Origin of the sequence: Streptomyces sp. NPDC087215 (genome assembly GCF_044744885.1) — a bacterium.
Classification (GTDB): Bacteria; Actinomycetota; Actinomycetes; order Streptomycetales; family Streptomycetaceae; genus Streptomyces.
Genome location: NZ_JBIUZD010000023.1, coordinates 1 through 55,661 on the forward strand (window position 1 = coordinate 1; position 55,661 = coordinate 55,661).

At 73.6% G+C, this 55,661-nt stretch carries 48 protein-coding genes, 4 pseudogenes and 2 riboswitches (1 of these 54 running past the window's edge); of the genes and pseudogenes, 28 read left to right on the plus strand and 24 right to left on the minus strand.

Features of this window, described 5'->3' with window-relative positions:
- Positions 1-224: 224 nt before the first annotated feature.
- Both ACIO92_RS32305 and kdpF read right to left on the minus strand, forming a co-directional pair.
- Positions 225-2,885: pseudogene (locus ACIO92_RS32305) on the minus strand (ATP-binding protein); the annotation flags it as partial.
- A gap of 113 nt (positions 2,886-2,998) precedes the next feature.
- Complete coding sequence (gene kdpF / locus ACIO92_RS32310; RefSeq protein ID WP_351794572.1) at positions 2,999-3,088, minus strand: K(+)-transporting ATPase subunit F; 90 nt, start codon at positions 3,086-3,088, stop codon at positions 2,999-3,001.
- Positions 3,089-4,446: 1,358 nt separating this feature from the next.
- Here kdpF and kdpB point away from each other — a divergent pair.
- The 6 genes from kdpB to metE all read left to right on the plus strand — a co-directional run bounded on the left by kdpB (position 4,447) and on the right by metE (position 13,191).
- Positions 4,447-6,534 (plus strand): potassium-transporting ATPase subunit KdpB, encoded by a 2,088-nt coding sequence (gene kdpB, locus ACIO92_RS32315; RefSeq protein WP_402283987.1) that lies wholly within the window; start codon positions 4,447-4,449, stop codon positions 6,532-6,534.
- Between the two features lie 258 nt (positions 6,535-6,792).
- Entirely contained in the window at positions 6,793-7,611 is an 819-nt protein-coding gene (locus tag ACIO92_RS32320; RefSeq protein ID WP_402283985.1) for an SDR family NAD(P)-dependent oxidoreductase, read from the plus strand.
- A 414-nt stretch (positions 7,612-8,025) separates the two neighbouring features.
- The gene (locus ACIO92_RS32325; protein WP_366446116.1) at positions 8,026-8,820 is read left to right on the plus strand and encodes a GNAT family N-acetyltransferase; all 795 of its coding nucleotides are present in this window, start codon (positions 8,026-8,028) and stop codon (positions 8,818-8,820) included.
- Between the two features lie 54 nt (positions 8,821-8,874).
- A complete protein-coding gene (locus ACIO92_RS32330) occupies positions 8,875-9,432 on the plus strand; it encodes a hypothetical protein (RefSeq protein WP_402283982.1) in 558 nt (185 codons plus the stop codon).
- 231 nt (positions 9,433-9,663) lie between these two features.
- A riboswitch (cobalamin riboswitch) is annotated at positions 9,664-9,816 on the plus strand.
- 72 nt (positions 9,817-9,888) lie between these two features.
- A complete protein-coding gene (locus ACIO92_RS32335) occupies positions 9,889-10,377 on the plus strand; it encodes an acyl-CoA thioesterase (protein ID WP_401241818.1) in 489 nt (162 codons plus the stop codon).
- A 111-nt stretch (positions 10,378-10,488) separates the two neighbouring features.
- A riboswitch (cobalamin riboswitch) is annotated at positions 10,489-10,711 on the plus strand.
- A gap of 161 nt (positions 10,712-10,872) precedes the next feature.
- On the plus strand, positions 10,873-13,191 hold the full coding sequence (gene metE, locus ACIO92_RS32340) for a 5-methyltetrahydropteroyltriglutamate--homocysteine S-methyltransferase (protein ID WP_402283980.1): 2,319 nt from the start codon (positions 10,873-10,875) through the stop codon (positions 13,189-13,191).
- 112 nt (positions 13,192-13,303) lie between these two features.
- On the opposite strand, the gene ACIO92_RS32345 is transcribed toward metE, so the two are convergent.
- Both ACIO92_RS32345 and ACIO92_RS32350 read right to left on the minus strand, forming a co-directional pair.
- Entirely contained in the window at positions 13,304-13,963 is a 660-nt protein-coding gene (locus ACIO92_RS32345; RefSeq protein ID WP_402283978.1) for a response regulator, read from the minus strand.
- On the minus strand, positions 13,960-15,129 hold the full coding sequence (locus ACIO92_RS32350; RefSeq protein ID WP_402060727.1) for a sensor histidine kinase: 1,170 nt from the start codon (positions 15,127-15,129) through the stop codon (positions 13,960-13,962). Before ACIO92_RS32350 ends, ACIO92_RS32345 begins: the two co-directional genes overlap by 4 nt.
- Positions 15,130-15,649: 520 nt before the next feature.
- On the opposite strand from ACIO92_RS32350, the gene ACIO92_RS32355 reads away from it, so the two are divergent.
- Together ACIO92_RS32355 and ACIO92_RS32360 are read left to right on the plus strand one after the other, a co-directional pair.
- Positions 15,650-16,885 carry a hydrolase gene (locus tag ACIO92_RS32355; protein ID WP_366446121.1) on the plus strand — a complete coding sequence of 412 codons (1,236 nt, stop codon included), beginning with the start codon at positions 15,650-15,652 and terminating at the stop codon, positions 16,883-16,885.
- Positions 16,886-16,985: 100 nt separating this feature from the next.
- Positions 16,986-17,168 carry a hypothetical protein gene (locus ACIO92_RS32360; protein ID WP_366446122.1) on the plus strand — a complete coding sequence of 61 codons (183 nt, stop codon included), beginning with the start codon at positions 16,986-16,988 and terminating at the stop codon, positions 17,166-17,168.
- Between the two features lie 123 nt (positions 17,169-17,291).
- Here the strand turns inward: ACIO92_RS32360 and ACIO92_RS32365 are convergent, their stop codons facing one another.
- The gene (locus ACIO92_RS32365; RefSeq protein WP_366446123.1) at positions 17,292-18,038 is read right to left on the minus strand and encodes a DUF4118 domain-containing protein; all 747 of its coding nucleotides are present in this window, start codon (positions 18,036-18,038) and stop codon (positions 17,292-17,294) included.
- A gap of 163 nt (positions 18,039-18,201) precedes the next feature.
- Positions 18,202-20,031 (minus strand): APC family permease, encoded by a 1,830-nt coding sequence (locus ACIO92_RS32370; RefSeq protein WP_366446124.1) that lies wholly within the window; start codon positions 20,029-20,031, stop codon positions 18,202-18,204.
- Positions 20,032-20,744: 713 nt separating this feature from the next.
- Between ACIO92_RS32370 and ACIO92_RS32375 the strand changes: the two genes are divergently transcribed.
- The 5 genes from ACIO92_RS32375 to ACIO92_RS32395 all read left to right on the plus strand — a co-directional run bounded on the left by ACIO92_RS32375 (position 20,745) and on the right by ACIO92_RS32395 (position 26,787).
- Entirely contained in the window at positions 20,745-22,706 is a 1,962-nt protein-coding gene (locus tag ACIO92_RS32375) for an amino acid transporter (protein WP_402283974.1), read from the plus strand.
- 181 nt (positions 22,707-22,887) lie between these two features.
- Positions 22,888-23,406: a hypothetical protein gene (locus tag ACIO92_RS32380; RefSeq protein WP_366446127.1), complete on the plus strand. Its 519-nt coding sequence runs from the start codon at positions 22,888-22,890 to the stop codon at positions 23,404-23,406.
- An 84-nt stretch (positions 23,407-23,490) separates the two neighbouring features.
- A complete protein-coding gene (locus ACIO92_RS32385; protein WP_366446128.1) occupies positions 23,491-24,327 on the plus strand; it encodes a DUF4097 family beta strand repeat-containing protein in 837 nt (278 codons plus the stop codon).
- A gap of 646 nt (positions 24,328-24,973) precedes the next feature.
- Entirely contained in the window at positions 24,974-25,978 is a 1,005-nt protein-coding gene (locus tag ACIO92_RS32390) for an ATP-binding cassette domain-containing protein (RefSeq protein WP_402283972.1), read from the plus strand.
- Positions 25,975-26,787 carry an ABC transporter permease gene (locus ACIO92_RS32395; protein ID WP_366446130.1) on the plus strand — a complete coding sequence of 271 codons (813 nt, stop codon included), beginning with the start codon at positions 25,975-25,977 and terminating at the stop codon, positions 26,785-26,787. The genes ACIO92_RS32390 and ACIO92_RS32395 overlap by 4 nt, the downstream gene beginning before the upstream one ends.
- A gap of 64 nt (positions 26,788-26,851) precedes the next feature.
- Here ACIO92_RS32395 and ACIO92_RS32400 read toward each other — a convergent pair whose 3' ends face one another.
- A complete protein-coding gene (locus tag ACIO92_RS32400; RefSeq protein WP_366446131.1) occupies positions 26,852-27,643 on the minus strand; it encodes a DUF4239 domain-containing protein in 792 nt (263 codons plus the stop codon).
- A gap of 228 nt (positions 27,644-27,871) precedes the next feature.
- Between ACIO92_RS32400 and ACIO92_RS32405 the strand changes: the two are divergent.
- From ACIO92_RS32405 to ACIO92_RS32420, 4 genes and pseudogenes are all read left to right on the plus strand, one after another.
- Positions 27,872-27,955: pseudogene (locus tag ACIO92_RS32405) on the plus strand (PadR family transcriptional regulator); the annotation flags it as partial.
- A gap of 152 nt (positions 27,956-28,107) precedes the next feature.
- Complete coding sequence (locus ACIO92_RS32410; protein WP_402283969.1) at positions 28,108-29,904, plus strand: NlpC/P60 family protein; 1,797 nt, start codon at positions 28,108-28,110, stop codon at positions 29,902-29,904.
- Positions 29,905-29,919: 15 nt separating this feature from the next.
- Positions 29,920-30,117 (plus strand): annotated as a pseudogene (locus ACIO92_RS32415) (ATP-binding domain-containing protein); the annotation flags it as partial.
- A 77-nt stretch (positions 30,118-30,194) separates the two neighbouring features.
- Positions 30,195-30,590: a hypothetical protein gene (locus ACIO92_RS32420; RefSeq protein ID WP_366444972.1), complete on the plus strand. Its 396-nt coding sequence runs from the start codon at positions 30,195-30,197 to the stop codon at positions 30,588-30,590.
- 127 nt (positions 30,591-30,717) lie between these two features.
- Here the strand turns inward: ACIO92_RS32420 and ACIO92_RS32425 are convergent, their stop codons facing one another.
- On the minus strand, positions 30,718-31,185 hold the full coding sequence (locus ACIO92_RS32425; protein WP_366444971.1) for an SRPBCC domain-containing protein: 468 nt from the start codon (positions 31,183-31,185) through the stop codon (positions 30,718-30,720).
- 349 nt (positions 31,186-31,534) lie between these two features.
- On the opposite strand from ACIO92_RS32425, the gene ACIO92_RS32430 reads away from it, so the two are divergent.
- The 3 genes from ACIO92_RS32430 (at position 31,535) to ACIO92_RS32440 (ending at position 35,840) form a co-directional block, all read left to right on the plus strand.
- Positions 31,535-32,368 carry an FAD binding domain-containing protein gene (locus tag ACIO92_RS32430; protein ID WP_366444970.1) on the plus strand — a complete coding sequence of 278 codons (834 nt, stop codon included), beginning with the start codon at positions 31,535-31,537 and terminating at the stop codon, positions 32,366-32,368.
- Positions 32,365-35,199 (plus strand): molybdopterin-dependent oxidoreductase, encoded by a 2,835-nt coding sequence (locus ACIO92_RS32435; RefSeq protein WP_402283966.1) that lies wholly within the window; start codon positions 32,365-32,367, stop codon positions 35,197-35,199. Before ACIO92_RS32430 ends, ACIO92_RS32435 begins: the two co-directional genes overlap by 4 nt.
- 149 nt (positions 35,200-35,348) lie before the next feature.
- Complete coding sequence (locus ACIO92_RS32440) at positions 35,349-35,840, plus strand: molybdopterin-dependent oxidoreductase (protein WP_366444968.1); 492 nt, start codon at positions 35,349-35,351, stop codon at positions 35,838-35,840.
- Positions 35,841-35,852: 12 nt separating this feature from the next.
- Here ACIO92_RS32440 and ACIO92_RS32445 read toward each other — a convergent pair whose 3' ends face one another.
- Positions 35,853-36,245: a VOC family protein gene (locus tag ACIO92_RS32445; RefSeq protein ID WP_402283964.1), complete on the minus strand. Its 393-nt coding sequence runs from the start codon at positions 36,243-36,245 to the stop codon at positions 35,853-35,855.
- A gap of 255 nt (positions 36,246-36,500) precedes the next feature.
- Here ACIO92_RS32445 and ACIO92_RS32450 point away from each other — a divergent pair, with 255 nt between their 5' ends.
- Positions 36,501-37,781, plus strand: coding sequence for a radical SAM protein (locus ACIO92_RS32450; RefSeq protein ID WP_401241964.1), 1,281 nt, complete (start codon positions 36,501-36,503; stop codon positions 37,779-37,781).
- Between the two features lie 59 nt (positions 37,782-37,840).
- Here ACIO92_RS32450 and ACIO92_RS32455 read toward each other — a convergent pair whose 3' ends face one another.
- The 5 genes from ACIO92_RS32455 to ACIO92_RS32475 all read right to left on the minus strand — a co-directional run bounded on the left by ACIO92_RS32455 (position 37,841) and on the right by ACIO92_RS32475 (position 41,342).
- Positions 37,841-38,047, minus strand: coding sequence for a cold-shock protein (locus tag ACIO92_RS32455; RefSeq protein ID WP_401241858.1), 207 nt, complete (start codon positions 38,045-38,047; stop codon positions 37,841-37,843).
- A gap of 179 nt (positions 38,048-38,226) precedes the next feature.
- Entirely contained in the window at positions 38,227-38,976 is a 750-nt protein-coding gene (locus tag ACIO92_RS32460) for a DJ-1/PfpI family protein (protein WP_366444965.1), read from the minus strand.
- Between the two features lie 145 nt (positions 38,977-39,121).
- Positions 39,122-40,387 (minus strand): RNA polymerase sigma factor, encoded by a 1,266-nt coding sequence (locus tag ACIO92_RS32465; RefSeq protein ID WP_401241861.1) that lies wholly within the window; start codon positions 40,385-40,387, stop codon positions 39,122-39,124.
- Positions 40,388-40,391: 4 nt separating this feature from the next.
- Positions 40,392-40,742, minus strand: coding sequence for a YciI family protein (locus ACIO92_RS32470; RefSeq protein WP_366444963.1), 351 nt, complete (start codon positions 40,740-40,742; stop codon positions 40,392-40,394).
- A 153-nt stretch (positions 40,743-40,895) separates the two neighbouring features.
- Positions 40,896-41,342, minus strand: a complete 447-nt coding sequence (locus ACIO92_RS32475; protein WP_366444962.1) for an SRPBCC family protein — start codon at positions 41,340-41,342, stop codon at positions 40,896-40,898.
- Between the two features lie 766 nt (positions 41,343-42,108).
- Between ACIO92_RS32475 and ACIO92_RS32480 the strand changes: the two genes are divergently transcribed.
- Positions 42,109-42,768, plus strand: a complete 660-nt coding sequence (locus tag ACIO92_RS32480; protein WP_366444961.1) for a deoxynucleoside kinase — start codon at positions 42,109-42,111, stop codon at positions 42,766-42,768.
- A gap of 61 nt (positions 42,769-42,829) precedes the next feature.
- Here ACIO92_RS32480 and ACIO92_RS32485 read toward each other — a convergent pair whose 3' ends face one another.
- Together ACIO92_RS32485 and ACIO92_RS32490 are read right to left on the minus strand one after the other, a co-directional pair.
- Positions 42,830-43,786 carry an NAD-dependent epimerase/dehydratase family protein gene (locus tag ACIO92_RS32485; protein WP_402283960.1) on the minus strand — a complete coding sequence of 319 codons (957 nt, stop codon included), beginning with the start codon at positions 43,784-43,786 and terminating at the stop codon, positions 42,830-42,832.
- Positions 43,787-43,800: 14 nt separating this feature from the next.
- Positions 43,801-44,751: a ScbA/BarX family gamma-butyrolactone biosynthesis protein gene (locus tag ACIO92_RS32490; RefSeq protein ID WP_366444959.1), complete on the minus strand. Its 951-nt coding sequence runs from the start codon at positions 44,749-44,751 to the stop codon at positions 43,801-43,803.
- A 129-nt stretch (positions 44,752-44,880) separates the two neighbouring features.
- Between ACIO92_RS32490 and ACIO92_RS32495 the strand changes: the two genes are divergently transcribed.
- The 4 genes from ACIO92_RS32495 to ACIO92_RS32510 all read left to right on the plus strand — a co-directional run bounded on the left by ACIO92_RS32495 (position 44,881) and on the right by ACIO92_RS32510 (position 48,690).
- Entirely contained in the window at positions 44,881-45,558 is a 678-nt protein-coding gene (locus ACIO92_RS32495; RefSeq protein ID WP_366444958.1) for a ScbR family autoregulator-binding transcription factor, read from the plus strand.
- A 146-nt stretch (positions 45,559-45,704) separates the two neighbouring features.
- The gene (locus ACIO92_RS32500) at positions 45,705-46,871 is read left to right on the plus strand and encodes an acyl-CoA dehydrogenase family protein (protein WP_366444957.1); all 1,167 of its coding nucleotides are present in this window, start codon (positions 45,705-45,707) and stop codon (positions 46,869-46,871) included.
- A 38-nt stretch (positions 46,872-46,909) separates the two neighbouring features.
- Positions 46,910-47,695, plus strand: a complete 786-nt coding sequence (locus ACIO92_RS32505) for an electron transfer flavoprotein subunit beta/FixA family protein (RefSeq protein ID WP_401241870.1) — start codon at positions 46,910-46,912, stop codon at positions 47,693-47,695.
- A 38-nt stretch (positions 47,696-47,733) separates the two neighbouring features.
- Positions 47,734-48,690, plus strand: a complete 957-nt coding sequence (locus ACIO92_RS32510) for an electron transfer flavoprotein subunit alpha/FixB family protein (RefSeq protein WP_366444954.1) — start codon at positions 47,734-47,736, stop codon at positions 48,688-48,690.
- Between the two features lie 62 nt (positions 48,691-48,752).
- On the opposite strand, the gene ACIO92_RS32515 is transcribed toward ACIO92_RS32510, so the two are convergent.
- The 5 genes from ACIO92_RS32515 to ACIO92_RS32535 form a co-directional block, all read right to left on the minus strand.
- Positions 48,753-49,142 (minus strand): zinc ribbon domain-containing protein, encoded by a 390-nt coding sequence (locus ACIO92_RS32515; protein ID WP_366444953.1) that lies wholly within the window; start codon positions 49,140-49,142, stop codon positions 48,753-48,755.
- 162 nt (positions 49,143-49,304) lie between these two features.
- Entirely contained in the window at positions 49,305-50,012 is a 708-nt protein-coding gene (locus ACIO92_RS32520) for a TetR family transcriptional regulator (protein ID WP_366444952.1), read from the minus strand.
- An 87-nt stretch (positions 50,013-50,099) separates the two neighbouring features.
- Entirely contained in the window at positions 50,100-50,861 is a 762-nt protein-coding gene (locus tag ACIO92_RS32525; RefSeq protein ID WP_366444951.1) for an SDR family NAD(P)-dependent oxidoreductase, read from the minus strand.
- A gap of 200 nt (positions 50,862-51,061) precedes the next feature.
- A complete protein-coding gene (cynS, locus tag ACIO92_RS32530; protein WP_366444950.1) occupies positions 51,062-51,529 on the minus strand; it encodes a cyanase in 468 nt (155 codons plus the stop codon).
- 66 nt (positions 51,530-51,595) lie between these two features.
- Positions 51,596-52,186: a carbonic anhydrase gene (locus ACIO92_RS32535; protein WP_366444949.1), complete on the minus strand. Its 591-nt coding sequence runs from the start codon at positions 52,184-52,186 to the stop codon at positions 51,596-51,598.
- An 83-nt stretch (positions 52,187-52,269) separates the two neighbouring features.
- Here ACIO92_RS32535 and cynR point away from each other — a divergent pair, with 83 nt between their 5' ends.
- Complete coding sequence (gene cynR, locus ACIO92_RS32540) at positions 52,270-53,220, plus strand: transcriptional regulator CynR (protein WP_366444948.1); 951 nt, start codon at positions 52,270-52,272, stop codon at positions 53,218-53,220.
- On the opposite strand, the gene ACIO92_RS32545 is transcribed toward cynR, so the two are convergent.
- Positions 53,208-53,621, minus strand: a complete 414-nt coding sequence (locus ACIO92_RS32545; RefSeq protein ID WP_366444947.1) for a peptidoglycan-binding protein — start codon at positions 53,619-53,621, stop codon at positions 53,208-53,210. The two genes, cynR and ACIO92_RS32545, sit on opposite strands and share 13 nt — an antisense overlap.
- Positions 53,622-53,710: 89 nt before the next feature.
- Positions 53,711-54,103 carry a peptidoglycan-binding domain-containing protein gene (locus tag ACIO92_RS32550; RefSeq protein WP_366444946.1) on the minus strand — a complete coding sequence of 131 codons (393 nt, stop codon included), beginning with the start codon at positions 54,101-54,103 and terminating at the stop codon, positions 53,711-53,713.
- Positions 54,104-54,533: 430 nt separating this feature from the next.
- On the opposite strand from ACIO92_RS32550, the pseudogene ACIO92_RS32555 reads away from it, so the two are divergent.
- Positions 54,534-54,860, plus strand: a pseudogene (locus tag ACIO92_RS32555) (heme-binding protein); the annotation flags it as partial.
- A gap of 8 nt (positions 54,861-54,868) precedes the next feature.
- Here the strand turns inward: ACIO92_RS32555 and ACIO92_RS32560 are convergent.
- On the minus strand, positions 54,869-55,661 hold the 3' portion of the coding sequence (locus ACIO92_RS32560; RefSeq protein WP_366444945.1) for an acyl-CoA dehydrogenase family protein. It continues 362 nt past the right edge of the window; only the last 793 of its 1,155 coding nucleotides appear in the window; its start codon lies off the right edge, out of view; its stop codon occupies positions 54,869-54,871.

Genomic DNA, 55,661 nt, shown 5'->3' on the forward strand with positions numbered 1-55,661 from the left:
GCTTGGCCACCCCCTTGGCAATGAACGCCACCAGCGCGAAAACCGCGACCACAGTGACGACGAAGGCCAGATCGGCCATCGTGAGCTCCCGGTGAAGAAGGAAGAGCCGGATGTTCGGACGAGTTGAGGAAACAGCCTCCCCGGCCGCCCACGGTCCTCGTTGACGCCGCCCTAACGCCCTTGACCCCGCTCTTGACGCATCCCCTACGCCGAGGGGCCCCGCGTCACGGTTCCGTCGGGACGGGCGCGCCCGGCACCCGGACGGCCGCGCGGGGCAGGGTGACCACCATGGTGAGTCCGCCGCCGGGCGTGTCCTCCGGGGTGAGGGTGCCGCCCATGGCCTCGGTGAGGCCCCGCGCCAGTGCCAGACCGAGGCCGACTCCGGTGGTGTTGTCGGTGTCGCCGAGCCGCTGGAACGGTTCGAAGACGCGGTCGCGGTCGGCCGCCGGGAGACCGGGCCCCCGGTCGACGACACGGAGTTCGACGCGGCAGGACAGCGTGCTGACGCCGAGGAGGACCGGGCGGCCGGGCGGGGAGTGGCGGACGGCGTTGGCGACGAGATTGGCGACGACCCGTTCGAGCAGCGGCGGGTCGGCGAGGACGAGCGGCGCCTCCTCCATGCCCTGGAGGGTCACCCCCCGTCCCGTGTCGGGGAGGCCGTCCAGGGCGGCGGGGAGGACTTCCTCCCAGGCGGTGGGGCGCAGGGCGAGGGTGAGGGCCCCGGCCTGGAGGCGGCTCATGTCGAGCAGGTTCTCCACGAGCCTGCTGAGCCGGGCCATGGACTCGTCGGCGGTGGCCAGCAGCTCGTCGCGTTCCTCGGCGGTGAAGTCCACGTCGGGGCTGCGCAGCGAGGCGACGGCGGCCCAGCCCGCGGCGAGCGGGGTCCGCAGGTCGTGGCTGACGGCGGCGAGGAGCGCCGTGCGCATCCGGTCGGCGGCCCGTACGGGTTCGGCCTCGGCCGCCGCCTCGGCCAGACGGGCCCGTTCGACGGCGGCCGTGACGTGGGCGGCGAACGCGGCCAGGATCCGGCGTTCGGCGGCGGGCAGGGTGCGTCCGCGCAGGACGAGGAAGCCGTCGTCGCCGACGGCGACCTGGCTGGCGTCGGGGTCGTCCACGGGACGGTCGACCAGTTCGGCGGCGACGGCGCCGAAGGTCTCCCGGGTGCGGGCGAGGAGGGCGGGGACGGTGTGCTCGCCGCGTACGACGGAACCGGCGAGCGCGGAGAGGGTCTCCGCCTCGGCGGTGGCGCGGGCGGCGCGCCGAGACAGCCGTAACGACCGGTCGACGACAGCGGCGACGACCGCCGCGACCAGGGCGAACACACCGAGGGCGAGCATACTGTCGGTGTCGTGGAAGGTGAACTCCCCGATGGGTGGCAGGAACCAGTAGTTGAGCAGCAGGGACGCCGTCACGGCGGCGACGAGCGCGGAGCCTATGCCGCCGACGCAGGCCACGCCGACCACCGTCACGAGGAAGAGCAGGACCTCGCTGGTGAGGTTCAGGCTGCCCCTGGCCCGGTCGAGGAACAGCGTCAGGAGGACCGGCAGGACGACACCGGCGAGGGGGCCGACGATCCTGCGGGGCAGGGACAGGGGCAGGCCGCGGTGCCGGGTGGGCAGCAGGCGTCCTCGGCCCGCCCGTTCGTGCGTCACCATGTGCACGTCTATGTCGTCGGAGAGCGCGGTGGCGGTCTCGCCTATGCCACGTCCGGTGAGGAAGCGTTCCAGGCGGCCGCGTCTGCTCGTGCCGAGGATCAGCTGGGTGGCGTTGCCCGCGCGGGCGAAGTCGACCAGGGCCGCCGGGACGTTCTCGCCGACGACCGTGTGATAGCTGCCGCCGAGGCTCTCGACCAGGCGTCGCTGACGGGCGAGCGCGGTGGACGAGGCGCCCGCCGCGAGGCCGTCGCCGCGCACCACGTGCACCGCCGACAGTTCGCAGCGGGCCGACCTGGCGGCGATGCGGCCGGCCCGGCGTATGAGGGTGTCGCCCTCGGGGCCGCCCGTCAGACCGACGACCACCCGTTCCCGGGCCTCCCACACCCCGCCGATGCCGTGGTCGGTGCGGTACGTCCGCAGGGCGTCGTCGACCCGGTCGGCGACCCAGAGCAGGGCCAGCTCGCGCAGGGCGGTGAGGTTGCCGGGGCGGAACCAGCTGGCCAGGGCTGCGTCCACCACCTCGGGCGGGTGGATGTTGCCGTGTGCCATCCTGCGGCGCAGTTCCTCCGGGTCCACGTCGACGAGGACGATCTGGTCGGCGCGGCGGACGAAGTCGTCGGGGACGGTGTCGCCCGGCGGCACTTCGGTGATCTTCTCGACGACGTCGCTGAGGGATTCCAGGTGCTGGACGTCGACCGTGGTGAGGACGTCGACGCCCGCCGCGAGGAGTTCCGCGACGTCCTGCCAGCGGTGGGCGTTGCGGTGTCCTGGCGGGTTCGTCCGGGCGAGGTCGTCGACGAGGAGCAGTTCGGGGCGACGGCGCAGGGCGGCGTCGAGGTCGAAGCCCTCGGGGGCGCGCCGGGGTGTCCCTGCCGGGGTGTCCCCGGGGAACTTCTCGGGGTCGTCCTCCCGGGACCCTTCCGGGGTGCCCCCGAGACGCTTCCAGAACCCTCCGGGGATGTTCCCGACGACCCCCCGGAATCCTTCCGGGGTGTTCCCGAGAACGCTCTCCGGGATGTCCCCGGTCCGGCTCGTGCCTCCGTGTTCCAGGCGTCCCAGGCGTTCCAGACCGGCCAGCAGCGCCTCGGTGTGGGGGCGTCCCCGGCAGTCGGCGGCACCGACGACGACGTCCGTGCCCCGGGCGGCCCTGCGGTGGCCCTCGTCGAGCATCCGGTACGTCTTGCCGACGCCCGCGGCGGCGCCGACGAGGACCTTGAGTCTGCCGGGGCGCGGGGCGGGCGGGGGCTGGGACCCCCGGGCGGGCGGGCGCGTCTCCGTTGTCCGGGCGGGCGGGGCCTCCGGGCCCCGGCCCCGTGGTCCCGTCTCCGGACGCCCGGCGCCGGTCAGAACTTCTCCGGTCGGATCAGTGCGGCCACCAGGTAGCCGACGAGGGCTGCGGCGACGACGAGGCCTACCACGTTCTCGACGCTCATGGACGATCAACTCCCCTTGGGGTACGGGTGGGTTCGGACACGGTGCCGCTCGCGTCGGAGCCGGTGGCGGCGCTGCCTCCCGTCCACTGTGACGCGCTCCCGCCGCGGGGCCGGGGGGCCCTGACGGACCCTTGACGGATCCCGTACGGGAGGGTCACCCGGTCGGGGGTACACGGGCCGGGGACGAGCCCGGAAACAGGGGGCGGGGGCGCCGCAGAAGCAGAAGGGGCGCGGAGCCGGATCCCGGAGCCCGAGGGGGCGCGGATCAGGGGCGCGGGCCGGAACCCAGGGGCGCGGAGCCGCCAGCCGTCCGCGACCGGCACCCGGCACCCAGCACCCGGCACCCAGCACCCAGCACCCAGCACCCAGCACCCAGCACCCAGCACCCAGCACCCAGCACCGAAGGCGTACAGCACCGAAGGCGTACAGCCGGACCGGGCACGTACGACCGGGCACGTACGACCGGACAAGCAGAAGCGGGCCCGTACGAGCAGACCCGTACGACCGGACTCGTCCGGCCCGCGGCCACCCCCCTGGCGGGCCGCGGGCCGGAACGTCCCTCGCGCCGGACTGCCGTGCGCGTATCGAGGTGCCGGTCCGGGCAGTCGGCCGCGGACCGCGCGCGCCGTCGTCCGGGACGGCACGCCCCCACCCGCCTCGTACGGCCGGACGGTCGTCCGGCTCCCCCGTGAGGCGATCATCCTGTGCCGCGCCCTGGGCGGACACGCACTCCGTTGACACCCTTCTGACGTCATGACAGCTGTCTTTGACGGGGTCCTGACGGCTCGGGAAAGACCTCGTCAGAGGCTCGTCAAGGCCCGCGCCCCAGGGCCTCCTCCGGGCTTCCCCACGGCTAGATTCTCCCTCGGTCGCTCACCGGTCCGGGGGCGTCAGTGGCCTGATCGTCCCGGACCGCGGGGGCGCGGACCGCCCCTCCCGTACGGCGTCCGCGCCCCCGCTCCGCGACCGTGCCGTCCGTCCACGGCCGCGCCGGGGCACCGGGGCACCCCGTCCCCGGCGCCCCGGCGTCTCGGCACGAGGATGCCGGGGCTCTCCGTCCCCGCCGCCCGTGTGCCCGAAGGCCCGCCCGCCGTCCCTCCGCCCCCGGTCTCCCGGTCTCCGCCGACCACGGCCGAGCGGACGGCCGGCTTCCCAGAAGGTCCTCCGCGATGCACTCCGCCGCGCCCCGACCCGCCCGTTCCTCCGTCGGCCCAGGCTTTCCTGACGCACAGTCACCATCCTTCGGCGCACCGGCTCCCGCAGGACCGGGCCCCGCTGTCCCCGACGGCCCGCCCTCCCCTCTCGACCCGGGAGCCCCCGGCCGTCCTCCCGCCCCGCCCCGTCATCCCTCGCCCCGGGTGCGTCCCGGTCGGCGGCGGGCCGGGCACGGCGGGCTGCTCGATCCGGTGCAGCTGGTGAAGTCGTTCCCGGACGCCCTGCGCAAGCTCCACCCGCGCACGCTCGTCCGGAAGCCGGTGCTCTTCGTGGTGGCCGTCGGATCGGCCCTGACGACACTGTCCGCGCTCTTCGACCCCTCGGTGTTCACCTGGACCGTGAGCGTCTGGCTCTGGCTGACCGTGGTGTTCGCGAACCTCGCCGAGGCCGTCGCCGAGGGCCGGGGCCGGGCGCAGGCGGAGTCGCTGCGCCGGGCCCGTACGGACACGGTCGCGCTGCGGCTGCGGCACTGGCGGTACGGCACGGACGTCGACCGTGCGGCCACGGAGACGGTGAACGCGGCCGATCTCGCGCAGTTCGACTTCGTACTGGTCGAGGCGGGCGGGCTGGTCCCGGCGGACGGCGACGTCGTCGCCGGGGTCGCCTCGGTCGACGAGTCCGCCGTCACCGGCGAGTCCGCCCCGGTGATCCGCGAGGCGGGCGGCGACCGCTCCGGGGTGACCGGCGGCACGACCGTGCTCTCGGACCGGATCGTCGTACGGGTCACCGCGCGGCCCGGCCACTCCTTCATGGACCAGATGATCTCGCTCATCGAGGGCGCGGAGCGGCAGAAGACCCCGAACGAGATCGCGCTCAACATCCTGCTCGCCGCGCTGACCTTCGTCTTCGTCCTGGTGGTGGTGGCGATCACCCCGATGGCCGGGTACGCGGGCGCCGCCCCGTCCACGCCCGTGCTCGTGGCGCTGCTGGTCACGCTGATCCCCACGACGATCGGGGCGCTGCTGTCCGCGATCGGCATCGCCGGGATGGACCGGCTGGTGCAGCGGAACGTGCTCGCGATGTCCGGCCGGGCCGTCGAGGCGGCCGGGGACGTGGGCACCCTGCTGCTCGACAAGACCGGCACCATCACCCTCGGCAACCGCGAGGCGGTCGCGTTCGTCCCGCTGCCCGGGGTGGACCCGGCCCTGCTCGCCGACGCGGCCCAGCTCGCCTCCCTCGCCGACGAGACCCCCGAGGGGCGGTCCGTCAGCGCCCTCGCCCGGCGTCAGTACGGGCTCCTGCCGCCCGCCGGGGACGAGTGGGCGGACCTCCGGTTCGTCGAGTTCAGCGCGCGGACCCGGATGAGCGGCATCGACCTGCGCGGGGGCGACGGCGTCCGCCACCTCCGCAAAGGGGCCACGGCCCAGGTCGTCGACTGGGTCGAGCGGTACGGGGGGAGGGTGCCGCCCGAGGCCCGTGCCTGGTCCGACGCCATCGCGGACGCGGGCGGCACACCACTGCTCGTCGCCGTCCACGACGCGGCCGGGCCCCGGGCCCTCGGGATCGTCCACCTCAAGGACGTGGTGAAGGACGGCATCCGGGAGCGGTTCGGCGAGCTGCGCCGGATGGGCATCAGGACCGTCATGATCACCGGTGACAACCCTCGTACGGCACGGGCCATCGCCCGGGAGGCGGGGGTGGACGACTTCCTGGCGGAGGCGACGCCGGAGGACAAGATGGCGTTGATCAAGCGGGAGCAGGCGGGCGGGAAGCTGGTCGCGATGACCGGTGACGGCACCAACGACGCTCCCGCGCTGGCGCAGGCCGATGTGGGTGTGGCGATGAACACCGGGACCTCGGCCGCGAAGGAGGCCGGGAACATGGTCGATCTCGACTCCGACCCGACCAAGCTCATCGAGATCGTCGAGATCGGCAAGCAGCTCCTGATCACCCGGGGCGCCCTGACGACGTTCTCGATCACCAACGACGTCGCGAAGTACTTCGCGATCATCCCCGCGATGTTCACGGGCGCCTACCCCTCGCTGGACAAGCTGAACGTCATGGGCCTGCACAGTCCGACCTCGGCCATCACCTCGGCGATCGTCTTCAACGCCCTGATCATCGTGGCCCTGATCCCGCTCGCGCTGCGCGGCGTGCGCTACACCCCGGCGTCCGCGCACGACCTGCTGCGCCGCAATCTGCTCCTGTACGGGCTCGGGGGCCTCGTCCTGCCGTTCGTCGGCATCAAGGCCATCGACCTCCTGGTCTCCACCGTCCCCGGCCTGGGGTGAAAATCCGTCAGGGCGGCATCAGGGAAGCCCGGTCCGCCTTGCCCGGGTGCTCGCGGCGGAGTTCCATGGACGGCATGGACAGTGCGTGGCTCCAGGCCGACCGGCCGCCTCATCAGGCGGTCCGATGTCGTGCGCCCCGCCGCACGGAGCCGCCGTCCGCCTCGCGCTGACGCGTACTCCGCCGTCCCCGGGGCGCCGTGACCGAACCGGTCCGGCGCCCCCCTTCTCATACCCCGACCGAACGACCCTGGACCGACCATGCCTTCTTCCCCGTCCCCGTCCCTCTCCGGCCGCACCGTCCTCGTCACCGGGGCGAGCTCCGGCATCGGCCACCAGACCGCGCGGCTGCTCGCCGAACGCGGCGCCACGGTCCTGCTGCACGGCAGGACCCAGGAGGAGGCGCGCGCCGCCGTCGACCGGCTCGTCACGCTCTCCGGCGTACCCGGCGCCCGACTGCGCGCCCACGGGGCCGACTTCACCCGTCTGGAAGAGGTGGAGCGACTGGCGGTGCGGGTCCTGGCCGAGCACCCGCGACTGGACGTCCTCGTCAACAACGCGGGCATGGCCGCGCCCGAGCAGCACACCGTCACCGCCGACGGCAACGAGATCGCCTTCCAGGTCAACTTCCTCGCCCACTACCTCCTCACCCATCTCCTGGAGCCCGCCCTGACCCGCGGCACCGGCGGCCGGGTCGTCAACGTCTCGTCCGCGCTGCACCGCACGGGCTCGATCCAGTGGAACGACCCGAACCGCACCCGCCGTTACTCCCGGCTCGCCGCCTACGCGCAGTCGCAGCTGGCCCTCACGGTCTTCGCCGCCGACCCGCGCGTCACCGCCGTCTCCGTGCACCCCGGCATCTGCGCCACCAGCCTCCTGCCGCTGTACGCGCACGAGGGCGAGGCCCCGGCCGAGGGAGCGGCGCACGTCGTACGGCTCTGCGACCCGGCGACCGAGATCGTGAACGGCGCCTACTACGACCGTGAGCACCGCGTCGCCCCCGCCCCGGCCGCCACCGAGGAACGCACGGTGAAGCGCCTCAACAAGCTCGCCGGACTCCTCGTCGGTCACACCGCCTGAAGGAGGCACCCGCCATGTCCCAGCGCGCCCGCAAGAAGAAGGCCCGCCGCAAGAAGAAGGCGAACCACGGCCGCAGGGCCGGCGGGGGCTGACCCCGCGCGGGGCGGGGCTCGTGGACCGGGCGGGGCGGACCGGGCGGGGCGGGGCTCGCGGGCCGGGTGGCCGTACGACCCGACCCGAACCGGCCCCGCCGGAGCGAACCACCCGGCCCCGAACCGCCCCACCGAGCGGACCGCCCCACCCGGACCCACCCGGACCGACGCGGACCGCCCCGGCCCGACCGGCCCGCCGGACCGACCGGACCGACCGGACCGACCGGACCGCCGAGGCAGGGCACCTCACCCCGACCGGCGCCACCGGGGCGGCCCCAGCCCTTCGGCGGGCCGCCCCCTCCCCCGTACCCCTGGAGGCATCGTGATCCCGCACCCCGCCCATCAACCCCCCGCCCCCGCGCGGTCGTTCGTCTCCGGCGCACCGGGGACCGGTGCGCTGGCCGAGCACGTCATCGCCACCCGGCAGGGCTCCTGGTGGACCGACCGTCCGGCGCACCCCCGGGTCGTCGCCGTCACCTGCGGCGGCCACGCCCTCCTGGCCGGTGACCCGACCGCGCTCGTCCCGGCGGACCTGGCCCCGCTGGCCGGTCACCACGTGGAGGCGTCGGCACGGTTCCTGCCGGTGCTGGCCGCCGCGTTCGACCGTCTGCACCCCTGGGACCGGATGCTGTACGTGCACCGCGAGCCCGGGATGCCGCCGCGCCTGCCGCGCGGGGTGACGGTCCGTCGGCTGACGGCCGGGGACGCCCGCGCGCTCGCCGCGGTCGCCCCCGACCTCGACCGCGTCCACGCGACCTGGGGCGGCCCGGCAGCGCTCGCCGCCTCGGGGCACGCCTGGGCGGCCTTCCGCAAGGGGCGGGTCCTCGCCGTGGCGTGCGCCCGGTTCACGGGGAGCCGGTACGAGGACGTGGCCTGCGCCACCGCCCCCGGGGAACGGCGGCAGCACCTCGGTCTGGCCTGTGTCGAGGGCCTGACCGCCGATGTCGCCGCGCGCGGGCACACCGCGACCTGGAGCTGTTCGCGGGAGAACCGGGCGAGCCGTCTGCTCGGCTGGTCGGCCGGTTTCCGGCTGGTGCGGGAGTACGTCCACCACTCGACCGGGCCCTTCACCGCCACCACCGTCAGCGGGACGTCAAATCTGCCCGCCGCCGCGTAAACACCGCGTTGTCCGGGGCTGTTGGGGGCGCTCCGGGGTCCTAGCGTCGGCGCCATGCAGCCTCCTGTCCGTACTCCCGCACCCGGCTCCGCCCCCGTGCCCGGTCCCTCCTCCGACGTCCTGCACGACAGCGGATGGCCGGGCGAGGCCCGTGCGGCGGCCGTCTGCGCGGGCCTTCTGCTGGGGACGTCACTGGGCGTCGACGCCGGGGCGTACGGGCTGCCGCTGTCCCACGCCCTCGGCTGGATCGCGCTGTCGGCGCTGCTGTTCGTGGTCCTGCTGCCCGCACGGGTCAGCCTGGCGCCGGGGCTGCTGACGGTCCGGGGGCTGTGGTTCACCAGGACGGTCCGCACCGACCGGATCACGGCGGTCGCGTGGCCGACGGGCACCGCCCGGCGGCTGCGCCTGCGCGACGGGGAGGGCGGGTGGGCCGAGGTGGACCTCCGGGTCCTCCTGGACAATCCGGTCCTGTGGCTGAGGATCGAGTCCGCGGCGCTGTCGGCCCGGCGGCGGGGGACCCTGGCCCACGGCACGGCCGACCTGGCACGGCTCGCGCTCCGCGTCGACACCGAGACGACCCGCTCCGTCCTGAGGGCCTCCGGTCTCGGGTAGCGCCTGTCCGGCGGATCGCCGTGCGAACGATCACACGGCCGCGCGCACGGTACGCGTCGTCGGTGTGACCGAGGAGAGGCCCCGGACCGGTGGGAGGGGCGGCCCGGCGGGGGAGGGGTGCTCCCACGGGTCGGCGGGGGTACGTCCTCGCTCGCCCGGACCGCCGTGCGGTGGACGGCACGTAGGCTGGTGGGGCAGCTGGTTCGCCCCGCCCGCCAGGCGGGAGCGTCGTAAGAGGGAACCCGGTGGGAATCCGGGACTGCCCCGCAGCGGTGAGCGGGAACGACCGCCGTCATACGCACTGGGCCCGGCACACCGGACCCGGGAAGCGACGGCCACTAGGTGAACTCCCCCAGGAGAACGCGCCCGCGAGTCCGAAGACCTGCCCGCTGTCCGCGCGCCGGACACCCCGTGCGCGCGGAACCGCCGAGCCGCGACTCGCGAAGGAGAGTTGACGTGGCAGATCCCACCGTCACCGGCCTTGCCGCAGACCCCACCGACACCCCCAGCCCCGCCCGTAATCCCGTTCCCCGTCCGGGAAAGACCCCGGACGACTCCCGGGTGGTCCTCGCCCACATCATGAGCGACCACGACACCAATCTGTACGGCACCATCCACGGCGGGGTGATGATGAAGCTCATCGACGACGCCGCCGCGGCCGCCGCCGGACGGCACGCCGGCGGGCCCGCCGTGACCGCGTCCGTCGACCGGATGACGTTCCTGGCCCCCGTACGGGCCGGGGACCTGCTGAGCGTGGAGGCCGGGCTCGAACGGGCCGGACGGACCTCCATGACCGTCGGCGTGCGGGTGACCGCCGAACGCTGGAACGACTCCGGTCCCGTCACCGAAGTGGCCACGGCCTTCCTCACCTTCGTGGCGATCGACGCGGACGGCGGTCCGCGTCCCGTGCCCGCCCTCGTCACGGCGCTGCCCGGCCTGTCCTGAGGGGAGCCGGGGCCGCCGCCCCTCCGGGGGCCGCGGCCCCGTGCCGTACGGATCAGGTCAGGGACCGTCCGGGATTCGGACAACATCCGGCGCTCGTCCGGCGCGACCCGTACCCTGGCGCGTGCAGCTGGTTCGCCCCGTCCGCCAGACGGGAGCGTCGCAAGAGGGAACCCGGTGGGAATCCGGGACTGCCCCGCAGCGGTGAGCGGGAACGACCGCCGTCATACGCACTGGGTCCGAGACACCGGACCTGGGAAGCGACGGCCACTAGGTGAACTCCCCCAGGAGAACGCGCCCGCGAGTCCGAAGACCTGCCCGTTGCCCGCACGCGGACGATTCCGCGCGCGGTCATCCGGTGACCTCGAGGGCGGGTCGGCGACCATACGGGCGTACAGCCGTGCCATGCCGCGCACGCGTCCCTCCGTTTCCGGTCACTCCTTCCGCGTCTCGTCAGGTCTCCGGACCTCAGGGATCCATCTCGTGAAGGAGATCTCCGTGACCACGAAGTCCGCAGCCCCGGCGGCACGCGCCACCGTGTACGGCTACCCCCGTCAGGGCCGTGACCGTGAACTCAAGAAGGCGGTCGAGGGCTACTGGAAGGGCCGGGTCACCGCCGACGCCCTCCATGCCGTCGCCGCGGGACTGCGCCGGGCGAACTGGCTCGAACTCTCCGGGGCGGGCATCGCCGAGGTGCCGACCGGCGACTTCTCGTTCTACGACCACGTCCTGGACACCAGCGTGATGGTGGGCGCTGTCCCCGGCCGGCACCGGGACGCCGTGGCCGCCGACGTCACCGACGGCTACTTCGCCATGGCCCGTGGCACCCAGGATGTCGCCCCGCTGGAGATGACCAAGTGGTTCGACACCAACTACCACTATTTGGTACCCGAGTTGGGTCCCGACACCGTCTTCGTCGCGGACTCCACCAAGCAGGTCACGGAGCTGCGGGAGGCCCTCGCCCTCGGTCTGGCCGCCCGTCCCGTCCTGGTCGGACCGATCACCTACCTCCTGCTCGCCAAGCCCGCTCCGGGGGTGGCCGAGGACTTCCAGCCGCTGACCCTCCTGGACCGGCTCCTGCCCGTGTACGCCGAAGTGCTCGCGGACCTGCGCGCGGCGGGCGCGGAATGGGTGCAGCTCGACGAGCCCGCCCTCGTACAGGACCGCACGCCCGCCGACCTGAACACCGCCGCCCGCGCCTACCGTGACCTCGGCGCCGTCGAGGACCGGCCGAAGATCCTCGTGGCCTCCTACTTCGACCGGCTCGGCGACGCCCTCCCGGTCCTCGCCAAGGCGCCCGTGGAGGGGCTCGCCCTGGACTTCACCGGGCCCGCCGCCGCCAACCTGGCCGGGCTCGCCGCCGTCGGCGGACTGCCGGGGAAGCGACTCGTCGCGGGCGTGGTCGACGGCCGCAACATCTGGGCCGACGACCTCCAGAAGTCCCTCACCACCCTCGGCACCCTCCTCGGTCTCGCGGACCGCGTGGACGTCTCCGCCTCCTGCTCGCTGCTCCACGTGCCGCTCGACGCCACGGCCGAGAAGGACATCGACCCGCAGATCCTGCGCTGGCTGGCCTTCGCCCGGCAGAAGACCGCCGAGACCGTCACCCTGGCCGCCGGACTCTCCCGGGGCACCGACGCCATCGCCGGTGAACTGGCCGCCAACCGTGCCGCGCTCTCCTCCCGCGCCGAGTCCCCCCTCACCCGCGACCCGGCCGTACGCGCCCGCGTCGCGGCCGTCACCGACACGGACGGCCGCCGCTCCCGGCCCTATCCGGAGCGGGCCGCCGCCCAGCGGGCGCACCTGGGCCTGCCGCCGCTGCCGACCACCACCATCGGATCCTTCCCGCAGACCACGGAACTGCGCACCGCCCGCGCGGACCTGCGCGCGGGCTCGCTCGACGCGGCGGGTTACGAGGAGCGGATCAGGGCCGAGATCCGGGAGGTGATCGCCTTCCAGGAGAAGACCGGCGTCGACGTCCTCGTCCACGGAGAGCCCGAACGCAACGACATGGTGCAGTACTTCGCCGAGCAGCTCGACGGCTACCTCGCCACCCGGCACGGCTGGGTGCAGTCGTACGGCACCCGGTACGTCAGGCCGCCGATCCTCGCCGGTGACATCTCCCGCCCGAAGCCGATGACGGTGCGCTGGACCGCGTACGCCCAGTCCCTCACCGCCAAGCCGGTCAAGGGGATGCTCACCGGTCCGGTCACCATGCTCGCCTGGTCGTTCGTCCGCGACGACCAGCCGCTCGCCGACACGGCGCGCCAGGTGGCGCTCGCCCTGCGCGACGAGGTGAACGACCTGGAGGCGGCGGGGACTTCCGTCCTCCAGGTGGACGAGCCCGCGCTGCGCGAGACCCTGCCGCTGCGGGCGGCCGACCACCCGGCCTATCTGGCCTGGGCCACCGAGGCGTTCCGGCTCACCACCGCCGGGGTGCGGCCGGACACCCAGATCCACACCCACATGTGCTACGCGGAGTTCGGCGACATCGTCCAGGCCATCGACGACCTCGACGCCGACGTCATCAGTCTGGAGGCGGCCCGCTCCCACATGCAGGTGGCCCGGGAGCTCGCCGCCCACGGCTACCCCCGGGAGGCGGGACCGGGCGTCTGGGACATCCACTCCCCGCGCGTCCCCTCCGCCGAGGAGGCGACGTCCCTGCTCCGCAAGGGACTTGAGGCCATCCCCGCCGACCGGCTCTGGGTCAATCCCGACTGCGGCCTGAAGACCCGCGGCTGGCCCGAGACCCGGACCTCCCTGGAGAACCTCGTCACCGCCGCCCGTACCCTCCGCGGGGAACTGCCCACCACCTGACCCGCCCTCGCGTCGGCCGCCGACGCGGAGGCCGGTCCTTCCGCGCGGTACCGCGACCAGGGCCGTCTCGTCCAGCCACGGCTCGACGACCCGGCCCTGGTCGCGGTCCGGCTCAGGCCCCGCCGACCAGCCCCGTCTCGTACGCGAAGATCACGGCCTGGACGCGGTCGCGCAGGCGGAGTTTGGCGAGGACGTGGCCGATGTGGCGTTTCACGGTGGGTTCCGCCAGGCGGAGGGCCGCGGCGATCTCCCGGTTGGTGAGGCCCCGGGCGAGTGCGGTCAGAACCTCGCGCTCGCGGGCGGTGAGGAGGCGGAGGCGTTCGTCGGCCCCTGAGTACGTGGCGGGGAGCCGGTGGGCGAAGTCCTGGAGCAGGCGGCGGGTGACGCGGGGCGAGAGCGCCGCGTCGCCGCGCGCCACGTCACGGATCGCGGTGAGCAGTTCCTCCGGCCGGGTGTTCTTGAGGAGGAACCCGGACGCCCCGGCGCGGAGCGCTTCGAAGGCGTACGCGTCGAGGTCGAAGGTGGTGAGGACGAGCACCCGCGTCCCCGGTGTCTCCCGGACCGTCCGGCGCGTCGCCTCGATGCCGTCGGTGCCGGGCATCCGGACGTCCATCAGGACGACGTCCGGGCGCAGTTCGCGGGCCAGCCGGACGGCCGTCTCCCCGTCGGCGGCCTCGCCGACCGGTTCCATGCCGGGTTCGGCGCGCAGGATCATGGTGAACGCCACCCGCAGCAGTTCCTCGTCGTCGGCGACGAGCACCCGGACGTTCATCGCTCTCCTTCCGGGTCGAGGCGGGCGGCGACCCGCCAGCCGCCGCCGGGGAGCGGGCCCGCGCTCAGGGTTCCGCCGTGGGCGGTCACGCGCTCCCGCATCCCGGTGGTGCCACGGCCGGGAGCGGTGGCGGCGGCCGTGGGGCCGTCGTCGGTGACCTCGACGGTGACGGCTCCCGGGGAGCAGACGACACGGACCTCGGCGCGGGTGCCCGGCGGGGTGTGCCTGAGGGTGTTCGTCAGCGACTCCTGCACGATCCGGTAGGCGGTGAGCTGGGTCCCGGCGGGGATTCCGGCCGGATCGCCGTCCAGCCGGAGCCGGGTCGGCAGGCCCGCCTCCCGGGTCCGGTCCCGGAGGGTCGCCAACTGCGCGAGTCCGGGCGGCGGATGACGTACGGCGTCGGGGTCGCCGTCCCCGAGGAGTCCGAGGGAGCGCCGCATGTCGGCCAGCGCCTGCCGTCCGGTCTCGGCGATCCGGTCCGTCACCGCGCGGGTGTCCTCGGGCCCCGCATGTCCGACGGCGTCGGCGAGGGCGACGACGACGGACAGACCGTGACTGACGCTGTCGTGCAACTCCCTGGCGATACGGGCCCGTTCTTCGAGCACCGCGAGCCGTTCCCGCCGTTCGCGCTCGCGTTCCAGATGGGCTGAACGGTCCTCCCGGGCCTTGCGTCCGATCCGGGTGTTGACCCCGAGCAGCGCACTGGCGGTGACCGCCGCGGTCAGCGCTGCGGCGGAGGCGAGGAACCGGCCTTCGGGCGCCCAGCGGGCCGCCGACAGCAGGGCCCCGGCCTCAAGGACCAGCGCGGCCCCGAGGGCCCACCGGCCGGGACGGTGGGCACCGACCGTGCCCAGTGCGACCAACAGGGCCACATCGGCGGGCAGTTGGATGTCCAGCAGGAGCTGTACGGAAGCGACGGCGGCGATCGTCCCGAACACGGCCAGGGGTGCCCGGCGCCGCCACACCAGCGGCAGCACGAGCGCCGTCTGCAGGGCCAGTCCGGTGGCGTCCGTCAGCCGCGCGGGTCCGAGGGTCACCGCGAAGACGACCACCGCGAGCAGGGCGTCCCGGGCCGGGGGCGGCACCCGCGCCGCCAGCCGCACCACCGGGAAGGCCGCCTCCCGGACGGGCCCGCGGGAGCGCTCCGGCTCCACGTCTTCGGCCATGGTGTCCGTCCTCCGGCTTCCGTGTTCCGTGCCCCGTCTTGCGTGGCCCGTCTTGCGTGGCCCGTCTTGCGTGGCCCGTCTTGCGTGGCCCGTCTTGCGTGGCCCGTCTTGCGTTGCCCGCGCTCGGGCCCCGAGGCCGGGCGCGGGGCCCGAGGCTCCGCCCGGTCGGCCCGGCCGGTCCGGCCCGCCCGCGCAGTCCGGTCGTCGACCGCCCCACGAGCCTGCCCCACGGTAGGGCTGCCGCCCCGGCCGGTGCCTCCTCCCGTGGGGGGAGACCGGTGTGCGCCCCGGGGATCGGGGCGCGTCCCCGCTCCTCCCGGAGGCGTACGGGCTCCACGGCTCCGCCGGACGGCCCGGTGCGCACCGGTGTCGGCCCGGCTCCTCCCCGGGGAGGAGCGAGGGGCTCCGGTGCTACCGGGGTCCACCCCCGGGATCGCCCTACGGCCCGTCGCCGGGGCCGCCCGGTCGTCGGCAGGCTGGGCACCGTTCCCGTACCCGTCGCTCCGGAAGGTGCCGGCTCATGTCCTCGTCCCCCCGGTCTCCCCGTCGCAGAACGCTCCTGAAGCTGGGGGCCGCCGCCCTCACCACGGCCGCCGCCCCCGTCACCGCCGTGAAGGCACCCGCCCGGCCCCCGGCCCTTCCCGTCGTCCTTCCGGCGCCCACCGGGCACCGGCCGGTCGGTGCCGTCGATCTGCACCTGGTCGACCGGACCCGGCCCGACCCCTTCGTGCCGTCGAAGCCCTTCCGCGAGCTGATGGTCTCGGTCCGCTATCCGGCGGAGCCCGGCCGGGCGGGGGCGTTCCCGGTCGCCCCGTGGCTGGGCCCGGCCGCCGCGGCCGACTGGGACGAGCGCTCCGCCCCGGGGCTCGGCATCCCGGCCGGGGCGGTGGACTGGCGGGGGACGCGGACGCACGCCAGGACCGGCGCCCCGGCCGACCGCTCGGCCGGAAGGCTCCCGGTCGTGCTGTTCTCCCCCGGCGACGGCGGCGTCCGGGCCCTCGGCACCGCCCTGGTCGAGGAACTGGCGAGCCGGGGCTACGTGGTGGTCGCCGTCGACTCCCCGTACGAGGCGGACCAGGTCGAGTTCCCCGGCGGGCGCGTCGAGCGGGCCGTGCCGCTGCCCGACGACCTGACGCCCGAGGTGATCGCCGCCCTCCTGGAGCGGCACGCGCGGGCGCGCCACGCCGACGCCCGGTTCGTCCTCGGCCGGATCGGGGCGCTGGCCCGTGGACGGCGTCCCGACCGCCGGGGCGGCCCCCTCCCCGCCGGGCTCCCGGCGGTCCTCGACCCGTCCCGTACGGGTGTGCTCGGGCAGTCGCTCGGCGGTTCCGTGGCGGCGCGGCTCGCCCACGACGACCACCGGGTCCTGGCGGCGGCGAACCTCGACGGCGAGTTCGTCGGCCCGGTCGCCGTCAGCGGGGTCGCCAAGCCCTTCCTGCTGCTGATGTCCGAGGGCGACTCGGTCGAGGGGAACGCCGGTTGGGCGTCCTTCTGGGCCGCGTCCACCGGCTGGCGGCGGGCGCTGCGGCTCCGGGAGGCCCAGCACGGTTCGTACACCGATCTCCAGGTGTTCCTTCCGCAGCTCGCGGGGCATCTGGAGCTCCCGGCGGCCGACGGGCTGATCGGCACGATCGACCCCCTCCGCTCCCTTGCGGCACAGCGCGCCGCCGTCACCGCCTTCTTCGACCTGACGCTGAAGGGGCGGCCCACGTCCTTCTTCGAGGACCCGGGAGGCCGGTTCCCCGAGTGGTCCTGACGGCCCCGGCGGGCCCCGCGCCCGTACCGCCGTCAGGACCTCGTGAAGACTCCTCCGGTTCCCCGTCCGTCCGGCCCCGACCGGCCCTACAGTCACCCCCATGAGCCGAACCGACGGACGGATGCGTGCCGACCACCGCGTGCGCCGCTTCTCGACCGCGCTCGCCACGGGCGCCGTCGTCGTCAGCGCCTTCGGGGCGACGGCCGGGAGCATGTGGCTGCTCGGCGCCGGGGCCTGGCTGCTCATCTCGGCCGTACTCCTGGAGCTCGTGTACCGCCCCTGACCCCGGCCGCTCCCGGCATCCGCCGGGCCTGAAGTCCGCCGCTCCCGGCATCCGCCGGGCCTGAGGCCCGCCGGTCCCGGCGTCCGCCGGTCCCGGCGTCCTTCGTCCCGCGCGTCCGCGGCCTCAGGCCCGTACCGGCCGGTCGTCGTCGAGCGCCGCCGCCGCCTGGGCCGCCAGGTCCACGGCGACCAGGCGGGCCTCCAGGGAGGGCGGTACGGCTCCGGGGGCCGGGGTCAGCAGGAAGCGGCCCTGGTAGCGGCCGTGGGCGACGGCGCGGAGTTCCGTCGCCCCGTCCGGCCAGCCCTGGAGCTCCAGGTCCCGGACCCAGCCGTCCACCCTGACGCTCCCGTCGGGTTCGAGCCGGGGCGGGCGGCCGGTGAGCGTGCCGTACTCGAAGCGGCAGTCACGGAGTTCGAGGATCTCGGCCAGTTCCGCGCGGACCCGCCGTACGACGTCGTCGGAGGACGTGCTGAGGCTGGCCAGACGGGCCGTGCCGTGCAGCCGTTCCAGATGGGAGGCGTCCGTGGCGGCGACCCGGCCCAGGGTCCGGCCGCGCGCGGCCAGCCGGGACACGATCAGCCCCACGGCGAGCAGCAGCACGGCGGTGACGAGGTCGGCCCGGTCCTGGATGTGGAAGCTCTCGTACGGCCGGGTGTGGAAGAAGTCGAACCAGGCGGCGGCCGAGAGCGCGGCGAGGGCCCCGGCGGGCCGGTTGCCGAGCGCCGACACCGCGACGACCACGACGACGAGCACGAGGGCGGTGTTCGTGGGGGTGACGCTCCCGCGCAGCGGCAGCAGCAGGAGCGCCGCCACGAGCGGGGCGACGGCTCCGGCGACGACCGCGAGCACGTCTCGGACGGTGAACCTCATGACCCACCTCGCAGGACCGGACGACCGCCCCCTGTGTCCAGCCTCCGCCCGGCGCGGTTCGGGGGCACCGGGCGGAGGGGTCCTTGACGCGTTCCTGATGTGCGACGCGTTCCGATGTGCGACGGCACATCCCGATGTGCGCGGGCGGCGGGGTGCCCCGGCGTCAGCAGCGGAAGCGGAGCCTGCACACGGCGGCGTCGGTGTCGCGTCGCACGGCGTGGGCGACGACCGCCCCGCGCCGGTTCTGCAGGATGCGCTGCCACCGCCGCTCCGGTTCGGCCTCCGGTACGAGGACGGTGACGCGCAGGTCGGGCCGGGCGGCGCTCAGCTCCCGTACGTACGCGGTGATCGGCCGGCCGAGCGTGCGGCGTTCCGAGGTGAGCCGGACCAGGGCGACGCCCGGGTTCCACAGCTCCCAGTCGCGTTCCAGGGCCTCGGTCCTGGCCAGGTCCTCGGGGTCGGCGTGGCAGACGGTGACCGCGCGGACCTCGTCGCCGAGGGAGACGGCTGCGGTCAGGGCCTCGCTGGTGAGCCGGTTCAGGTCGGAGACCGGGACGACGACGAAGGAACGGGCGCGGTGCGGCGGCTCCGGTGTCCGGCCGACGCCGAGACGCTCGTCGATCTTCCCGTAGGCCCGGTGCACGGCCTCGAAGGCCAGGACGAGGGCGGGCAGGGCGATCACGATCAGCCAGGCGCCGTCGTGGAACTTGGTGACGGTGACGACGATCGCCGAAACGCCGGTGAGCAGCGCGCCGAGGCCGTTGAGCAGGGCCTTGCCCCACTGTCCGGCGGCCCGCCAGTGGAGCACCATGCCGGTCTGGGCGATCGTGAAGCCGACGAACACGCCGATCGCGAACAGGGGCACGAGGGTGTTGGTGTCGCCGCCGGAGAAGACGAGCAGGGCGGCCGAGACGAGCGCGAGCCAGACGACGCCGTGCCGGTGCACCTGCCGGTCGGCCTTGAGGCCGAAGACGTGCGGGACGTGGTCGTCGCGGGCGAGGAGCTTGAGGAGGACGGGCAGTCCGCCGAAGGAGGTGTTGGCGGAGAGGGCGAGCAGCACCATGGTGGCGAACTGGACGACGTAGAAGGCCGCGTTGTGTCCGAAGGAGGCGTCGGCGAGCTGGGCGAGGACGGTGACGCCCTCGACGGGCTGGAGGCCGAAGCGGGAGATCAGGACGGACAGGCCGATCAGCATCACGCCGAGGAGCCCGCCGAGCGCGACCTCGGCGCGGCGGGCGCGGCGGGCGGCCGGGGCGCGGAAGGACGGCACGGCGTTGGCGATGGCCTCGACCCCGGTGAGGGCCGAGCAGCCGGACGCGAAGGCCTTGAGCAGGAGCAGCGCGCCGACGGTGGTGGCGTTGTCGGCGAGTACGGAGGGGTGGCCCGTGGACGCCTCGGTGGAGAGCGGGCCGTCCCGGAAGAGGCCCACGGCCACCATGGTGAGGATCGCGCCGATGAACACGGCCGTCGGGACGATGAACGCGCGGGCCGAGTCGACGATGCCGCGCAGGTTCACCCCCGTGACCAGGACGAGGACGCCGAGGCAGATCCACAGGCGGTCGCCGTACAGCCCGGGGAAGGCGGAGGTCAGGGCGGCGACCCCGGCGGTGACGGCGACGGCGACGTTGAGGACGTAGTCGAGGACCAGGGAACCCGCGGCGACCAGACCGGTGCGGCGGCCCAGGTGCGCCTTGGCGACGGCGTAGGAGCCGCCGCCGTCGGGGAAGGCGGCGATGACCTGCCGGTACGAGGCGACGAGCACGGCGAGCAGGGCGGCGATGGCGAGGGTGACGGGCAGGGTGAAGCCGAGCCCGTGGGCTCCGGCGGCGGCGAGGACCAGGACGATGGCCTCGGGGCCGTACGCCACCGAGGCCATCGCGTCGAGCGAGAGCGCGGCGAGTCCGGTGACGGCCGTCAGTTTGTGGCGCGCGCCGGGATCGGGAGGTTCGTCCGGGGCGGCGGAAACACCGTTCTCGGTGGTCAGGGCGGTCATGCCGACGTGCTCCATTCATGTGCGGGTCCGCTCAGAGTGGGGGGCGCCGGAACCGCCGCCGCTCGGCGCTGGCGCGTTCTTGGCGCGGGACGGGGTTCTTTTCACGGGTTCTTGACGGGGGCGCCTCGTCCTGGGGCGGGACGGGGCGGGGGCGCGTACGGGTGGCGGGCGCGTACGAGTGGCGGGCGCGTACGAGTGGCGGGCGCGTACGGCCCGGACGGGGACGGGCCGGACGGGGACGCGAGCCAAGGAGGGGCGATATCAAGCCAGCGCGGACGTTGTCCGGGCACGCCACGGACAGGCGCCGGAGGCTGTCACGCGGACCGCCGCGGACAGTCGTGGAAGCCCGCACGAGGGCCCCGGTACAGGCCGCGGTGCCGCCGCAGGGATGTCGGCGGACGCCGTACGCGCCACCCGCACACCCGGCGCCGTGCGCCCCGCCCCCTACGTCCGACACCCGCCCCACGCGTCCGGCGACCCGGGCGCGCGTCCGGATCTCGCGGGCGGCCGGGCTCCGGCCGGGAGAGCTCGGCGCCGGGGCGGTGTGAGGCATCCAACCCTCCACCAGGGGATCTTGACGCATCCCTGACGCCGACGGCCGGGCCGGTGCCTCCGGGGCTGCTTACGCTGACTCGGCCGTCCGTGCGATGGCCCGAGCCGTCCCCTGGATGGCCGGAAACCTCCCCTCTTCGCGCACCATCCAGGAGCACCCCATGGCCGCCACGAACGACACGCGCACGCGCTCCGGGCGATTGCGCGCGTGGATGCTGGAGGGGCTCTCCGACATGGGCCGGGGCAAGCCCTCCAAACCCGCCGCGCCCGCCCCGCACGCCGGGCACCGGGGGCAGCGCTGGTGGCGGGTGATGTGTCTGACGGGCGTCGACTACTTCTCGACCCTCGGCTACCAGCCGGGCATCGCCGCCCTGGCCGCCGGGCTGCTCTCCCCCGTCGCCACGGTCGTCCTCGTCCTGGTGACGCTCGCGGGCGCGCTGCCGGTCTACCGGCGGGTGGCCGAGGAGAGCCCGCACGGCGAGGGGTCGATCGCGATGCTGTCGCGGCTGCTGTCGTTCTGGAAGGGCAAGCTGTTCGTCCTGACCCTGCTGGGCTTCGCGGCGACCGACTTCCTGATCACGATCACCCTGTCCGCCGCGGACGCCTCCACCCATCTGGTGGAGAACCCGCATCTGGCGGAGTCGCTGCACGACAAGCAGCTGATCATCACCATGGTCCTGATCGCGCTGCTCGGCGCGGTCTTCCTCAAGGGCTTCCTGGAGGCCATCGGGGTGGCCGTCGTCCTGGTCGGGGCCTATCTCGCCCTGAACGCCGTCGTCGTGGTGACCGGTCTGTGGCGCGTCCTCACCGAGGGCCATGTCGTCACCGACTGGTCGGCGGCGCTGACCCAGGAGCACGGCAATGTGTTCGCCATGATCGGCGTGGCCCTGCTCGTCTTCCCCAAGCTGGCGCTCGGCCTGTCCGGCTTCGAGACCGGCGTCGCCGTGATGCCGCACGTCAAGGGCGACCCGGAGGACACCGAGGCGCGGCCCGCCGGGCGGATCCGGGACACCAAGAAGCTGCTGACGACGGCCGCGCTGATCATGAGCGTCTTCCTGATCTGCACGAGTTTCATCACCACGGTCCTCATTCCGCACGAGGAGTTCGAGTCCGGCGGCAAGGCCAACGGGCGCGCCCTCGCCTATCTGGCCCACGAGTACCTGGGCAGCGTCTTCGGCACCGTCTACGACGTCTCCACGATCGCCATCCTGTGGTTCGCGGGCGCGTCGGCGATGGCCGGTCTGCTCAATCTGATGCCCCGCTACCTGCCGAAGTACGGCATGGCCCCGCACTGGGCGCGGGCCGTCCGGCCCATGGTGCTGGTCTTCACCCTGGTCGCCTTCCTGGTGACCTGGATCTTCGACGCCGATGTCGACGCCCAGGGCGGGGCGTACGCGACCGGCGTCCTGGTGCTGATCTGTTCCGCCGCCATCGCCGTGACCATCGCCGCCCGCAAGGCCGGGCAGCGCGGCTGGACCATCGGCTTCGGGGTCATCTCCGCGGTCTTCCTCTACACCACCGTCCTCAATGTGATCGAGCGCCCGGACGGCGTGAAGATCGGCGCCTGCTTCATCGCGGGCATCATCCTCGTCTCCCTGCTCTCGCGTCTGGGCCGCGCCTTCGAACTGCGGGTCACCCACGTCGAGCTCGACGCCACGGCCGAGCGGTTCCTGCGGGACGCCTCCCACCGCACGCCGAGGTTCATCGCCAACGAACCGGGGCCGAGGGACGTGGCCGAGTACCGGGAGAAGGTCGAGCAGATACGTGCCGACAACGACCTCACGGACGTGGAGGACTTCGTCTTCGTCGAGGTGACCGTCACCGACCCGTCGGATTTCGAGGCGGGGCTCACGGTACGGGGAGAGGTGCTGCACGACCGCTATCGCGTCCTCACCGTCGAGTCCTCCTCGGTGCCGAACGCGCTCGCGGCCCTGCTGCTGCACTCCCGGGACCTCACCGGCGCCCCTCCGCACATCTACTTCGAGTGGACCGAGGGCAATCCCTTCGCCAACTTCCTCCGCTTCCTCCTCTTCGGGCAGGGCGAGATAGCCCCGGTGACCCGTGAGGTCCTGCGCGAGGCGGAGCCCGACCGCGCGCTCCGGCCGCATGTGCACGTCGGCTGAGCCAGGTCCGCGGAAACCTGGCGCCACGAGCGATCCCATGGCGCCAGTGGCGCCACACAGGAGCGGCACACACGCCCGTGGCGCCGGACTCCCACCCCTGTAGCGCCATCGGAGGCGAATCCAAGGCCATCATGGCGCCATCACACTTGTCATGGCGCCATGATGGTGCCATGCTTGCTCCATGGACCTCACCCCGTACGTTGAAAGTCTTCGCCATGAGCTCGGCGTGGCCGCCGAGGCGGGCGGGGAGGAAGCCCGCGCCCTGGCCGAGCGGCTCACCGGCCCGCTCGAATCGGCGGCCCGGCTGACCCTCCTGGGCGCCCTGTCGGACGCGATGGACGAGGTCACCCGCGATCTCGCGCCCGGCTCGGTCGACGTACGGCTGCGGGGACTGAACCCCGAGTTCGTGGTGACCCCGCCACCGTCCGCCGAACCCTTCACCGAGGAGGCCCCGGCGCAGGCCCCGCCCTCGCCCCCGGTGCCCGTCGAGGCCGAGGACGGCGCCACCGCCCGTATCAACTTCCGGCCCCCCGCCCAGCTCAAGGTGCGGGTCGAGGAGGCCGCGAACCGCGAGGGCCTGTCGGTCAACGCCTGGCTGGTACGGGCCGTGGCCGCCGCCCTGGAACCCACGACGGCCCCGGCCCGTGGCACCACCGCGGGCTCGACGGCGGGTCAGAGCTTCACCGGCTGGGTCCGCTAGCGGCACCGCGCGCCCGCACCACCGGCTCATCCGGGCACGTCCCGGCGTCCACCTCCACCACCCATCCCGAGGGACGGCACAGTCATGCCTACTTTCGACACTCCCGAGCCCGTTTCCGCCACCGTCGACATCGAGGTCGGACGGATCAGGGTCATCGCGGGCAAGCGCACCGACACCGTGGTCGACGTGGCACCGAGCGACCCCGGCAACAAGCAGGACGTGCAGGCGGCCGAGGAGACCAAGGTGACCTGCGCGGGCCGCGAACTCCTCGTCAAGGGCCCCAGGAAGCGCCCTCCGTTCGGCAAGTACGGGGTGATCGACGTGACCGTCCAGCTCCCGGCCGGCTCGGACCTGACCGGAAAGTCCGGGCTCGGCGACCTGATCGCGGAGGGCGGCTTCGGCGAGTGCCGTCTGACGACCGGCACCGGCCACATCCACCTGGAGGAGGCCGCGGCCGTCCGTCTGAAGACCCCGCACGGCGACATCCTCGTGGACCGCGTCACGGGCGAGGCCGACATCCAGGGTTCCGGCCGGGTGCGGATCGGCCGGATCGGCGGCGGGGCGACCGTGAAGAACCTGAACGGGGAGACCGTCATCGGCGAGATCGGCGGCGAACTGCGCGTCAACTCGTCCAACGGCCCCATCACGGTCGTCCGCGCGGAGTCCTCGGTCACCGCCAAGACGGCCAGTGGCGCCATCCGCCTCGACGAGGTGATCCGGGGCCGCGTCACCCTGGACTCCTCCGTGGGCGGCCTGGAGGTCGGCATCGCCGAGGGCACGGCCGCCTGGCTCGACGTACGGTCCAAGATGGGCCGGGTCCGCAACGAACTGGGCGCGGCCCAGGGGCCGGAGCAGTCCGACGAGACCGTCGAGGTCAGGGGCCGTACGAGCGTCGGCGACATCGTGATCCGCCGCAGCTGACCGTCCGGGGGCCGGGGAGGAGACACCGCCCGGCCCCGCCCAGAACCCCGGCCCGGCCCACCCCCGGTCGGGCTCCGCCCCGGCCCGAACCGGCGCCGAGAACAACCACAGCCACACCCGTCCCCACAGTCGCAGTCGCAGTCGCAGTCGCAGTCGCAGTCGCAGTCGCAGAAACCGTACGGACTTCCCACGGGCACGGGCCCCTTCCCGGCCCCTCGTGAAGCGTCACCCCGCACCGAAAGCCCCCCGGAGACTCCGCCCTTCCGGCCACCGGGACCGCCCGCCGATCCCGCACTCCACCGCATCCGACGGCCGCCGCTCCGTTCTGCCGTACGGCCCACTCCCCGGCCGAAGACCGCCGGACCACCGGGCCACCGGGCCCGGACCGCTTCGGCGTACAGCCCCCGCCGGACTCCCCACCGCACCGGCCCGGCCGTACCGCGCACCCCCTCTCCGGACTCCGCACCCCGGAATCTCCCGCTTCCGCACGTACCGGCGCATCCGCCCACCCAGCAATTCGCACTGACGTTCGCATATCGGTCGCGGCGACGGCTCTCCGCTCTCCCCGCGCACAGGCCGCGCGCCCAAGCGGCACACACACGCAGCGCACACACGCAGCTCCCCTCCCGAAGAAGGGCCCGCAATCATGAACACCGCGTCCACGGCGGCCACCGCCACCCGCGCCGTCGCGATCTCCGCGCTCGGACTGCGCAAGTCGTACGGCGACAAGGTGGTGCTGGACGGCATCGACCTGCGGATTCCCGAGGGCACGGTCTTCGCCCTCCTCGGCCCCAACGGGGCGGGCAAGACCACCACGGTGGAGATCCTCTCCACCCTGACCACCGCCGACGCGGGCGAGATCCGTGTCGGCGGCCACGACCTGGCCACCGACCCCGGCGCGGTACGCCGGAGGATCGGCGTCACCGGACAGTTCGCGGCCGTCGACGGGCTGCTCACCGCCGAGGAGAACCTGCTCCTCATGGCCGATCTGCACCACCTCGGCCGCGTCGAGGGCAGGCGGCGGGCGGCGGAACTCCTGGAGCGGTTCGAGCTGACCGAGGCGGCTCGCAGGAGCGTCACGGCGCTCTCCGGCGGGATGCGCCGCAAGCTCGACCTGGCGATGACCCTGGTCGGCAGGCCCCGGATCATCTTCCTCGACGAGCCGACCACCGGTCTCGACCCGCGCAGCCGCCGGGTCATGTGGGAGTTGATCCGCGGCCTGGTCACCGAGCAGGGCGTGACCGTCTTCCTCACCACGCAGTACCTGGAGGAGGCCGACCGGCTCGCCGACCACATCGCGGTCCTCGACCACGGCGGGATCGTCGCCCAGGGCACCGCCGAGGAGCTGAAGCGGCTGATCCCCGGCGGCCACGTCCGCCTCCGGTTCGCCGACGAGGCCCAGTTCACCGCCGCCGCCGGGATCTTCGGCATCGCGAGCCGCGACGACGAGTCGCTGACCCTCCAGGTCCCCGGAGATGGGTCGGTCGCCGGTCTCCGCGCCGTCCTGGACGTCCTGGACGCCACCGGCGTCGAGGCCGAGTCGCTCACCGTGCACACGCCCGACCTCGACGACGTCTTCCTCACCCTCACGGGCCGCCCCCGGCCCGCCGCCGCCACCGTCCCCGCCGCTTCGAAGGAGTCGCACCGATGAGCACCACCGCCCCGGAGCGGACCGCCGCCCGCTCGTACGCCCTGCGCGACTCGATGACGATGCTGCGCCGCAATCTGACGCACATGCGGCGCTATCCGTCGATGACGGTCTCGATCGTCGTGATGCCGCTCGTGATGCTGCTCCTGTTCGTGTACGTCTTCGGCGGCGCGATCGGCGGCGGCATCGCGACGGGCGGCGGGCGCGGCGACTACATCGACTACGTGGTGCCCGGCATCATCGTGATGGCCGCGACCTCGGGGGCCGTGGCGACGGCCGTGTCCGTCTGCACCGACATGACGGAGGGCATCGTGCAGCGCTTCCGTACGATGTCGATCTCCCGGGGCTCGATCCTCACGGGCCATGTCGTCGGCAGCGTCGTGCAGGTCGCGGTGGTCCTCGTCCTGGTCTCCGCGGTGTCCCTGCTGATCGGCTTCCGCCCGTCCGCGTCGCCCGTCGAGTGGGTGGCGGCCCTCGGTCTGCTGCTCTTCCTGGCCTTCGGCATGGCCTGGATCTCCGCCGCCATGGGCATGGGCGCCAAGACCGTCGAGTCCGCGAGCAACGGCCCGCTCCCACTGACCTTCCTGCCCTTCCTCGGCAGCGCGGTCGTCACCCCGGACTCCATGCCGACGGCCCTGCGCTGGTTCGCGGAGTACCAGCCCTTCACCCCGATCAACGAGACCGTGCGCGGGCTGCTCCTCGGCACGGAGATCGGCTCCGACGGCTGGCTCGCCCTGGCCTGGTGCACCGCCCTCGCCCTGACCGGCTACTTCTGGTCCCGCGCCGCCTTCCGCCGGGGGACCGCCCGCTGAGGCCCCGCGCCCGTACGGCCGCCCCGTCCGACGACCCGTCGGGCGGGGCCGCGCGGCGTCGCCGTCACTTCGTCCAGTACGACGCCAGGGCACCCTCCTTGTAGGGGGCGGGGCTCACGCTCAGCTCACCGGAGAAGGGACGGTCGAGGACGACGACCAGCAGGACGCTGAAGCCGATGAGGGCGGCGACCGAGGCCACGAAGAGGATCTGCACGCGCAGCCGCCGCATCCCGTAGAGGAAGGTGAGCGGGATCAGGACGAGCGCGCCGCCGACCACCAGGATCTGGAGCAGCGGGGGGAGTTCCTGCTCGGCCGTCGTCAGCCGGGAGCGGCGCTGGCCCGCGACGTCGTTGAGGCGGCCGACCGCCTCCTCGTAGAAGACCCGCTCGCGGGTGGTCCCGGGCTCGTACGCCTGGAGGACGTCGAAGACGCCCTGGAGCTGTTCCGCGGTGGCGCCGTAGCTGGGCCGTCCCGCCCGCATCCGGGGCCACTGGTCGTCGACGACGGAGTGGACGTAGCCGCTGAGGGCCTCGTCGACGTCCGCCCTGACCGGAGGCGGGAAGGCGGCGGCGTCGCGGGCGATGAGGGCGATGTCGGTCGCCTCGGTGGCCACGACGGTCTGGGCGCTCTCCAGTTGGGTCCACAGGGTCACGATGACGAAGGCGAGGATGATCCCGTAGATCGCGCCGAACATCCCGAGCGTCACGCCGACCATGTCGTTGTGCTCGCCGTCGGCCAGCGAGGGGTGTCTGCGGCGGGCCAGCACGCTGCCGACGACGGCGACGGATACGGTCCCGCCGACGATGACCACGGCCAGGGTGGCGGTGCTGAAGTGATTGAGCAGCCAGAGCGACATGAGCCGGGAGTCTAGGTATCCGCAGGTGGCCGCCGGTCGCCCTCCGGTCCGTCGGACAGCGCTTTCACCGGGGGCCGTACGTCCGCACGAGCCATGTGCGCGCCGGGCTCACGCGCCCCCGGCGCGCGGAAACCCGGAGACCACGATTTCACCCGATCGGGTAAGTGAAGGGCGCGCGGGCAGACCCCACGTTCAGGCCCTCTTGCCCGACCAGGCATCTCGCATGGCATGGAACCAGGTGACGCCACCAAGCAGGCCCGCGCGGCCACCCAGCTCCGCAAGGGGGTCCTGGAGTACCGCGTGCTCGCCCTGACCGCTCAACCGTGTCACCGGTCCGGCAACCGCCCGCGCCCTCCGGGGTGTTGCCCCCAGCGGCTCGGAGCCCAAGGGCTCTTCCCTCGTGTCCGAGTGGCTTCTGCCACCCCGATGTACGCAGGTCACAGGACATCCGGATGATAATTGCCATGACCGACACCTCTCGCACCACCCGTCCCCTCGGCGCCTCACGACGCAGTCTGCTCACCGCGCTGACCGCCACGGCCGCAGCCGTTCCCCTCGCATCCCTGACCGCGGCACCCGCCCGCGCCGCGCAGGCCGTCGCCGGGGGCGTCGCTCCGGCCCTCACCCCGCTCGCCGCCACCGTGGCCGGGCTCGACACCCCCCGGTCCAGCGTCACCGTCGCGGGCCTCGGCGCCGACTGGTTCACCACCGTGGCCCTCGGCACCCTCAGTGCCACCGTGCTCCCGGGAACCCCGGTCCGCACCGAGGTCACGTCCGGTGGCAAGCGGGTCGCGCTGCTGACGCTCGGCGCCCGCACCGTGATCCTCCCGGGCCCCGAGCGGGTCTTCACCGAGAACAAGCGGCCCTTCACCGACGACTTCCAGCGGACCCTGCCGGACCCGGCGCTCCCCGAGGCCGACCGCGTGTACTGGGGCACCGCCCCCGGCGGCGGTGGCTGGACCACCCTCGGCGGCCCCGCCACCGACTACTCGGTGACCCCCGGCGCCGGGGTCATCAATCTGACCACCGACTACGCGAGCCGCCACGCCAGCATCCGCGACGGCGAGATCACCGATGTGGACGTGCGGGCGGTCGCCCGGTTCGACAAGGTGCCCACCGGCCAGGCCTGCTCGTACGCCCTCTCCTTCGGCTACCAGGACTCGCACAACAACTACCGGGCCCGGCTCTCCTTCACGACCACGGGGGCCGTGGAACTGCGCGTCGAGAAGGAGGCCGCCGACATCGTCACGCAGTTGGCGCCAGCCGTCGGCATGGCCACGGGGGTCCCCGCCGGTACCGACTGGACCATACGTGTGCGCCGCGAGGGCGCGAGGATCCAGGTCAAGGCATGGCGCACCGCCGGAGCCGAGCCCGCCGCCTGGACCACCGAGGTCGACGACACAGCCTTCGGCAAGGGCCGGGTGGGCCTGCGCGCCCTCGCCAACGACGGCTGCACGAACCTGCCGGTCAAGTTGACCGTCAGCCGTTTCGAGGTCTCCGCCGCGAACTGGGAGGCCCCTCCGAGCGTCACGCACGGAGACTGGGTACGGGTCCTGGACGAGCCGTTCGACGGAACGTGGTCCCCCGAGCTGGAGGCCCGCATCCGCGCCTGGGCCGGGTCGACCACGCCTGACGTCCTGGCCTATGCGGCGATGTTCCTGCCGGACGCGCCGACCGTGACCGCGGGTGCGGGCGCCGCCGCGGGCAAGCGGGTGCTCGGCACGGCCGGCTACGGCAACCTCGACCCTCGGGGCAACCGCTACGAGGGTGCCGACTTCCATGAGTACATGAACACCGGCTGGACCTTCCCCGACGGCACGTACACCGGCCCGTCGAGCAAGCAGGTCGGTAACCTGGACTGCTCCGGCTACACGCGCATCGTGTTCGGTTACCACCACCGGGTCCCTCTGGCGGCGGGCGCCGATACCTCCAGGACGCGACTGCCGCGCAAGTCCCGCGACATGGTGGACCACTCACCCGGTGTCCGCATCGACCAGGTGACCGGCAGCACCCCGCCGGCCGCGACTCTGCTGCAGCCGGGCGACCTGGTCCTCTTCAACGCCGACTCAGGCGACGACAACACGACGGTCACGGTCGACCACGTCGGCATCTACCTGGGCAAGGACGCGAACGGCGCACGCCGCTTCCTCTCCAGTCGCAAGACCGGCAACGGTCCGACCATGGCGGACCTGGCCGGCTCGTCCACCCTGGACGGCACCGGTACCTACGCCAAGAAGCTCCACACCGTGCACCGCCTCTGACGGACTCGGCGGCACCCCGCGGTCCGCGAGGTGCCGCGCGTCCGTGCGCTGACCCCGTCGCTGGCGAAGGGCCTGGAGTTCGACCTGGTCGTCCTGGTCGACCCGGAGCGGTTCGGCGAGGGGGTCGAGGGGGCGGTGGACCGGTACGTGGCGATGACCCGGGCGACCCGGCGGCTGGTCGTGCTGCGGAGCGCGCGGGACACGGACGCCTGACGCCGTGGGGCGAACCGGGCCGGTCCGTGGGCGCGCCACGCCGGTTCCTGCGATGAGATGACGTATCGATAGGTTTCATGACTCACGCATACGAGCCCGCGCCCCCGCCCGTTCCCCGTGACGCGGTCGTCCCCCCTGGGGAGTGCCCCGAGGTCGCGTCGCTGGTCACACCGTATCTGCGGATCATCCGCACCGTGCTGCCCCCGGTGGAGGCGGAACGGTTCTTCGTCCGGGCGCTCGCCGCGTACGAGGAGGAACGGCGGCGGGCGGGCGGGCTCCAGCTGGGGTTCAGCGCGTACCTCTGGGACGGTCTCGGGGGCACCTGGGGCGGTTCGCTGGCGCAGACCTCGGCGTGGGAGGCGATGCAGGCGATCCGCCATGTCGTCCGCAAGGCTCCCGGCGCCGACCTCGCCGCCTATCTGCGCCTCGGCCTCCTGCTGAGCCGCGAGTCACAGGTACCGGTGGGCGCCTGACGCCTCCGCCGTACGGAGCACGCCTCCCGTGGACGGGTACGGGCACGGGGCATGGGGCGCGGTCCGGGGTCCCCGTTCCGGACGGGGGCGGGGGCCGGGTGCTCCCGCCCCGGGTCCCCCACCCCCGTCAGACCTCCGGGCGGCGGGTCCAGGGGTCCGGGCCCGGGTCGTGGCCCTCGGCCAGGGAGGCGAGCCGGTCGACGTGGTGCTGCCAGCTCTCGGCCTGCGCCTCGCACGCCTCCGTGGTGGGCAGCCCGCTGTGGACCAGCCGGAGCAGGGTGCCGCCGGGGGCGGGCGCGAGGGTGATCTCGACCGTGCTGCCGCCCGGCGGCACGGGCACGGGACCGGACTCCCAGCCCCAGCTGAGGACCATCCGCCGGGGCGGCTCGACCACCGTGAAGCGGCCTGAGGCGACGGCGCCGCCGGGGACCCGGACGCGGTAGGAACCGCCGGGGGCGATGGAGAACACACCGTCCTCCCCCATCCATGACAGCCACTTCTCGCGGTCGGTGAGGAACGCGAAGACCGCTTCGGGACCTGCGTCGATCCGCCGCTCCAGGGTGACGGTGTCCATGGGGGTCGGGGGTGTCGTCATCGGGACCTCTCGCTCCTGCCGCACGGGCCCCTCGGCCGAGCCTCTCACCTCCACGCGCGGCCCGCCGCCCCGCCCCGCCGCCACACACCCCGTACGCGCGCGTGCCCCGCCGCCGACGCGTGCCCCGCCGCCGCGTCACGGTCCGCACACCCTCCACGCGCGCGTGCCCCGGTCCGCACCCGGTCGCACCGGGCACGCAGCGGTCCGCGCCCGCGCCCCTGGTCGATCCTCCAGGGCCCGCCCCCGCCCAGGGCCGATCTTCCGGAGTCCGCACCAGTCGTCCGGACCGCCCCCGCCGGGCTTCACTGGTCCGGGTCGGGGCTGAACGGGTCGGGAGGCGGGTCGGGGCATGGATCTGAACACGGTGACGGACATCAGGGACGCGCGGCTGCGCGAACCCTGGCGCCCGGGGGACGCCTGGCTCGGCGGCGGAACGTACCTCTTCTCGGAGCCCCAGCCCCGGCTGCGCCGACTGGTCGACCTGAGCCGTACCGGCTGGGAGCCGCTGACCCGCCGGGACGACGGGTCCCTGGAGATCGCGGCGACCTGCACGGTCGCCCGGCTGTCCCGGTTCGGGCGCGACGGGGACGCCCCCGCGGCACCGCTGTTCGAGCAGTGCTGCCGGGCCTTCCTCGCCTCCTTCAAGATCTGGAACATGGCGACGGTCGGCGGGAACCTGTGCAACGCCCTGCCCGCCGGACCGCTGATCTCCCTGACCGCCGCCCTCGACGGGGAGTGCCTGCTGCGGGCCCAGGACGGCTCGCTGCGCCGGGTGCGGGTGGTCGACTTCGTCACCGGAGCCGGGCGCAAGGACCTCGCCGAGGGCGAGCTGCTGCGCTCGGTCACCCTGCCCGCGCGGGCGCTCGGCTGCCGGACAGCCTTCCGCCAGACCTCGCTGTACGGCCTCGGGCGGTCGGCGGCGCTGGTGATCGGCGCGCTCGATCCGGTGGACGGTTCCCTCGCGGTGACGGTCAGCGCGGCGACGGTCCGACCGTTCCGGTTCTGGTTCCCGCTGCCGCCGGACGCCGGACGGCTCCGGCGGGCGATCGGGGCGGCCGTACGCGACGAGGACTGGTTCGACGACATCCACGGACTGCCCGCGTGGCGCCGCCACATGGCGCTGCGCCTCGCCGAGGAGGTCCGCCGCGAGCTGGTCCGCGACCACGAGGAAGGTGCCCGATGAGCTTCGGACTGCGCGTGAACGAACGACACTTCGACGAGACCCCGCGCGCCGGGCAGTGCCTGCGCACCTATCTGCGCGAGCGCGGCTGGTTCGGCGTCAAGAAGGGCTGTGACGCGGGCGACTGCGGGGCCTGCACCGTCCATGTCGACGGCGAGCCGGTCCACAGCTGTCTCTACCCGGCGGTCCTGGCCGACGGCCGGGCCGTCACCACCGTGGAGGGCCTCGCCGCGCCGGACGGCGAACTCCACCCCGTGCAGCGCCGGTTCCTCGACGCGCAGGGCTACCAGTGCGGGTTCTGCACGGCCGGGTTCCTGATGACGACGGCGGCCCTGGAGGCCGAGCGGGGCACCGCGCACGACGACGGCAAGCTGGACGACCTGCCCCGCGCCTTCAAGGGGAACATCTGCCGCTGCACCGGCTACCGGGCCGTCGAGGACGCCGTGCGAGGGGTGCGGCACACCGAACTCCCCTGCGCGGGGAAGGCGGTGGGCCGGAACGTCGGCGCGCCCGCCGGTCCCGACGTCGTCACCGGCCGGGCCCGGTACACCTTCGACGTGGAGGTGCCCGGCCTGCTCCACATGAAGCTGCTGCGCTCCCCGCACCCGCACGCCCGGATCACCGCGATCGACACGGCGGCGGCGCTGCGGGTCCCCGGGGTGGTCGCCGTGTTCACCCATGAGGACGCCCCGGCGACGCTGTACTCCAGTGCCCGCCACGAGCATCCGACCGAGGACCCCGACGACACCCGGGTCCTGGACGACGTCGTCCGGTACGTGGGCCAGCGGGTCGCGGCCGTCGTCGCCGACAGCGAGGGGGCCGCCGAGGAGGGCTGTCGCCGGATCGAGGTGACGTACGAGGAACTGCCGTACGTCACCGACCCGGAGGAGGCGATGCGGCCGGGGGCGCCCGCGCTGCACGGCGACAAGGGCCCGGAGGCGCGGATCGCCCGTGCCGGGGCGAACGTCGCGGGCGAGGTGCACGGCGAGATCGGGGACGTGGAGCGGGGCTTCGCGGAGGCGGACGTCGTCGTCGAGGACACCTTCAGGACCCAGCGGGTGCAGCACGCCAGCCTGGAGACCCACGGCTGCGTCGCGTACTTCGAGCCGAAGGAGGACGGCACGGGCGAGCGGCTGACCGTACGCTCCTCGACGCAGACGCCGTTCCTGACCCGGCGTGCGCTGTGCGCGCTGTACGGCCTGCCGGAGGACGGGGTGCGGGTGGTCGCGGGGCGCGTCGGCGGCGGTTTCGGCGGCAAGCAGGAGATGCTCACCGAGGACGTCGTCGCCCTGGCCGCGCTGAGGCTGCGGCGGCCGGTGAAGCTGGAGTACACCCGGGCCGAGCAGTTCTTCGGGGCGACCACCCGGCACCCCTTCACCATCGGCATCAAGGTGGGCGCCCGTGCGGACGGCACCCTGACCGCCGTGCGGATGCGGGTCGTGTCGAACACCGGGGCGTACGGCAACCACGGCCCGGCCGTCATGTTCCACAGCGTCGGCGAGTCCTTCGCCGTCTACCGCGCCCCGCACAAGAAGGTCGACGCCTGGTCGGTCTACACGAACGCCGTCCCCGCCGGGGCGTTCCGGGGGTACGGGCTCGGCCAGGTCACCTTCGCCGTCGAGTCCGTCATGGACGAGCTGGCCCACCGCCTCGGGATGGACCCGCTGGTCCTGCGCGAGAGGAACGTCATCGGCCCCGGCGACGCGCCGCACAGTCCGATCGGCGAGGAGGAGGACCTGCACATCGCCTCGTACGGGCTCGACCAGTGCCTCTCGGTCGTGCGGGAGGCGCTCGCCGGGGACCGCGGTGGCGAGGAGGCGCCCGAGGGCTGGCTGGTCGGGCAGGGCGCGGCGCTCGCGATGATCGCCACCGGGCCGCCCGGCGGTCACTACGCCGACGCCCGGGTCTCGCTCCGCTCCGACGGCACGTACGACGTGGCCGTCGGCACCGCCGAGTTCGGCAACGGCACCACCACCGTCCACCAGCAGATCACCGCGGGAGCGCTGGCCACCACCGGGGACCGGGTGACGATCCGGCAGTCCGACACGGACGTCGTCCGCCATGACACCGGTGCCTTCGGCTCGGCGGGCACGGTCGTCGCGGGCAAGGCGGTCCTCCTCGCCGCGACCTCGCTCGCGGAGCGGCTGCGGACCCTCGCCGCCCGGCACACGGGCGTCGCCCGGCACCGCTGCGTCCTCGGCGCGGAGTCGGTCGACTGCGGGGGCCGTACGGTCGCGCTGAAGGAGCTGTACGAGGCGGGGCACGCGCTCGGGGCGGTGGAGGAGCTGGCGGCGGACGGTCACTGGGGCGGCTCGCCCCGGTCGGTGGCGTTCAACGCGCAGTGGTTCCGGATCGCCGTCGACCCGGACACCGGGGAGGTCCGCGTCCTGCGCAGCGTCCACGCCGCCGACGCGGGCAAGGTGATGAACCCCATGCAGTGCCGGGGGCAGGTCGAGGGCGGGGTCGCCCAGGCGCTCGGCGCGACCCTCTTCGAGAACGTGCGGCTCGACGAGCGGGGCGAGGTCACCACCGCCGCGTTCCGCCGCTACCGGCTCCCCCAGTACGCGGACGTGCCCCGGACCGAGGTCCACTTCACGGAGACGGCCGACGCGATCGGTCCGCTGGGCGCGAAGTCGATGAGCGAGAGCCCGTTCAACCCGGTCGCGCCCGCCTACGCGAACGCGCTCCGCGACGCGACCGGCATCCGCTTCACGGAACTCCCCCTCACCCGGGACCGGGTCTGGCTGGCCCTCGCCGCACAGCGCGAGGACGGACGGCCCGGGGACGGGCGGCGCGAGGGTGAGCGGCCCGGGGACGGACGGCCGGTCGGGTGATGGCCCCGGAGGATGCCGGTCGCCCTCTCGGAGAAGGCTCACAATGACCGGCCGACCGAGGGCATCTGGCTGGCAGATACGGTTCCCCGTCCCGGCGGCCGGGTATCACTGGGCGCAGTCGCCGCACCGACCGTCCGAAAGGGAAACCGATGAGCCGACCCGTCGTCTCCGTCTCCCCCGCGCGGACCGCCCGCGCCCGCGCGTTCACGCTGTCGGGGCAGGTGGCGCTGCCCGCCCTGCTGACGGTCGCGGACCTCCGCGGGGGCTGGCAGCCGCACCGGGCGGAGGTCGTGTTCGACTGCGCCACCAGCGGGCCCCGGCGGCACGTCTTCGAAGGGCCGCTGCTGCGCGAGGTGGTGGCGCGGGCGCGGCCGGGCTTCGACCCCGCCCGCCGCAAGGAGCGCGCGGGCTTCCTGCTCGTGGTGAGCGGCGGCGACGGACACAGGTCCGTGCTGTCCTGGGCCGAGATCGACACCGACTTCGGCGCCGCGCCCGTCCTCCTGGCGACCCGTATGGACGACGGGGAGCTGGACGCGGCGGGACCGCAGCTGGTGGTGCCCTCCGACCGGTGCGGCGCCCGGTACGTCAGCGCCGTCACCGGTGTCTGGGTGGGCGCCTTCCCGGACCCCGTGCCGTCCTGAGCGGGCGCCGGTTCAGCCGCCGTACTGGGCGAGCTGGACGAGGTTGCCGCAGGTGTCGTCGAGGATCGCGACCGTCACCGGGCCCGCCTCGACCGGCTCCCGGGTGAACCGCACCCCGAGTCCGCGCAGGCGCTCGTACTCGGCGCGGACGTCGTCCACGGCGAAGGAGGTGAGCGGGATGCCCGCGGCGACGAGCGCCTCCCGGTACGCCCGGGCGGCGGGCACGCCGGCGTCCGGCTCCAGGACCAGCTCGACGCCGTCCGGGGCGTCCGGCGAGACCACCGTCAGCCAGCGGTACCCGCCGAGGGGGACCTCGGTCTTCTTCAGGAAGCCCAGCACCTCGGTGTAGAAGCGCAGGGCCTTCTCCTGGTCGTCGACGAGCAGGCTCGCCAGATTGATCCTCATGGGTGCTCTCCAGTGGGTGTGGGGGGTGCGTGGGGCGGATGTGACGTCGCCAGCATCTCCCGGCGCGGCCCCTGGCGGCGTGCGGCCGGTGTACTGCGGGCGGGGGACGGCGGCGGGCGGGATGTGCCGGGGTCCCGCCGGACCGGGCGTCCGCCCGCGCGCGTAGCGTGAGGTCCGTCGGCTCCGTCCCTCACCACTGGAGATCCGCCTGTGTCCAGCGCCGCCCCGACCCGTACCGCCGTCGTCGAGTCCCTCATGGAACGCTTCCCCGGCGTCCCGCCGGAGGCGGTGTTCAAGGAGGACCTGCTGCGCGGCGGGCTCGCCTTCGACCCGTCGGCGCTGAGCGGGAACGAGGGCGGCGAGGTCAAGCCGAAGTCGTACTTCATCTTCTCCTTCGACCACCGGACGCTGCCGGAGCTCGGGGAGGCGGCGCTGAACCGGCCGCCGGAGGAGATCGTGCTGACCGGCGGTCCGTACGGGCTGCGCCGCACGGTGGTGTCGGTGCGGGTCAACCCCTCGTCGCCGTACCGGGTGGCGCCGGACGGGGACGGGACGCTCGCGCTGTTCCTCGACGGGACGCGGATCGCGGACGTCGGTCTGCCGCCGATGCCGGAGTACTACCGGCACCCGCTGTCGAACGGGAAGTCCGTGATGGAGGTCGCCCCCACCATCCAGTGGGGTTATCTGATCTACCTCACGGTTTTCCGGGTCTGTCAGTACTTCGGCGCCAAGGAGGAGTGCCAGTACTGCGACATCAACCACAACTGGCGCCAGCACAAGGCGGCGGGCCGCCCGTACACCGGGGTGAAGCCGGTCGACGAGGTGCTGGAGGCGCTGGAGATCATCGACCGGCACGACACCGCCCGGACCTCGACGGCGTACACCCTCACGGGCGGCGCGGTCACCTCCCGCGTCGGCGGGAAGGACGAGGCCGACTTCTACGGGCAGTACGCGCGCGCGATCGAGGAGCGCTTCCCGGGCCGCTGGATCGGCAAGGTCGTGGCCCAGGCCCTGCCGAAGGCCGATGTCCAGCGGTTCCACGACTACGGCATCCGGATCTACCACCCGAACTACGAGGTGTGGGACCGGCGGCTGTTCGAGCTGTACTGCCCCGGCAAGGAGCGTTACATCGGCCGGGACGAGTGGCACCGGCGCATCCTGGACTCGGCGGAGGTGTTCGGGCCGCGCAACGTCATCCCGAACTTCGTCGCGGGCGTCGAGATGGCCCGCCCCTCCGGCTTCCTGACCGTGGACGAGGCCATCGCCTCCACCCGGGAGGGCCTGCGGTTCTTCATGTCGCGCGGGATCACGCCCCGGTTCACCACCTGGTGCCCGGAGCCGACGACCCCGCTGGGCAGGGACAACCCGGACGGCGCCCCGCTGGAGTACCACCTGCGGCTCCTGGAGGCGTACACGGCGACCCTCGGCGAGTACGGGCTGGCCGCGCCGCCCGGCTACGGCCCCTCGGGCCCGGGGCGCGCGGTGTTCTCCGTCAGTTCGTTCATGGACGCGCTGTCCCCCGCGCCGGGCGAGTGACCCGGGCGGAGTGAGTCCGCCCGCGTGGTCCCGGGACCGGACGGCCCCGGGACCACGGCTCAGGTACGCAGTTCCCTCGCCTCGAAACGGCCGTCGCCGAGGACGAGCACGAACGTGACCTGCTGCCCCTCGGAGAGCGAGCGGTCCCCGCCCTCGATGTCCTCGGCGCGGAAGTAGACCTGTTCCCGCGATCCCACGGGGATGACGAATCCATATCCGCCGGCCCGGTCGAAGGAATGCACGAACCCCTTGCTCCTGCCTGTCACGGCGACCTCCCGTTCCCGTGTCCGTGCTTTCGTACGCGTCTCCCAGGAGATGTACCCCGTCGGGGCGCCGTTCGCCCGTCGGGGAGGGCGGGGTCCCGGGCGGGACGAGGCGGGGGCAGGTCGGAGGCGGGGGCGCGTCCGGGGTGTGCTCCGGGGCCGCTCGGGGGTGTGTCTCCGGGTCAGGTCCGGGTCCAGACCGTGCCCCGGGCCTCGTATTCCAGCATGGCCTCCAGGCCGTTCGCCGCGTCCGGGCCCAGTTCGCGCCGGACCAGCCAGAGGGCCAGTTCCAGACCGGAGGTCACACCGCCCGCGGTCACCAGGTCGCCGTCGTCGACCACCCGCGCGCTCTTCAGGACCCCGCCCTGCCGCTCCAGGTCGGGCCGCGCCTTGTGGTGGGTGGTGCAGGGGCGGCCACGGGTGAGCCCGGCGGCGGCGAGGAGCATCACCCCGGTGCACAGGGCGCCGACGGTCAGCCCCGGCCGGACGGCCGCCGCGAGGGCGCGGGGCAGGACGCCCCGGTCGATCTCCGCCCACACCCCGGGGTCCTCGCGGCGGGCGTAGCCGCCGCCCGGGACGACGAGCAGGTCGGCCCGGTGCGGGGCCCAGGGGTGTTCGACCCGCACCTTCGTGCCGTAGGCGGCGGTGACGGTGCCGGGGCCGTCCACGGAGACGTAGCGGACCTCGACCGGGCGTCCGGCGAAGAACCCGGCGGCGGAGAGCACCTCGTAGGGGGCGGCGAAGTCGAGTTCCTCGACGCCGTCGAAGAGGACGAGGTGCACCCGGAAGGGCCGACGCGCGGCGGACGCCGCCGCTCCCGGGGCGGCCGGGGTCCCGGTCGCGGTGGTCGCCGCGGCGGCGGTCGTGACACCCGCGAGGGCGCCGCCCGCGCCGAGGGCGGTGGTCGTGCGGAGCAGATGACGGCGGTTCATGGTTCTCCCCGGGAAGACGGTCGGTCCCGATGTCTCGGTCACGTCCAGGCAGTCGGACGCGCCCGGCCGGTGGTTCCCGCCGCCCGTAGCGAGGGACGGCCACGGGAGGCCCGGCCCGGCCGCCGGGGCCCTCCTTCCCGCGGGCTCAGGCGCCGGGGTGGGTCCAGGTGTCGAGTCGCCGCTGGAGGTGGCGGCGTTCGACGTCGTTGCGTACGGCTCGGACGGCGTCGTGCATCAGTTGCCGTGCTTCGGTGCGCCGGCCGAGTTCGGCGGTGAGTTCGGCGCGGAGCACGAGAAGACGGTGGTCTCCGGGGGCGGCCCGCACGCCGTCAAGGGCGGCGAGACCGGCGGCGGGTCCGCGTGCGAGAGCGATCGCGGCGGCGCGATTGGCCAGGACCGCCGAGGACGGCGTCCGGTCGGCCAGCCGGTCGTAGAGGGTGACGATGGCCTCCCGGTCCGGCGCGGGCTGGACCTGGAGGGCGGCGATGACGGCCTGGAGCACCCAGCGGCCGGGGCGGTCACCGCTTCGGCGCAGGGCCCTGGTGGCGAGGTCGAGTCCCCGGCCGATGTCGTCCCACCGCCAGCGGGTGCGGTCCTGATCGGCGAGCAGGACCAGCCCGTCGCCGTCGGTACGGGCGTCGCGTCGCGCGTCGGTGAGCAGCAGCAGCGCCGACAGCCCCAGGACTTCGGGTTCGTCGGGGAGCAGCCCGCGCAGCAGGGCGGCCAGGCGCAGTGCCTCGTCGCACAGGGCGGGACGGACCAGCCCCGGGCCTTCGACGGCCGTGTGCCCTTCGGTGAACACCAGGCCGATGACGGTCAGCACGGCGTCCAGGCGGTCCGGCCAGGCGGCGCGGGGCGGGATGTCCAGCACCATCCCGGCGTCGCGGATCTTGCGTTTGGCCCGGACCAGACGCTGGGCGACGGTCGATTCGGTGGTGAGCAGCAGCCGGGCGGTCTCGGCGGCGGTCAGCCCGCACAGCAGGCGCAGCGCGAGCGGCACCTGCGCGGAGGCGGCCAGGGCCGGGTGGCAGCAGGTGAACACCAGCCGGAGCAGGTCTTCGGCGGCGGTGTCGGACCAGCGCACGGCGCCGAACGGGTCGTCGGGATCGCTGACGCTGTCGGCCGCCGGCTCGTCGCGCAGCTCGCCCGCCAGGGTGGCGAGCTTGTCCACCGCGACACGGTCGCGGCGCAGCCGGTCGAGGATCCCGCGCCGGGCGGTGGTCTGCAGCCAGGCACCCGGCCGGGTGGGAACCCCGTCGCGGGGCCAGGTCTCGAAGGCCCTGGCGACCGCCTCGGCGGCGGCGTCCTCGGCCCGGTCGAGGTCACCGGTCCACCGGGCCAGACTGGCCACCAGCGTGGGCCACTCCGCCCGGTAGACCTGTTCGACGGCGACGTCGACCGGACCGGACATCCGCTCAGCCCAGCTCGACCAGGGACCGGACCTCGACCGAGCCGAAGTCGGTGGCCGGGCAGTCGGCCGCGTACTTCAGCACGGTGTCCAGGTCGGCCGCCTCCACGATCCAGAAGCCGCCGAAGGACTCCGACAGTTCGGCGTACGGCCCGTCGGTGAGCAGGACCTCCCCCTGCCGACTGCGTACCGTCGTCGCCGTGTCGGGGCTCTGCAACTGCTCCGCACCACGCAGCACCCCGGATTCGGCCAGTGCCTGGGTGAAGGCCACGAAACGTTCGATCGTGGCCTGGAACTCCTCAGGCGCCAGCCCGGCCAGAGCGGATTCGTCGACGTGCGACATCAGGATGTAGCGCATGGCATTCCCTTTCCTCGCGGCGGCTGCGCCGCCTCTCACCCGTTCGACGTGCACGCGGGCGAAGTTTCGACAGCGTAGAGCAGGCATTTTCTGAGCCGACCGGAAATCATGGAAACCGGCCGGGCCACCGGGCCACCGACACGCTCCGGCGGCTCAGGCGAACCGCGCCTGCAGCGCGGTGAGGGTCTTGTCCAGTGCGGTACCGGCCCGCTTCGGGACACCGATCAGCCGCACCAGCCGCCGCGCCCGCTTGGCGGTGTAGTCGAACGTCTCCGTGACCTCGGTTCCGCCGGGCACCGCCCGCAGTTGCCACCGCCACACGTGCCGGCCGCGGTGCCGCCAGGCGATCAGGGTGTCGTGTTCGAACTCCACGACGGTGTTCGTGGTCGTGTAGCCCTTCATCCTCATCCGGAACACCGAGCCGAGTTCCAGCCGTTGCGGCCCCTCGACGACGCCCAGGACCTCACCGGTGCCGTCCAGACCGGCGTGCTCGCCCGGTGCGGTGAGCAAGGCGAAGACCACCGGTGGCGTGGCGGCCACGACGCCCCGGCGACTCACCAGCGCCGCGGTAGGGATCCCGGGGTGGACGGTGATGCTCATGAAGACCTCCTGTGACGTCCCGCGCGGGAGCCGGTCGCCGTCCCGCTCACCCTGTCGACGCCCGAGCGGCCTCCGTTTCGACACCACCGCCGAAGCTGTCTGCGAGCGGGTGCACCGGTGGCACCGGCCGGCCGTCGGCGCCGGTCGGCCCCCGGCGGACGGGTGGAGGAGCTGATCGCGGACTTCCGGCGGTGGCGGCACACCGGCCCGGTCCGGGGCGGGGCGGCACACCGGCCCGGTCCGGCGCTGTCGGGTGCCGGTCAGGGACGGCCGAGCGCCGGACCGGGGGAGCACCGGGCGGGTCCGGCCGGTCGCCGTCGCGCTCGGCGTCGAGGAGGGCCGGGCCCGCCATGCGGTGGGCCGACGGCCCTGGCCCGCTTCCCGGCCGCGTTCCGCCGGACCGGGGTGACGCAGGGCCCGCGTCAAGCGCCTCCCCCGAGCGGTTCCGGTCGTGGAGGGGTGCCCCGGGAGGGGGCGGGGTGCCATCGGCGACGGCGGCACCCCGGGCAAATCGTCATCTAATATTCGAGACGGTTCGGGGTCGCGGCCCCTGAACCGAGTACGGCGACCGCGGTGTGGTCCGGCCTGCGGTCGGGAGGACCGGTCCGCTCCCGTTCAGGGCCCGGGGCCCCGGTGCGGACCCGGCTCCGGGCTCCATGACGCTGCTCACGAGGCCCCTGGGAATCGGGGGACCACTGGCGCGCGTCTCATCGGGGTGGGCCGACCAGCCCGCCCCGCGAACAGGAACCATCAGGAGAAGTGAGGTATGCCGGTGATCTGCGTCGGTGGGATGATCGGGATCGGCAAGACGAGTGTGGCCGAGATGCTCGCCAAGGAACTCGGCAGCCAGGTCTTCTACGAGAGCGTGGAAGACAATCCGATCCTGCCGCTCTTCTACACGGCGAGCCCCGAGGAGATCCAGGCGAAGCGCTACCCCTTCCTGCTCCAGCTCTACTTCCTGCGGACGCGTTTCGCCTCGATCAAGGAGGCGTACCGGCAGGGCGACAACGTCCTCGACCGGTCGATCTACGAGGACTGGTACTTCGCCAAGGTCAACCACGACCTCGGCCGGATCAGCTCTCTGGAGATGCGGGTGTACGAGGGCCTGCTCGACGAGATGATGCGCGAGATCGACGGGCTGCCCTACCGCAAGGCGCCCGATCTCATGGTCTACCTCAAGGCGGACTTCGGGACGGTGCTGCACCGCATCGGGCTGCGGGGCCGTGACTTCGAGCAGGACGAGAGCCTCGTCGAGTACTACCGGACGCTGTGGTCCGGCTACGACGACTGGGTGCACCAGCACTACTCGGCCAGCGAGGTCCTCGTCGTGGACATGAACCGCACCGACGTGGTGAACGTCCCCGAGGACGCGTCCCGTGTGGTGCGGGAGGTCAAGGACGCCCTGGCGCGCGGGCGGCGGGGCTGAGTCACGGCGCGGGCGCGCCCCCGCGGAACCGGTCGTCCGGGCGGGCCCAGGCCGTACCCCCTCAGCCCTCCAGCAGGTCCCGGTACCACGGCAGGTGCGCGGCGACGTCCTGGCGGAAGGGCGGGCCGGGGGCGCAGCCGAGGTCCTGCCAGGGGCGGCTGTCGGCGAACCAGTGGTCGTGGGCGAGCATGTCCAGGTGGTGTCCGGCATAGGGGACCCCGGCGAGCAGGACGCGGGCCTCGGCGACGTCGATCGCCGGGCGCCGGGGCAGGTCCGTCCCGCGCACGACCAGCTCTTCGGCCGCCGCGAGCAGTTCGGCGACCGGCACCGGTTCGGGATGGCCGACGTAGTACGGGCCCGGCACGGTCGCGGGCGAGAGCGCCGCGCCGAGCAGGACTCCCGCGAGCGCGTCCACGCCGATCAGGGAGTGCAGCGAGCCACCGCAGTCGAGCGGCCCCGGCAGCGCTTCGAGGAGCCGGGCCAGCGCGGGCATCACCTGCCGGTCGCCGGGACCGTACACGAGGTGCGGCCGGAGCACGGTCCCTCCGGCGGCCCGTACGTGCCGGTCCCCCGCCGCCCGGGTGCGGCTGGTCACCGAGCCGGGAGCCAGCGGCAGGCTGCCGGGGGCGGCTGCCCGGAAGGGGCCCCGGCCGTGCACGGAGGCGGTGCCGAGGGAGACGATCCGGCCGACCCCGGCGCGTACGGCCGCGTCGACCAGGGCGCGGGTGCCCTCGTCGTTGACGGCGCGGGACCGCTCCTCGTCCGCGCCGATCGCCGAGGCGCAGTGGATGAGGACGTCGACCCCCTCGACGGCGCGGCGCAGCGCGGCGGGGTCGCGGAGGTCGCCCCGTACGGTCTCGGTCTTCGGGCGGCCGGGGCGCGGGGGCGTCGGGGGTACGGCGGACGGGCGGCGGACGAGGAGGCGGACGGAGGCGGGCGCGTGGTGCGCCGCCGCCGTCGCCGCGACCCGGCCGCCGATGAATCCGGTGGCGCCGGTGATGAGGATGCGTGGGCCCATGGTTCCGGTGCGGATCAGCCCGCCGACCGGCGGGCGGGGCCCGCTCCGGCCACCGCCGGTTCCCGGGACGGGGCGGTGAACAGGGAGCGGAAGACGGGGTGGCCGCCCTGGAGGCCGACGACCCGGACGGCGGTGCGGGCGGTGTCCGCGCCGGGTACGGCCTCGGCCTCGATCCAGCAGGGGCTGTCGAGTTCGGCGTACCGCAGGAAGGAGACGTCCATGACGGTGGGCAGATGGCCGGGGTCGCCGTGGGTGAGCGTCGCCGCCTGCCGGGCGGCTTCGAGCAGGAGCATCCCGGGGACGTGGTCGTTGGGGCGGCGGAAGAGGGTGGTGTGGCCGGTGTTGACCCGCAGCCGCCACTGGCCGGGACGGGTGCCGGGGCCCAGGACCACGTCCTCGGAGCCCTTGCGGCCGACCGGTTCCGGTGCCACCGCCGGGATCAGCGGGACCGGGCGGCCGAGCGCGGCCATCCGGTCGCCCCTGATCCTGCGGTACGCGAGGGCGGAGGTGCAGCTGGTGCGCGCGCTGCCGGTGCCGAGGAACCGGTCGCCCCGGGTGAGGACGGCGGTGATGCGCAGGTCGCGGAGGCGTCCGCCCCGGCTGCTGAGATCGGAGCAGACCACGTCGACGGTGACGTCCGAGGGGAGTCCGTCGACGGCGAGCGCCTCGGGGTCGACGTCGTAGCCGAGGCCCCACATGACGAACTGGTCGTCCACGGGTACCCCGAGTTCGGCATGAGCTATCAGCATGGCGGTCTGGCGTATCGTCTCGGCCACCAGGAGGGGGTCGTGCCGGTCCTCAGCCGTCGGAGAGAAGAAGGGATGTGAGGCAGGCCAGCGCGCGGAGACGGAGAACCGGTTCTCCTTCAGCCGCGTCCATCCCGTGGGGATGATGTCCGCCGGATCCGTTTGGTGAACGAACTCCCCGGGGACGTGCGTCGTCGTTCCTCGACGGTTTAGATCCATGGGTCCCTCCCGCGTCCCCGCGCCCCCTGAGCGGTGGATCCGCCCGGATTAGAGTACGTACAGCGCGGTTTTCTTTTCAACGCTCCACGTCCCACGGTGAGCACAGACAGCGAGACAGCAGGAGGCGCCTTGGCGCAGCAAGCGCGTGCGATCCGCACCCGGCGGATGATCCTCGAGTCGGCCGCGACGGTCTTCGCGGAGCGCGGCTACGAGCGCACGACCATCGGCGAGATCCTGACGCGCGCCGGGGTGACCAAGGGAGCGCTGTACTTCCACTTCGCCTCCAAGGAGGACCTCGCGCTGGGTGTGCTCGACGCCCAGATGCTCGACGTGCCCCTCACTCCGCAGGAGGTCAAGCTCCAGGAGCTGGCCGACCAGGCGTTCCTGCTGACCCATCGGCTCCAGCATGACGCGCTGGTGCGGGCGAGCGTCGCCCTGGCCCTGGACAGCGGCGCCATCAGCGTCGACCGCACCGCTCCCTTCCAGGTGTGGGTCGACCAGGTGTCGGAGATCCTGATGGTGTCGAAGGCGCGGGGCGAGCTGCTGCCCCATGTGAACGTGACGGACACGGCGGAGCTGTTCTCCGGCGCCTTCTCCGGGGTCCAGGCGATGTCGCAGATCATGTGCGACCGCGCCGACCTGGCCCATCGGGTGGCCGTCCTGCTCCAGCATCTCGTGCCCAGCATCTGCACCCCTGCCCTGCTGACCCGGCTCGACCTGACGGAGAACCGGGCCCGGCAGCTGGGCATCGAGTACGACACGAGCCGGCGCCGCCGGGACGAGGCCCTCGCGGACACCCACAGCTGAAAACCGACCAAAGGGTTCGATGGGCCGATCCACCGGCCCGCCGGAGCGCCCCGACGCGGAAGCGTCGGGGCGCTCTGGCGTCATGGCACTGAGTGTGTTTTGCTGAGGGTACTCAGTGCCACAAGCGTCTAGGGGAGCTCCACATCATGGGCAAGGACTTCGACCTGTACCGGCCTTCCGAGGAGCACGAGATGCTCCGGGAGTCGGTCCGTGCTCTGGCGGAGGCGAAGATCGCTCCGTTCGCGGCGGCGGTGGACGAGGAGGGCCGGTTCCCGCAGGAGGCGCTGGACGCGCTGGTCGCCAGCGACCTGCACGCGGTCCACGTCCCGGAGGAGTACGGCGGCGCGGGCGCGGACGCGCTGGCCACGGTCATCGTGATCGAGGAGGTCGCCCGGGTGTGCGGGGCGTCCTCGCTGATCCCGGCGGTCAACAAGCTGGGCTCGCTCCCGGTGGTCCTGTCCGGCTCGCAGGAGCTGAAGGCGAAGTACCTCACCCCGCTGGCCAGCGGCGAGGCGATGTTCTCCTACGCCCTGTCGGAGCCCGACGCGGGTTCGGACGCCGCCGGGATGCGGACCCGCGCGGTCCGCGACGGCGACTTCTGGGTCCTGGACGGCGTCAAGCGGTGGATCACCAACGCGGGCGTCTCGGAGTACTACACCGTGATGGCCGTCACCGACCCGGAGAAGCGCTCGAAGGGCATCAGCGCCTTCGTGGTGGAGAAGTCCGACGAGGGCGTCTCCTTCGGCGCCCCGGAGAAGAAGCTCGGCATCAAGGGCTCCCCGACCCGCGAGGTCTACCTCGACCGCGTCCGCATCCCCGCCGACCGCATGATCGGCGCCGAGGGCACCGGCTTCGCCACCGCCATGAAGACCCTCGACCACACCCGCGTCACCATCGCCGCCCAGGCCGTCGGCATCGCCCAGGGCGCCCTCGACTACGCCAAGGGCTACGTCACCGAGCGCAAGCAGTTCGGGAAGCCCATCGCCGACTTCCAGGGCGTGCAGTTCATGCTCGCCGACATGGCCATGAAGCTGGAGGCCGCCCGCCAGCTCACCTACGCCGCCGCCGCCAGGTCCGAACGCGTCTCCGCCGGAAGCCAGAAGGAGGCCCTCACCTTCTTCGGCGCCGCCGCCAAGTGCTTCGCCTCCGACACCGCCATGGAGGTCACCATCGACGCCGTCCAGCTCCTCGGCGGCTACGGCTACACCCGTGACTACCCCGTCGAGCGCATGATGCGCGACGCCAAGATCACCCAGATCTACGAAGGCACCAACCAGATCCAGCGCATCGTCATGGCCCGCAACCTCCCCTGACCCGCCCGGACGACCAGCCCGTTGAAAGGAGACAGACCGTGACCCTGAAGATCGCCGTCTGTGTGAAGCACGTCCCCGACGCGACCGGCGAGCGCGGGTTCGCCGACGACCTGACGACCGACCGCGAGGCCGTCGACGGCCTGCTCTCGGAGCTGGACGAGTACGCGGTCGAGCAGGCGCTGCGGATCGCGGAGGAGGCCGACGAGGCCGAGGTCACCGTCGTGACCGTCGGTCCGGACGACGCCAACGACGCGCTGCGCAAGGCGCTGTCGATGGGCGCCGACAAGGCCGTCCACGTCAACGACGAGTCCATCCACGGCTCGGACGTGATCGCCACCTCCGCGATCCTCGCCAAGGCGCTGGAGAAGACCGGTTTCGACCTGGTCGTCTGCGGCATGGCCTCGACCGACGGCTCCATGGGCGTACTGCCCGCGCTGCTCGCCGAGCGCCTGGGCCTGCCGCAGGCCACGCTGCTGTCGGAGCTGTCCGTGGCGGACGGTGTGGTGAAGGGCCGCCGGGACGGCGACGCCGCCACCGAGCACCTGGAGGCCCCGCTGCCGGCCGTCGTCTCGGTCACCGACCAGTCGGGCGAGGCTCGTTACCCCTCCTTCAAGGGGATCATGGCCGCCAAGAAGAAGCCGGTCGAGAAGCTCGACCTGGACGACCTGGACATCGACGCCGACGAGGTGGGCCTGGCCGGGGCCTGGACCCTGGTCGACGCGGTGGCCGCGCGCCCGGCCCGCACCCAGGGCACGATCGTCACCGACGAGGGCGACGGCGGCAAGCAGCTCGCCGCGTTCCTCGCCACCCAGAAGTTCATCTGACCCGCCGTCAGCCGCATACCGAACAGGAGCGATGAATCATGGCCGAGATCCTGGTTCTCGTGGACCACGCCGACGGTGCGGTCCGCAAGCCGGCCCTCGAACTGCTGACCCTGGCCCGCCGCATCGGCGAGCCCTCCGCGGTCGTCCTCGGCGCGGGCGGGGCCGCCGCCTCGATCGCCGCCACCGCGGGTGAGTACGGCGCGGCGGCCGTGTACGTCGCGGACGGCGCCGAGTTCACCGATCTCTCGGTGGTGCCGAAGGTGGACGCGCTCGCCCAACTGGCCGAGGAGAAGGGGGCGGCGGCCGTCCTGGTGACCTCCTCCGGCGAGGGCAAGGAGGTCGCGGCCCGGGTCGCGCTCCGCCTCGGCTCCGGTCTGATCACGGACGCCGTGGAGCTGGAGGCGGGCGAGAACGGCCCGGTCGCCACGCAGTCCGTCTTCGCCGCCTCGTACCAGGTGCGTTCGACGGTCTCGCACGGTGTGCCGGTCATCACCGTCAAGCCGAACTCGACCGCCCCCGAGGCCGCTCCGGCCGCCGGCGCGGTCGAGAACGTCACCGTCGCCTTCACCGGGAACGCGGCGAAGGTCGTCTCGCGCACCGCGCGCGTGTCGACCGGCCGTCCGGAGCTGACCGAGTCCCCGATCGTGGTCTCGGGCGGGCGCGGGGTCGGCGCCGCCGAGGGCTTCGCGGTCGTCGAGAAGCTGGCCGACTCGCTCGGCGCGGCCGTGGGCGCCTCGCGCGCCGCCGTGGACGCGGGCTGGTACCCGCACTCCCAGCAGGTCGGGCAGACGGGCAAGCAGGTCTCGCCGCAGCTGTACGTGGCGGCGGGCATCTCCGGCGCGATCCAGCACCGGGCGGGTATGCAGACGTCGAAGACGATCGTGGCGGTCAACAAGGACCCCGAGGCCCCGATCTTCGATCTGGTGGACTACGGCGTGGTCGGCGACCTCTTCGAGGTGCTGCCGCAGCTGACGGACGAGATCGGTACCCGCTGACCTCGGACGGTACGGGAGAGGGGGGTGGATGGCACAGAGTGCCATCCACCCCCCTCTCCGGCTCAGTACCAGCTGTCGAGCGGCACGTCCTCGCAGAGTCGTACGACGGGGCGGCGGCCGGTCACACCGACCCCGGAGGCGACCTTCACCCGGACCCCGGGGCGTACCGCGTGCAGCGGTCCCTCCACCCGGCAGCGGACCGTGAACCCCTCCGCCATGTAGACCGGCCAGAGGTCGGCATCGGCGGCGGAGACCCCGCGCCGTACGGAGATCACGCCCTCCCCCTCGCTGAGTTCGGGGTTCAGCTCCGTCGACCCGCAGGTCGGGCAGAGCAGGCGCTGGAACGTCGTGGTGCGGCACCAGCGGCAGCGCTGGAAGTGGAGCTCGGCCCCGGCGGCCGGCTCCTCGTCGGGCCGGACGACGGTCCCGCCCCTCAGTCCCGTGTGGAACACGATGCCTTCTCCTCGCACTCGGCGGCTCGACCGTGCATGGAGAAAAGATATGGCACTGAGTGCCATCAAATAAAGACCTGAGTTCCCTCGATCCGAGATACCGCGAACCCTGTCGGGCCCTGTCGGACTCCGGCGGACCCTGTCCGACTCCGGCCGGGTACCTCAGCTCTCGCCGAGGCTCGACTCCACCTCGCGCACCACGCGCCACATCGGGGTGGACCGCTTGGTGATCACCACCACCACGTCCTCGGTCTCCTCCGCGGGTGCGTCGACGACCGCGTCCGGGCTCCAGGTCGCGCGGACGAACTCCAGGGCCCGGTCCATCTCCGCGAGCGCGTCGCCCTCGCCGCCGGAGCGCAGCCAGCGCCGCAGGGCGTGGTTGTGGGCGGCGACGACCGCCGCGGCGGCGACGTCGGCCCGCAGGGTGCCGTCCTTGCGGTCGGCCCAGCGGGTCCTGAGGTGGTCGCCGAGGGTCTTCTCGTACCGCCAGACCACGGAGAGTTCGTAGGCGCGCAGTCCGGCGACCTCACGGGTGAGCCGGTAGCGCTGGACGGAGAAGGTGGGGTTCTCGGCGTACATCCGCAGGACGAGCCGGGCCGCGTCGCAGACGCGGACCATGGGATCGTCGGAGTCGGCGCTCGCCGCCAGGAAGCGGGTCATGTCGTCGAGGCACTGCTCGTGGTCGGGGAAGACCACGTCCTCCTTCGACGGGAAGTACCGGAAGAAGGACCTCCGGCCGACGCCCGCGAGGGTGACGATGTCGTCGACCGTGGTCTGTTCGTAGCCCCGTTCCAGGAAGAGCTGGAAGGCCGCCGCGATGAGGGAGTCCCGCATCGCGGGCTTCGCGGAGTTCGTCGGCGTCGTACCCATGGCCCGAACCTAACACCCGCCCGGTCTCCGAGCGGCACTAGGTGCCGGGAAGATCCGGCACCGAGTGCAGCATCGGGGGTACGCAGGTCAGCGGGCGCTCATCCGCAGCGCGCCGTCCATCCGGATCGTCTCGCCGTTGAGGTAGTCGTGCTCGGCGACCATCGTGACGAGCCGCGCGTACTCCTCCGGGCGGGCGAGGCGCTGCGGGAAGGTGACGCTCGCGGCGAGACCGGCCCGGACGTCCTCGCCGAACCCGGCCATCATCGGGGTGTCCACGATGCCGGGGGCGATCGTGACGACCCGGATGCCGAACTGCGCCAGATCACGGGCGGCGGTGACGGTCATGCCCGCGACGCCCGCCTTGGAGGCGGCGTAGGCGATCTGCCCTACCTGACCCTCGAAGGCGGCGATCGAGGCGGTGTTGACGACGAGGCCGCGCTGCCCGTGCTCGTCGGGCTCGTGCCGGGCGATGGCCTCGGCGGCGAGCCGCATCACGTTGAAGGTGCCGAGCAGGTTGATGTCGAGGACCGTACGGAAGAGGGCGAGGTCGTGCGGGCCCTTGCGGCCCAGGACGCGGGCCGAGGGGGCGATGCCCGCGCAGTTGACGGCGAGCCGCAGTTCCGCGCCGTCGGCGTCGATCGCGGCGAGCGCCGCGCGGACCCGCTCCTCGTCGGTGACGTCGGCGGCGAGCAGCCGGACGCCCTCGGGCAGCGGTCCCGCGGCGGCCACGGCCTTGTCGAGGTCGATCCCGTACACGGTGGCGCCCCGGGCGGCGAGCGCGGCGGCGGTGGCCGCGCCGAGACCGGAGGCGGCGCCGGTGACGAGAGCCGCTGTGCCGGCGATGTCCATGGAACTCCTCGTTCGTGTCGTGCGGGAGCGGCCCTGCCGCCGGGGTGGCCGCCGGACCGGGCGCGTGCCCGCGGGGGACCGCGCGGTCCGCGCGATCTGCGCCGCCCACCATAGAACCGCGGGACGCGCTCCCGGAAGCGGACCCCGAGGGATCTCGTCCGGAAGCGCGTCGGTGTGCGGGAGCCGCCCGGCGGGGCGGGTCAGAACGGCTTGGTCGGCAGGTACTTGCCGTCCAGGGTGATCACCGCGCGCTCGCCACCCTCGGGGTCGGCGACCTTCTTCACGTCCAGCTTGAAGTTGATCGCGGAGATGATGCCGTCGCCGAACTGCTCGTGGACCAGGGCCTTCAGGGTGGTCCCGTAGACCTGGAGCATCTCGTAGAAGCGGTAGACGGTGGGGTCGGTCGGGACGCCGTCGAACGAGCCCCGGGTGGGGACGGTCCGGAGGAGCCGGACGGCGTCCTCGTCGAGGCCGAGGAGGGCGGCGACGGCGCGGGCGGCGGACTCGGGCAGGGCGTGCTGGCCGAGGAGGGCGGCGGTCGTGAAGGCGACGGAGTAGCCGGAGACGTCGGCGATCTCCTGCCAGCTGAGGTCCTTGACGGTCTTGGCCTCGACGGCGGCGAGGGCCAGCTCACGACGGGCGGCGGGGTCGAACTGGGCGTGCACCATGAGGAGTACGTCCTTTCCGTGGAAGAAGGAGAAGAGGAGGGGAAAAGAGGGAGGGCGGCCGGTGGTTCAGGCCGCCCGGGTCAGGGAGGCGAGGTCCTCGACGGTGCCGTCGGCGATGTCGAAGACCCAGCCGTGCAGCCGTACGTCGCCTTCGGCGAGGGCTCGGGCCACGGAGGGGTGGGTGGCCAGGTTGGCCAGCTGGGCCGCGACGTTCTCGCGGACCAGGGCGGCCACGTCCCCGGCCCGTCCGGCGGCGGCGGTACGGGCCAGCGAGGCGTCGGCGTGCCGCAGCCAGCCCGCGACGGCGGGCGCCCCGGACAGGTCGTGGCCCTCGGCGAGCGCGGTCATCGCGCCGCAGGCGGAGTGCCCACAGACGATGACGTCCCGCACGCCGAGGACGGTGACGGCGTACTCGACGGCGGCGGCGACCCCGTCGGTGCCCGGGGCGTGGGCGGGAACGAGGTTCCCCGCGGTGCGGACGACGAAGAGTTCACCCGGATCGGTCTGGGTGATCAGCTCGGGGACGACCCTGGCGTCCGAGCAGCCGATGAACAGGGTTCCGGGGCGGTGGTCGGCGGCGAGACGGGCGAAGAGACCGGACTTGGCGGGGAAGACCTCCCGCTGGAAGCGGGCGATTCCCTCGGCGAGATGAGGCATGTCCACACCCTGCACGAACAGGAGCTATAGCGTCCAAGACCTGCCATCGATACCTGTCATAGATGAGGTCTATACTTGGCGGTATGCAGCCGGAACTCCGCCATCTCCGCTATCTGCTCGCCGTCGCCGAGCACGCCAACTTCACCCGGGCCGCCGAAGAGCTGCGGATCGCCCAGCCGACTCTCTCCCAGCAGGTCAAGCAGTTGGAGAAGGCCCTCGGCGTCCCGCTCCTCGACCGCACCGGCCGCACCGTACGGCTCACCGACGCCGGGGAGGCGTACGCGGAGTACGCCAGGCGCGCCCTCCGGGACCTCGCGGCGGGCGAGCGCGCGGTGCTCGACGTCCACGACCTCTCCCGGGGCAGACTGCGGCTGGCCGCCACCCCCACGTTCACCGCCTACCTCACCGGCCCCCTGGTCGCCGCCTTCCACAGCCGCCACCCGGGCATCGACGTGGAGGTGCGGGAGCTGGCCCAGGACCGCATCGAGACCGAACTCCTCGCCGACCGGCTCGACCTCGGCATCGCCTTCGAGGGCGGCCACCTCCCGGGCATCGAGGCCACCGGGCTCTTCGCCGAGACCCTCGGTCTGGTCGTCGGCCCCGGGCACCCCTTCTCCGGACGGACCGAACCGGTCCCGGCGGCGGAGCTGAACCATCATCATCTCGCCCTGCTCGGCGGGGACTTCGCCACCCGGCGGCACATCGACGCGTACGTCTCCGAGCACGGCGTACGGCCCCGGATCGCGGTCGAGACCAACGCGGTCGGCGCCCTCACCGAGATCGTCCGGCGGACCTCCCTCGCCACCGTCCTGCCCGACGCCGTCACCCGCGACCATCCGCACCTGACGCCCGTGCCCCTCTCCCCCGCCCTGCCGCCGCGCGGGGTCACCCTGCTGCGCCGCGCGGCCGGATACCGCAGCGCGGCGGCCCTCGCCTTCGCCGCCCTGGCCGTGAGCGGCGAGGGCGGCGAAGGCGAGGGCCGGGGAGACACGGGCCGGGAGGGTGCCGGGAGCGCGGGCGGCTACTCGAAGTAGACGTTCGCGATCAGGGCGTGCCAGGTGTAGCGCCCCACCACCCCGTCCGCGCCGCCCTGGACCGGAACGCTCCGCTGGAACCTCACCACCGCGTTGTAGGTCTTGGTGCCGAACACGCCGTCGACGAAGCCGGGCTGGTCCTCGGCACGGACCGCGCCGACCTCCAGGAGGTCCAGCTGGAGCTCCCGTACGCACACCCCGGTCGAGCCCTTGGCGAGGACCACGGTGGGGATCTCCCAGGCCATGTGGACCTCGGAGCCGTAGAGGTTCTTGCACTGCTGGAGTTCCTGGAACCACCAGGCCTGGGCGGGGGCGGCGGCGGGACCGCCGAGGAGGGCTGTGGCGGCCACGAGGAGCGCCCCGGCCCAGGCGGTACGGAAGCGGGTCGCGCGGGTCGTCATGTCGTTCGGTCCTTCGGGTGGAGGGGCGGGGAGGCGGCGGAAGGCCGCGGGAGGGCCGGGCGGCGAGGCTCGGCCGGGTGTCGACCGGTTCAGCCGGTGAGGAGCTTCTCCCAGGTCCTCGGGCCGACGATGCCGTCGGAGGCGAGACCTCGGTTGCTCTGGAAGCGGCGGACCGCCGAGTCGGTGCGGGCGCCGAACTGACCGTCCACGAAGGGGCCGCCGCTCTGCTCCCACGCCGTCAGGCCGTAGCGCGAGACGAGTTCCTGGAGGCCTCGGACGCAGTCGCCGGTGGCGCCGACCGCGTAGTCGCCCGCCGGGACGGTGTACCCGCCGGGGGAGAGACGGGTGCCGTACGCGTCCTTGCAGATCTTGTACGCGGAGTCGTCCGCGTGGGCGGCCGGTGCGGTGACCAGCAGGGTGCCGGTCGCGGCGGCGGCCAGGACGACCGCCGCGAAGCCCTTCGCGGGGCGGAACTTGCGCATGTCGGGGAGCCTTTCCGAACGTTTCGCCGAGGACGCCGCAAGCCTGCCCCCGTCCGGCCGGGCCCGCCGGGGCGTCCCACCGTCCCGGGACCCGCCCGGTGGACGAACTCCCAGGCCACGCCGGGTTCCGCCCGGCGCGTCCCAGGGACGTGCCGACACGCCCGGCGGGAACCCCGGCACCGACGGACCGGCCGATCGGCGGACGCGCAGACCATCAGATCCGCAGACCACCAGACCCGCAGACCCGCGAGATCCCGGACCACCGCGACTCCCCTCCCGGAGTCGGCCGATCGGATGACCCCGGGGTCCACCGTCCGGGCGCCGGACGCGGCCGGGACGACGACGGGCCGACCGGGAGGGCGGTCCCCCGAGGGAGGGGCGGCGGGCCGCGCGGCCCCGCCAGTCGTCCGAGTCCCCTGGAGCAGATCCCGTGAAGCACGTGAAGAGGACCGCCTCGCGCCCGCGTGCCGTGACCGGCGGGGCGGTCGTCGCCGCGCTCGCCCTCGGCGGCTTCGGTGCCTACTCGGCCGCCGCCACCGGCGAGGACACCGCCGCTCGGGCCGCCGCCGTCACCGAGGCCGAGGACCGCGACACCGTCCGGTCGACGCGTCTGACGGTCGAGGCGGCGGCCAAGGCGGCGCGGGCGCCCCTGAAGGCCGCCGAGAAGGAGAACCAGCGCGCCTCCGTCGCCGTCGTCGACCGCAACGGCGACACCCTCGTCAGCCTCCGCGACGACGGCGCGGGCCCCCCTCTCCCGTACCGGCGCTACTGCTGGGTGCGGGACAGGCCCCGGCTGATGACGAGGCGCTGGATCTGGTTGGTGCCCTCGAAGATCTGGGTGATCTTGGCTTCGCGCATGTAGCGCTCGACCGGGAAGTCCCGGGTGTAGCCGTAGCCGCCGAGGACCTGGACCGCGTCCGTGGTGACCTTCATGGCGGTGTCGGTGGCGATCAGCTTGGCCGCGCTGGCCTGCCTGCTGAAGGGTCGGCCGAGGTCCCGGCGGCGGGCCGCGTCGAGGTAGGTGGCGCGGGCCGCGTCGACGGCCGCGGCCATGTCGGCGAGGAGGAAGCCGAGGCCCTGGTGGTCGACGATCCGGCGGCCGAAGGTGGTGCGCTCGTTGGCGTAGTCGACGGCGGCGTCCAGGGCCGCCTGGGCGAGACCGGTGGCGCAGGCGGCGATGCCGAGGCGGCCGCTGTCCAGGGCGCTGAAGGCGATCTGGAGCCCCTGTCCCTCGTCCCCGATCAGCCGGTCGGGGGCCAGGAGGGCGCCGTCCCAGTAGGCGGAGGTGGTGGGGACCGCCTGGAGGCCCATCTTGCGCTCGGGGGCGCCGAAGCTGAGGCCCTCGGTGGCACCGGGGGCGAGGAAGCAGGAGATGCCGTGGCTGCCGGGGGCGGTACGGGCGAAGAGGGCGTAGAAACCGGCCTTGCCGCCGTGGGTGATCCACGCCTTGGTGCCGGTGATCCGGTAGCCGCTGCCGTCCTCCTGGAGTTCGGCCTTGCAGCTCAGGGCGGCGGCGTCGGATCCGGCCTGGGGCTCGGAGAGGCTGTAGCCGCCGACG

Excerpts from the sequence above, each read along its gene's own strand:
- ACIO92_RS32420 (WP_366444972.1), top strand. The coding sequence starts at position 30,195 with ATGACTCACGCATACGAGCCCGCGCCCCCGCCCGTTCCCCGTGACGCG.
- ACIO92_RS32320 (WP_402283985.1), top strand. The coding sequence starts at position 6,793 with ATGCCTTCTTCCCCGTCCCCGTCCCTCTCCGGCCGCACCGTCCTCGTC.
- ACIO92_RS32525 (WP_366444951.1), bottom strand. The coding sequence starts at position 50,861 with ATGGACATCGCCGGCACAGCGGCTCTCGTCACCGGCGCCGCCTCCGGT.
- ACIO92_RS32545 (WP_366444947.1), bottom strand. The coding sequence starts at position 53,621 with ATGACGACCCGCGCGACCCGCTTCCGTACCGCCTGGGCCGGGGCGCTC.
- ACIO92_RS32500 (WP_366444957.1), top strand. The coding sequence starts at position 45,705 with ATGGGCAAGGACTTCGACCTGTACCGGCCTTCCGAGGAGCACGAGATG.
- ACIO92_RS32400 (WP_366446131.1), bottom strand. The coding sequence starts at position 27,643 with ATGTCGCTCTGGCTGCTCAATCACTTCAGCACCGCCACCCTGGCCGTG.
- ACIO92_RS32370 (WP_366446124.1), bottom strand. The coding sequence starts at position 20,031 with ATGACCGCCCTGACCACCGAGAACGGTGTTTCCGCCGCCCCGGACGAA.
- ACIO92_RS32520 (WP_366444952.1), bottom strand. The coding sequence starts at position 50,012 with ATGGGTACGACGCCGACGAACTCCGCGAAGCCCGCGATGCGGGACTCC.
- ACIO92_RS32380 (WP_366446127.1), top strand. The coding sequence starts at position 22,888 with ATGGACCTCACCCCGTACGTTGAAAGTCTTCGCCATGAGCTCGGCGTG.
- ACIO92_RS32510 (WP_366444954.1), top strand. The coding sequence starts at position 47,734 with ATGGCCGAGATCCTGGTTCTCGTGGACCACGCCGACGGTGCGGTCCGC.
- ACIO92_RS32535 (WP_366444949.1), bottom strand. The coding sequence starts at position 52,186 with ATGCCTCATCTCGCCGAGGGAATCGCCCGCTTCCAGCGGGAGGTCTTC.
- ACIO92_RS32450 (WP_401241964.1), top strand. The coding sequence starts at position 36,501 with ATGGAACGCTTCCCCGGCGTCCCGCCGGAGGCGGTGTTCAAGGAGGAC.
- ACIO92_RS32445 (WP_402283964.1), bottom strand. The coding sequence starts at position 36,245 with ATGAGGATCAATCTGGCGAGCCTGCTCGTCGACGACCAGGAGAAGGCC.
- ACIO92_RS32475 (WP_366444962.1), bottom strand. The coding sequence starts at position 41,342 with ATGAGCATCACCGTCCACCCCGGGATCCCTACCGCGGCGCTGGTGAGT.
- ACIO92_RS32430 (WP_366444970.1), top strand. The coding sequence starts at position 31,535 with ATGGATCTGAACACGGTGACGGACATCAGGGACGCGCGGCTGCGCGAA.
- ACIO92_RS32470 (WP_366444963.1), bottom strand. The coding sequence starts at position 40,742 with ATGCGCTACATCCTGATGTCGCACGTCGACGAATCCGCTCTGGCCGGG.
- ACIO92_RS32465 (WP_401241861.1), bottom strand. The coding sequence starts at position 40,387 with ATGTCCGGTCCGGTCGACGTCGCCGTCGAACAGGTCTACCGGGCGGAG.
- ACIO92_RS32330 (WP_402283982.1), top strand. The coding sequence starts at position 8,875 with ATGCAGCCTCCTGTCCGTACTCCCGCACCCGGCTCCGCCCCCGTGCCC.
- ACIO92_RS32360 (WP_366446122.1), top strand. The coding sequence starts at position 16,986 with ATGAGCCGAACCGACGGACGGATGCGTGCCGACCACCGCGTGCGCCGC.
- ACIO92_RS32395 (WP_366446130.1), top strand. The coding sequence starts at position 25,975 with ATGAGCACCACCGCCCCGGAGCGGACCGCCGCCCGCTCGTACGCCCTG.
- kdpF (WP_351794572.1), bottom strand. The coding sequence starts at position 3,088 with ATGAGCGTCGAGAACGTGGTAGGCCTCGTCGTCGCCGCAGCCCTCGTC.
- ACIO92_RS32375 (WP_402283974.1), top strand. The coding sequence starts at position 20,745 with ATGGCCGCCACGAACGACACGCGCACGCGCTCCGGGCGATTGCGCGCG.
- ACIO92_RS32485 (WP_402283960.1), bottom strand. The coding sequence starts at position 43,786 with ATGGGCCCACGCATCCTCATCACCGGCGCCACCGGATTCATCGGCGGC.
- ACIO92_RS32490 (WP_366444959.1), bottom strand. The coding sequence starts at position 44,751 with ATGGATCTAAACCGTCGAGGAACGACGACGCACGTCCCCGGGGAGTTC.
- ACIO92_RS32355 (WP_366446121.1), top strand. The coding sequence starts at position 15,650 with ATGTCCTCGTCCCCCCGGTCTCCCCGTCGCAGAACGCTCCTGAAGCTG.
- ACIO92_RS32390 (WP_402283972.1), top strand. The coding sequence starts at position 24,974 with ATGAACACCGCGTCCACGGCGGCCACCGCCACCCGCGCCGTCGCGATC.
- ACIO92_RS32350 (WP_402060727.1), bottom strand. The coding sequence starts at position 15,129 with ATGGCCGAAGACGTGGAGCCGGAGCGCTCCCGCGGGCCCGTCCGGGAG.
- ACIO92_RS32435 (WP_402283966.1), top strand. The coding sequence starts at position 32,365 with ATGAGCTTCGGACTGCGCGTGAACGAACGACACTTCGACGAGACCCCG.
- ACIO92_RS32410 (WP_402283969.1), top strand. The coding sequence starts at position 28,108 with ATGACCGACACCTCTCGCACCACCCGTCCCCTCGGCGCCTCACGACGC.
- ACIO92_RS32425 (WP_366444971.1), bottom strand. The coding sequence starts at position 31,185 with ATGACGACACCCCCGACCCCCATGGACACCGTCACCCTGGAGCGGCGG.
- cynS (WP_366444950.1), bottom strand. The coding sequence starts at position 51,529 with ATGGTGCACGCCCAGTTCGACCCCGCCGCCCGTCGTGAGCTGGCCCTC.
- ACIO92_RS32385 (WP_366446128.1), top strand. The coding sequence starts at position 23,491 with ATGCCTACTTTCGACACTCCCGAGCCCGTTTCCGCCACCGTCGACATC.
- ACIO92_RS32365 (WP_366446123.1), bottom strand. The coding sequence starts at position 18,038 with ATGAGGTTCACCGTCCGAGACGTGCTCGCGGTCGTCGCCGGAGCCGTC.
- ACIO92_RS32460 (WP_366444965.1), bottom strand. The coding sequence starts at position 38,976 with ATGAACCGCCGTCATCTGCTCCGCACGACCACCGCCCTCGGCGCGGGC.
- ACIO92_RS32480 (WP_366444961.1), top strand. The coding sequence starts at position 42,109 with ATGCCGGTGATCTGCGTCGGTGGGATGATCGGGATCGGCAAGACGAGT.
- ACIO92_RS32440 (WP_366444968.1), top strand. The coding sequence starts at position 35,349 with ATGAGCCGACCCGTCGTCTCCGTCTCCCCCGCGCGGACCGCCCGCGCC.
- ACIO92_RS32550 (WP_366444946.1), bottom strand. The coding sequence starts at position 54,103 with ATGCGCAAGTTCCGCCCCGCGAAGGGCTTCGCGGCGGTCGTCCTGGCC.
- cynR (WP_366444948.1), top strand. The coding sequence starts at position 52,270 with ATGCAGCCGGAACTCCGCCATCTCCGCTATCTGCTCGCCGTCGCCGAG.
- ACIO92_RS32345 (WP_402283978.1), bottom strand. The coding sequence starts at position 13,963 with ATGAACGTCCGGGTGCTCGTCGCCGACGACGAGGAACTGCTGCGGGTG.